Source organism: Burkholderia sp. MR1-5-21, assembly GCF_053427715.1.
Map to the genome: position 1 here is coordinate 1 of NZ_JBSAXD010000007.1, position 57233 is coordinate 57233.

Genomic DNA, 57233 nt, shown 5'->3' on the forward strand with positions numbered 1-57233 from the left:
GAACGTCAGACTGCGTCGATACGAACGATCACTCGAATCCCTCCGTCAGCAATCGAGCGGAAACGACGCTCAATCCCTCCCATGTGACCGTTTCGCCGCTCCGTCGAGACGACGCTTCCCGCCGCATCAACCATCAAATCCCGGGCCGCAGCCTTTCCACCTTGCCGGCGAAAGCGCAAAGCGACCTCACGTCACAAAATAGGCACTTCAAATCGCACTGCCACCGTAAAATCCTCAAATCCCCCCAATATCCGCGTATAAAACGATGAATGCCCTCACACAGGTTGCCCGGGCTGTATGCCCTCATGACTGTCCGGATACGTGCGCGATGCGCGTGACTGTCGAGAATGGCAGGGCGGTCAAGGTTTCCGGTGATCCTGACCATCCGCCGACTCAGGGCGTGTTGTGCACGAAAGTCAGCCGCTACGCTGACCGGGTTCATCATCCCGAACGCCTGACCGTCCCGCTCAAGCGCATCGGCCCAAAAGGCGAGGGGCGCTTCGCGCCCATCAGCTGGAGTGAGGCGTTCGACGAAATCGGCCAACGCCTCGGTGAAATCGCCAAGCGCGCACCGGAGGCGATCGTGCCGTACAGCTATGCCGGCACGATGGGACTCGTACAGGGCGAGGGCATCGCCCAACGCTTCTTCCACAAGCTCGGCGCGTCCCGGCTCGAGCGTGCGATTTGCGCCGCGGCGGGGGCAGCGGGGTTGCGCTACACGTATGGGGGAAGCCTCGGGATGCACCTCGAATACTTCGAGGAGAGCGAGCTGATCCTGATCTGGGGCGCGAATCCGATCGCGTCCAGCCTCCATTTCTGGACGCGGGCGCAGGAGGCAAAGCGGCGCGGTGCGCATCTCGTCGCGATCGACCCGTATCGCTCGCTGACCGCGGAGAAGTGCCATCAGCACATCGCGTTGCGTCCCGGTACCGACGGCGCGTTCGCACTCGGCATGATGTATGTGCTGATCACCGAAAACCTGCTCGATCACGACTATATCGACCGCCATACGGTCGGATTCGACGCGTTGAAGACGCGCGCGATGTCCTATCCGCCCGAGCGTGTTGCGCAAATCTGCGGCATCGACGCATCGGTACTCGTCGACCTTGCGCGCCGTTACGGCGCGACTCGCAAGGCGTCGATCCGGCTGAACTACGGGATGCAGCGCGTGCGCGGCGGCGGCAACGCGGTGCGCGCGATCGCCAGCCTGCCCGCTCTGACGGGCGCATGGCGGGATCGGGCAGGCGGATTGCTGCTGTCGTCGTCCGAGTGGGCGCCGGTGAATCAGGCCGCGCTGCTGCGTCCCGACCTGATGCCGGGCTGGCCGCAGCAGCTGCCGCGCGTCATCAACATGAACGCGATCGGCGACGCGCTGCTGCATCCGGGCGACGCGGCGTTCGGGCCGAAAGTCGAGGCGGTGATCGTCTACAACTCGAATCCTGTCGCCGTCGCACCGGATTCGTCGAAGGTGGCTGCCGGGTTCGCACGTGACGACCTGTTCACCGTTGTTCTCGAGCATTTCAAGACAGATACCGTCGATTTCGCCGACATTGTGTTGCCGGCAACCACGCAGCTCGAGCACCTCGATGTCCACAAGTCCTACGGCCACACCTATGTGATGGCCAACCTTCCGTCGATCCCGCCGGTAGGCGACGCGCGGCCGAACACGGAGATTTTCAGGGGAATCGCGCGCAGCATGGGGCTGGAGGAGCCCGCGCTCTATCAGAGCGACGAAGAAGTCGCGCGCGCAGCGCTGCGCTGGGACGATCCGTCACTTGACAGCGACTGGGATACGCTGAAGCAGGCGGGATGGGTGAAGCTCAAGCTGCCCGACGCGCCGTTTGCAAATGGCGGCTTCCGGACGCCGTCCGGCAAATGCGAGTTCTACAGCGCGCGGCTGGCGGAGCTCGGGATGGATCCTGTTCCGGACTACCTGCCGCCGTTCGAGTCGGCCGAGGCTGCGCCGGATCTCGCCGAGCGTTATCCGCTCGCGATGATTTCGCCGCCGGCCCGGAATTTCCTGAACAGCACATTCGTGAACGTCGATAGCCTGCGCAACACGGAAGGCCAGCCCCATCTCGATATCCACCCGACCGATGCCTCGGTGCGAGGCATCTCGGACGGCGATCTCGTCCGCATCTTCAACGATCGCGGTTCGATGCAGGCGCGCGCCCGGATTACCGATCGCGCCCGCGCCGGGCTCGTGGTCGGCTTGTCGATCTGGTGGAAGAAATTGTCGCCGGACGGCCGAAACGCGAACGAAGTGACGAGCCAGGCGCTCACCGATCTGGGGAATTCGGTCACGTTCTACGACTGTTTGGTCGACGTAGCGCGCATTTGATGGAAGATCGGAGCAATGCTCCGATCGGTTCCTCCGGAAGTTCGAAGGGGGTGTCTAACCCTGTTGTCTCAAATCGAGCGAGCCGCTACGATGCGTTTTAGCACGACCATTCGAAAATATGTGAGGAGACGCGCAGTATGGACAAAATTTGGCTGAAATCGTACCCGAACGGCGTTCCAGCCGAAATTGACGCGTCTCCGTATCCTTCCGTCGCCGACCTGCTCGAAGAGAGTTTCAGCAAATACCGTGACCGGACGGCGTTCGTCTGCATGGGCAAGGCGATCACGTATGGCGAGCTGGATGCACTGTCGCGCCAGTTCGGCGCGTGGCTGCAGTCGCGCGGGCTGGCGCGGGGCGCCCGCGTCGCGATCATGATGCCGAACGTGCTGCAGTACCCCGTCGCGATTGCCGCAGTACTGCGCGCGGGCTATACGGTCGTCAACGTGAATCCGCTTTACACGCCGCGCGAGCTCGAGCACCAGCTCAAGGACAGCGGCGCCGAAGCCATCGTCATCCTCGAAAACTTCGCGTCGACGCTGCAGGCCGTCGTCGCCAATACGGCCATCAAGCATGTGGTTGTCGCGTCGATGGGCGACCTGCTGGGCCTCAAGGGCTGGCTCGTCAACTACGTCGTGCGCAACGTCAAGAAGATGGTGCCGGCGTGGCAGCTCCCGTCCTTCACGCGATTCAAGGCCGCGCTCTCGGAAGGCGCACGGCAGGCGTTCAAGCCGCAGAAGCTGGGCCCGAACGACGTCGCATTCCTGCAGTACACGGGCGGCACGACAGGCGTCGCGAAAGGGGCGACGCTGCTGCACCGTAACATCGTGTCGAACGTGCTGCAGGCGGAGGCCTGGCATCACCCCGCGCATGCGAAGTTTCCGGACGTGAAGCAGTTCGTGACCGTGGTCGCGCTGCCGCTTTACCACGTGTTCGCGTTGACCGTCTGCGGTTTCCTGACGATGCGCACCGGCGGCATGGGGATCCTGATTCCGAATCCGCGGGATATCGGCGGAATGATCAAGGAGCTGAAGGGTTACCAGATATCCACCGTTCCGGCCGTCAACACGCTCTACAACGCGCTGCTGAACCACCCGGATTTCGACCAGCTCGATCTCTCGAAGCTCGCGATCGCGAACGGCGGCGGCATGGCGATCCAGGAAAGCGTCGCGAAGCGCTGGTATGAAAAGACGCATACGGCGATCGTCGAAGGCTATGGGCTGTCGGAAACGTCTCCTGTCGCCACCTGCAATCCGGTGACCGCCACCGAATACAGCGGGACGATCGGGCTGCCGCTGCCGTCGACCGAAGTGTCGATTCGCGACGACGCCGGCAACGAAGTTCCGCTCGGCGAGCCGGGCGAGATCTGCATCCGCGGGCCGCAGGTGATGGCCGGTTACTGGAATCGCCCGGACGAAACCGCGAAGGTCATGTGTCCGGACGGCTTCTTCAAGACGGGCGACGTCGGCGTGATGGATACACGTGGCTACGTGAAGATCGTCGACCGGAAGAAGGACATGATCCTCGTGTCCGGCTTCAACGTGTATCCGAACGAGGTCGAGGACGTGGTGGCGTCGCATCCGGGCGTCTTCGAAGTGGCGGCGGTCGGCGTGCCGGACGAGCACTCGGGCGAAGCGGTGAAGCTGTTCATCGTGAAGAAGGATCCGGGGCTCACCGACAAGGACATCCTCGCGTACTGCAAGGAGCGCCTCACGGGGTACAAGCGGCCGAAGTTCGTCGAGTTCCGCACGGAATTGCCGAAGACGAACGTCGGCAAGATCCTGCGGCGGGAGCTGCGAGACGGACGCGCGTGACGACGCGACCGAACGGAAAGGCCCGGCGCTCGCCGGGCTTTTTTCATTTGTAGCCCTGCTTGCCGCATCCGCGGTGCGGCGTGCCGGTCGAGCCCGTCCGCCCCTCATCCCGCCTGGTCCGTCTTTTCGTCGATGCCGATGGGCGCGCCCCGGTCAGCAGGGTCCGCCCCGCCGGGATTCGCCGCGCCGGAAAAGAAAAAGGCGCCCGAAGGCGCCTTCAATGTACTGCGGCTTGTCAGACAAGCTGGTTAGAACTTGTGACGGATGCCGACGCGAGCCGCCACCTGGTTGCTGGTGGTCGACGGGTCGAGGCCGTTGATCGCTGCGGTTGCCTGGACGACGTTGCCCTTCGAGTCGAGCGCATTGCCCGACGCATGCTGGTACACGCCGATCACGTAGACGTCGGTACGCTTCGACAGGAAGTAGTCGACGCCCAGCGAGCCCTGGTGGTACTTGGCCGCCGATGCGTTGTCGATCTTGCTGCCTTGCGTGTAGTCGTATGCCGCGCCCAGGATCAGCGCCGGGGTCAGCTGATACTTGAAGTTGATTTCGCCGTTGTTGAACGTCGCGGTCTGGCCGACGAACGGGCCGACGCTGAAGCTCTTGAACTTCGTGTTCGAGTACGTCGCGCCGATCGTCGCTGCGCCGAACGTGTATGCGCCGCCTGCACCGATGACCTGGTACGTGTTCGCGCTGTTCGCGTACGCGCCGTAGACCGGCGTCGTGACGGCAGTGGCAGCAGCGCTCGAGCCGTTGTTGAACATGCCGCCGAAGTTCGCCGGCGTGCGTGCGTTCAGGTAGCCGACGCCGAGAACCAGCGGGCCGTTGTTGTAGCCTGCGCCGAGCGACCAGACCTGGTTCTTCGCGAACTGGCCGGCTTGCCCGCCGAAGCTGTACAGGCCGCCGAACGAGAAGCCGTTGTAGGTCGGGCTCGTGTACTTGATCGCGTTGTTCACGCGGTACGCGTTGTTGAAGTTGTCGACGTCGCCCGGGTGTGCGGCGATGTAGCCGCCCCACTGGTCGCCCGCCTCGAGCGGACCGACGAAGTCGACGACGGAGTCGTACTGGCGGCCCAGCGTGACCGTACCGAAGTTGCTCGACAGGCCGACGTAGGCCTGACGGCCGAACTCGAGGCCGCCCTGGCCGAGCGCGCCGTTGTTCACGTTGAAGCCGTTCTCGAGCACGAAGACCGCCTTCAGGCCACCGCCGAGATCTTCCGTGCCGCGCATGCCCCAGCGGCTGCCTTGCAACACGCCGCTCGCCAGACCGTACAGGTGGCCGCCCTTCGCGTTGTTGTTGAAGATGAAGCCTTCATCGATGATGCCGTAAAGCGTCACGCTGCTTTGCGCATGGGCTGCGCCAGCGAACGCGCCCAGCGCGACGAGCGCGAGAAGCGACTTTTTCATTAACGGATCTCCAAGAATCACTGAATTTTTTGTGGCGGGGCAAATAGTTATGTTCTGTCGGCAATCCCCGCTTCAACTTCGCATGAAGTCGGACGTAATGTAGCGCAAGGACTTTTTGCAACAAAGCGAAACGCCGCGACCCAAGGCCGGCATGTTTCCTTTATGCAACAATGGTTAAAATCACGGGTTAACCGCAATTTCCGCTGAAGAATCAAGTCGGTTACGCAGCGGACACGTGCTTTCGCCGTGCGCGGATGCACACGCAGCCAGGAGAACAGGATGGTGTTGGATGAACTGATCAGCGAATTCGATCGCGGCCTGCGGTCGCTGTCGGGAGTGAACCGGATGAGCCGCCCCGTGCCTGCGCCGGCCGAGCCGCCGACCGCCGAGCTGACGCCGGCGGAGCGCACGCATGCGGCCGGGCTGATGCGCGTGAACCATGTCGGCGAGATCTGCGCGCAGGCGCTTTACCAGGCGCAGAAGCTGACGGCGCGCTCGCCGGCCGCGAAGGTGATGTTCGAGGAGGCGGCACGCGAAGAGGAGGACCACCTCGCGTGGACCGCCCACCGGCTCAAGGAGCTCGATTCGCGTCCGAGCCTGCTGAACCCGCTGTGGTACGCGGGGGCGCTCGCGATCGGCGTCGCGGCCGGCACGCTGGGCGACAAGGTCAGCCTCGGCTTCATGGCCGAGACGGAACGCCAGGTCGAAAGCCATCTGGACGGACACATGTCGGACCTGCCGGCCGCGGACACGGCGTCACGCGCGATCGTCGAGCAGATGCGTGCCGACGAGGTGAAGCACGGCAAGGCCGCGACCGACGCGGGCGGCATCGAACTGCCGCTGCCCGCGCGGATGCTGATGCGCGCCGCGTCGAAAGTCATGACGAGCACTGCGTACTATCTGTGACGAAATCCGTGGGGCGGCGACGTGTGCCGCCCCACGATCGAGCCTGCCGATACAGCCCGCTTTTTCCGCGTTTTCCCGCCCCCGAAAGCCCCGTCCGCACGCCCATCTGGCCCGTCTTGCTCACGTATCACCTTCACAAGTTGCACTAGCTCATTCATTTATAACGGTTTTTAGAATAAGGGGGCGCATGAGCATGTGCGCGTAAGTCCTTGTTCTAACTAACAAAATTCGTCAAAAAACCGGGCCGCTCCCTTGACCATGCCAAACCCTTCCTCTAAAGTGGGAGACAGTGTGAGAAAGTGTATTTTTGTGTGATTTGGCAGGCTATTCCGGCTAAATTCTCAGCATTGGGCGGGTGCTTCGGTGCCCTGAACGGGGAGAGCGGAAAGTGTTCCAAGGGGCGTCAGCGCTGACGCTCGATGCGAAAGGGCGGATGTCGGTGCCGGCTCGCTATCGCGAAGCGCTGCAAGGACAGGCAGAAGGACGGGTGACTGTGACCAAGCACCCGGACGGCTGCCTGTTGCTGTTTCCGCGCCCCGAATGGGAGGTGTTCCGCGCCAAGATCGCCGCGCTTCCGATGGATGCGCACTGGTGGCGGCGGATTTTTCTCGGCAATGCGATGGATGTCGATCTCGACAGCGCGGGCCGGATTCTCGTATCGCCCGAGCTGCGCATGGCAGCCGGGCTTGAAAAGGAAGTCATGTTGTTGGGAATGGGTAGTCACTTCGAGCTGTGGGATTCGCAGACCTACATCGCGAAGGAGCAGGCAGCGATGGCGCAGGGCATGCCCGATGCGCTGAAGAACTTCACGTTCTGATTGCGGTGACGGAGACGCCCGCGATGGGAAACGAATTGCAGCATCAGACGGTGCTGTTGGACGAAGCGGTCGAAGCGCTCGTGACGCGGCCGGACGGTATCTATGTCGACGGCACGTTCGGGCGCGGCGGTCACAGCCGCGCGGTGCTCGCGCGGCTCGGGGCGGCCGGGCGGCTGATCGCGTTCGACAAGGATCCGCGTGCGATCGAGACCGCGCAGCGCATCGAGGATGCGCGCTTCTCGATCGTGCATGACAGCTTTGCGTCGATGCGGGGTGCGCTGACGGCGCGCGGCATCGACAAGGTGTCGGGTGTGTTGCTGGACCTGGGCGTGTCCTCGCCGCAGGTGGACGATCCGGAGCGAGGCTTCAGCTTCCGCGCGGACGGCCCGCTGGACATGAGGATGGACCCGACGCGCGGCGAGTCGGCGGCCGAATGGCTGGCGCGGGCGTCGCTGCAGGAACTGACGGAGGTGATACGGGATTATGGGGAAGAACGGTTTGCTTTTCAGATTGCAAAGGCGCTTGTTGCTCGCCGGGCAGAGTCCGACCGTCTTGGGCCTCTCGACACCACGGGCGAGCTTGCCCAAATCGTGGGTCACGTCGTCAAAACCCGTGAGAAGGGCAAGGATCCGGCAACCCGCACCTTTCAGGCTATACGGATTCACGTCAATCAAGAGCTTGCGGACCTGCAAGTCGTACTAGACGCGGCTTTGTCGTTGTTGGAGCAAGGGGGGCGGCTGGTGGTCATCAGCTTTCATTCACTCGAGGACCGGATCGTCAAGCGATTCATGCAGGCGCACGCCAGTGCGCCTGCGGTCGATCGTCGCCTGCCGATCCGCGCCGTCGATCTCCCGAGCCCCCCGCTCAAGATAATCGGCCGTAAATTCCCGAGCGATGCGGAAGTGGCAGCGAATCCGCGTGCCCGGTCGGCGGTGATGCGCATCGCGGAGCGCGTCGCGCCATGAGCCGCTTCAATATCTTTCTGCTGATCATCGTGATGGGCTGCGCGCTGTCGGTCGTCAATTCGACGAACCAGCAGCGCCAGATCTTCATCCAGCTGCAGCGCGCGCAGTCGCAGGAGCATCAGCTCCAGCAGGACTACGCGCAGCTCCAGTATCAGCAGAGCGCGCTGTCGAAGACGTCACGCATCGAGCAGCTCGCGAACGATTCGCTGAAGATGCAGCCGATCGCGACCGGCCGCACGCAATATCTGACGCTGCCGCCGGGCGCCGCAAAGGCGATCGACGCGCCGATCCCCGCATCGGCCGACGTCGCGCCGGGCAAGGGCAAGGGAGGCGCGCGATGAAACCGTCGCAGAAGCAGCAGAACGTCAAGTTCTCGTCGAGCCCCGTGCTGGGCGTGCATCTGCCGATGTGGCGCTCGAAGCTCGTCGTGTTCATGCTGTTCATGGCGTTCGTCGCGCTGGCCGCGCGGGCGTTCTGGATCCAGGGGCCCGGCAACGCGTTCTATCAGAAGCAGGGCGAAAGCCGCTACCAGCGCACGATCGAGCTGCCGGCGACGCGCGGCAAGATTCTCGACCGTAACGGGCTTGTGCTCGCGACGAGCCTGCCCGTGCGCGCGATCTGGGCGATTCCCGACGCGGTGCCCGACGACCTCGGCGCCGACAAGATCGACCAGCTCGGCAAGCTGCTCGGCATGACGCAGAAAGAGCTGCGCGCGAAGCTGTCGGAGGACAAGGGTTTCGTCTACGTGAAGCGCCAGGTGCCGATCGACGTCGCCGACAAGGTCGCGGCGCTCGACATCCCGGGCATTTACCAGCGCAACGAGTACAAGCGCTTTTATCCGGAAGGCGAGATCACCGCGCACCTGATCGGTTTCACGAACGTCGAGGACGAGGGCCAGGAAGGCGTCGAGCTGGGCGACCAGAAGATGCTGTCCGGCACGCCCGGCGTGCGTCGCGTGATCAAGGACCGGATGGGCCACATCGTCGAGGACGTCGCCGAGCAACTGCCGCCGCACAACGGCACGGATGTCGGCCTGTCGATCGACAGCAAGATCCAGTACATCGCGTACGCGAACCTGAAAGCCGCCGTCGAGAAGTTCAAGGCGAAGGCCGGCGCGGCGATGGTCGTCGACGTGCGCACCGGCGAGGTGCTCGCGCTCGTCAACTATCCGACGTACAACCCGAACGACCGTTCGCACCTGACGGGCGAGCAGCTGCGCAACCGGATCCTGACGGACGTGTTCGAGCCGGGCTCGATCATGAAGCCGTTTACGGTTTCGCTCGCGCTCGACCTGCATCGCGTGACGCCGAACACGCTCGTCGAGACCGGCAACGGCCATTTCGTGCTGGACGGCGCGCCGATCACCGACGACTCGGGCTTCGGCACGCTGACGGTCGGCGGCGTGATCCAGAAATCGAGCAACATCGGCGCGACGAAGATCGCGATGACGATGAAGCCCGAGGAAATGTGGAATATGTATACGAGCATCGGTCTCGGCCAGCCGCCGAAGGTCGGCTTCCCGGGCGCGGCGGCGGGCCGTCTGCGGCCGTGGAAGAGCTGGCGCCGGATCGAGCAGGCGACGATGTCGTACGGCTACGGGCTGTCCGTGTCGCTGTTCCAGCTGGCGCGCGCGTACACCGCGATCGCGCATGACGGCGAGATGATGCCCGTGTCGATCTTCAAGACCGATCCGACGCAGCCGATCGTCGGCCAGCAGATCTTCTCGCCGACCACCGCGCGCGAAGTGCGCGCGATGCTCGAAACGGTGGTGGCGCCGGGCGGCACGTCGCCTGACGCCGCGGTGCCCGGCTATCGCGTCGGCGGCAAGAGCGGTACCGCCTACAAGCACGAAGGCCACGGCTATACGCGCAAGTACCGTGCGTCGTTCGTCGGGATGGCGCCGATGCCGAATCCGCGCATCGTGGTCGCGGTGTCGGTCGACGAGCCGACGGCGGGCAGCCACTTCGGCGGGCAGGTGTCGGGGCCGGTATTCTCGGCGATCGCGGGCGACGCGATGCGCGCGCTGAACGTGCCGCCGAACATGCCGGTCAAGCAGCTCGTCGTGTCCGACGACGCCGCTTCCGCGCCTGTCGCGGCCGGACCGCAAAAGCTGGCCGCAGGGGCCGGCGCGAAGCATATGATCGTGTCCAGCACGACACGCAATTCTCCTGGAGTCATTCGATGAGCGCCGCTCGCAGTTCTCATCCGGCGCACCAGCAGATCGCAGCCGCGCTTGCGTGGCTGCGTCAGCATGTGGCCCCCACGGCGCAACTGCATGCGGATACGCGCAGCCTCAACGCAGGCGACGTGTTTCTCGCATACGCGGTCGACGGGGCCGACAACCGCGCGTTCATTTCCGATGCCGTCGCACGCGGCGCCGCCGCCGTGCTGTATCAGCCGGACGGCCTTGCCGCCGCGCCCGCCGCACCGCTCGCACTGGCCGTGCCGGCGCTCAACGAGCTGGCCGGCGACATTGCCAGCGGCTGGTACGGCGATCCGAGCGACAGCCTGCTCGCCATCGGCGTGACCGGCACGAACGGCAAGACGTCCTGCACGCAGTGGATCGCTGCTGCGCTGACGGCGCTGCATCAGCCATGCGCGGTGATCGGCACGCTCGGCAGCGGGATGCCGGGCCAGCTCGTGCCGACCGGTTTCACGACACCCGACGCGCCGCAGCTGCAGCGCAGCCTCGCGCAGCTGCGCGACGCGGGCGCGAAGGCAGTCGCCATGGAAGTGTCGTCGCACGCGCTGCACCAGGGGCGCGCGAATGGCACCGCGTTCGACATCGCCGTTTTCACGAATCTCACGCAGGACCATCTCGACTATCACGGCACGTTCGACGCGTACGAAGCCGCGAAGGCAAAACTGTTCGCGTGGCGCGGGCTGCGTGCGGCGGTCGTAAATCGTGACGACGCGGCCGGTCGGCGGCTGCTCGAGAAGCTGTCCGGCGGCGTGCGCACGATCGCGTACGGAATCGGCGACGCGCCGGCGACGGGCGCGGATCAAGCGCTGACGGCGCTCGACGTGCGCGCAACCGCGACGGGTACCGCGTTCCGCCTGCATTCGTCGTGGGGCGACGCGGACGTCGAGGTCGGCACGCTCGGCACGTTCAACGTGAGCAACCTGCTCGCGGTGCTCGGCACGCTGCTCGCGGCCGACGTGCCGTTCGACGCGGCGCTTGCCGAGATTGCGCGGCTCGAATCGGTCAACGGCCGGATGCAGCGCCTCGGCGGCCGCATGCAGAACGACGAGCCGCTCGTCGTGATCGACTACGCGCACACGCCCGACGCGCTCGAAAAGACGCTCGACGCGCTGCGCCCGATCGCCACCGCGCGCGGCGGCGCGCTCGTCTGCATGTTCGGCTGCGGCGGCGATCGCGACGCGACGAAGCGCCCGCTGATGGGCGCGATCGCCGAGCGGCTTGGCGATGAGGTCGTCGTCACGAGCGACAATCCGCGCAGCGAGGATCCGCAGCGCATCATCGACCAGATCGTCGCCGGCATGACCACGCCCGCGAAGGCCCGCCGCGTCGAGGATCGCGCGAGCGCGATCCTGCAGGCGGTGCGCGGCGCGGCGCGCGAGGACGTCGTCGTGCTGGCCGGCAAGGGGCACGAGGCAACGCAGGAAATCATGGGCAAGAAGCGCGCGTTCTCCGACCAGGATCACGCGCGCCTCGCGCTCGCGGCGCGCGCGACGCACGGCAAGGGAGGCGGCGAATGACGATGCTGACCCTCGGCGAAGCCGCCCGCCTGATTCCCGGCGCGACCGTCCACGGCGACGCCGGCGCGACGTTCGAGCGCGTGTCGACCGACAGCCGCACGGCCGGTCCGGGCGACCTGTTCATTGCGCTGAAAGGGGAGCGCTTCGACGCACACGATTTTGTCGGCGACGTGGCGGCGCGCGGCGCGGCCGCGGCACTCGTGTCGCGCAGCGTGGCCGGCGTCGCGATGCCGACGATCGAGGCCGCCGACACGCGCACGGCGCTCGGCGCGCTCGCACACGGCTGGCGCAAGCGATTCGCGTTGCCGGTCGTCGCGGTGACGGGCAGCAACGGCAAGACGACGGTCAAGGAAATGATCGCGTCGATTTTCGCCGCCGCGGTTGGCGCCGATGCGCGTCTCGCGACGGCCGGCAATCTCAACAACGACATCGGCCTGCCGTTGACGCTGCTACGCCTGAACGCCGCGCACCGGCTCGCCGTGATCGAGCTCGGGATGAACCATCCGGGCGAGACGGATATCCTCGCGCGCCTGACGGCGCCGACGGTCGCGCTCGTCAACAACGCGCAGCGCGAGCACCAGGAATTCATGGCGACGGTCGAAGCCGTCGCGCTCGAGCATGCGGCCGTGATCCACGCGCTGGCGCCGGACGGCGTTGCGGTGTTCCCGGCCGACGACGCGTATGCGGGCATCTGGCGCGTCGCGGCAACCGGGAACCGGATCATGGACTTCGCGCTCCATGACACCGGGCGGCAGATTGACGCGCAGGTGACGGGCCGTCTGCACGGCGGCGAGCTCGCGATCGACACGCCCGCCGGGCGCATCGACGTGCGGCTGCGCGCGCTCGGCGAGCACAACGCGCGCAACGCGCTGGCGGCCACGGCCGCGGCGCTGGCCGCCGGCGTGCCGCTGCCGGCGATCAAGCAGGGGCTGGAAGCGTTCGAGCCGGTCAAGGGCCGTCTGCAGGTCCGGCAGGCGAGCGTCGGCAGTCTTGCGGGCGCGACGCTCGTCGACGACACCTACAACGCGAACCCCGACTCGATGCGCGCGGCGATCGACGTGCTCGCGGCGCAACCGGCGCCGCGCGTGCTGGTGATCGGCGACATGGGCGAGGTCGGCGACGAAGGTCCGGCGTTCCATCGCGAGGTGGGCGCGTACGCGCGCGAGCGCGGCATCGATGCGCTGTTCGCGCTCGGCGACGCGTCGCGCGATGCGTGCGCCGCGTACGGCGAAGCGGCCCGCCATTTCGGCGACGTCGCGGCGCTTGCCGCCGCGCTGCTCGCGGCGGGCTACGGCGCACAGGCGACGGTGCTCGTGAAGGGCTCGCGGTACATGAATATGGAGCGCGTGGTCGACGCGCTGACGAATCAACCCGCGGCGGGCACGGCGCCCGCCGCACACTGAGTAGAAGGAAGGAAGCATGCTGCTGGCGCTGGCGCAATGGCTGCAGGGCGACGCAAGCTTTTTGCGCTTGTTCACGTACCTGACGTTCCGTGCGGTGATGGCCACCATCACCGCGCTCGGGATCGGGCTCGTGTGCGGACCGTGGGTGATCCGCAAGCTGACTCAAATGAAGGTCGGGCAGGCCGTGCGCAAGGACGGCCCGCAGACGCACCTCGTCAAATCCGGCACGCCGACGATGGGTGGCGTGCTGATCCTGATCGGCATCGCGGTCGCGACGCTGCTGTGGGGCGACCTGACGAACCGCTTCATCTGGATCGTGATGCTCGTCACGTTCGGCTTCGGCGTGATCGGCTGGGTCGATGATTACCGGAAGGTCGTCTACAAGGATCCGCGCGGGATGTCCTCGCGCGAGAAGTATTTCTGGCAGTCGGTGATCGGCCTGTTCGCGGCCGTCTATCTCGCGTTCAGCGTGTCCGAGGCGAGCAACGTGCGCGTGTTCGACCTGTTCATGGCGTGGGTGCGCAGCGGCCTGTCGATGGGGCTGCCGGCGCGTGCCGACCTGATGCTGCCGTTCCTGAAGTCGATCAGCTACCCGCTCGGCGTCTGGGGCTTCATCGTGCTGACCTACTTCGTGATCGTCGGGGCGAGCAACGCGGTGAACCTGACCGACGGCCTCGACGGCCTCGTGATCATGCCGGTCGTGCTGGTCGGCGCGTCGCTGGGTGTGTTCGCGTACGTGATGGGCAGCGCAGTCTATTCAAAATACCTGCTGTTCCCGCACATCCCGGGTGCGGGCGAACTGCTGATCTTCTGTTCCGCGATGGGCGGGGCAGGGCTCGCGTTCCTCTGGTACAACACGCACCCCGCGCAGGTGTTCATGGGCGACGTCGGCGCGCTGGCCCTCGGCGGCGCGCTCGGCACGGTCGCGGTGATCGTGCGCCAGGAAATCGTGCTGTTCATCATGGGCGGCATCTTCGTCGCGGAAACGCTGTCGGTGATGCTGCAGGTCTCGTGGTTCAAGTACACGAAGAAGCGCTACGGCGAAGGACGGCGCCTCCTGAAGATGGCGCCGCTGCACCACCATTTCGAATTGTCCGGCTGGAAGGAAACGCAGGTCGTGGTGCGTTTCTGGATCATCACGCTGATGCTGTGCCTGTTCGGTCTGACCACCCTCAAGTTGCGGTAAAGGAAAGGTAACAAGGATGTCTGGCGAGATGTTTGGAGATCGGCAGCGGCCGATGGTGCTGGTGCTGGGGCTCGGCGAATCGGGCCTCGCGATCGCGCGTTGGTGCGCGAGGCACGGGTGCCGGCTGCGCATTGCCGATACCCGCGAGGCGCCGCCGAACCTTGCCGCGCTGCAGGCTGAAGGCATCGATGCGGAATTCGTCGGCGGGCCGTTTTCGCCCGCGCTGCTCGACGGCGGCGTCGAGATCGTCGGGCTGAGCCCCGGCCTGTCGCCGCTCGAGCCGGAACTCGCTGCGCTGATCGCGGCGGCGCACGAGCGCGGCATCGCGGTGTGGGGCGAGCTCGAATTCTTCGCGCAGGCGCTACGCGCGCTCGGCGCGAGCGGCTACCAGCCGAAGGTGCTCGCGATCACGGGCACGAACGGCAAGACCACGACCACGAGCCTCACGGGCCTGTTGTGCGAACGCGCGGGCAAGAAGGTCGGCGTCGCGGGCAACATCAGCCCGGCGATGCTCGACCGCCTTGCCGCCGCAATCGACGCGACCGCGCTGCCGGACGTCTGGGTGCTCGAACTGTCGAGCTTCCAGCTCGAAACCGCGCGCACGTTCGCGCCGGATGCGGCCGCGATCCTCAACATCACGCAGGATCACCTCGACTGGCACGGCAGCTTCGACGCCTATGCGACGGCAAAGGGCCGGATCTTCGGTGCGACGACGACGCGCGTGCTGAACCGCGACGACGCGGCGGTGATGAAGTTCGCACCGGCCGCGGGCGCGGCCGATGCGCCGCGCACGGTCACGTTCGGCCTGAACGAGCCCGTGCATGACGGCGATTACGGGCTGTCGCGCGACAACGGGATCGCATGGCTCGTCGAGGCGGTCGATCGCGACGCCGCCGACCAGCCGGCGACGGGCCGGCGTCGCAAGCGCGATGCCGCGCATACGCCGGACATCGCGCCGAAGCGCCTGATGCCCGCCGACGCGCTGCGCATTCGCGGCCTGCACAACGCGGCGAACGCGCTGGCCGCGTTCGCGCTCGCCCGCGCGATCGACCTGCCGGCCGCGCCGCTGCTGCACGGGCTGCGCGAGTATCGCGGCGAAGCGCATCGCGTCGAAGTGATCGCGACGATCGACGACGTCGACTACGTTGACGACAGCAAGGGAACCAACGTCGGCGCGACGGTTGCCGCGCTCGACGGCCTCGCGCAGAAGATCGTGCTGATCGCGGGCGGCGACGGCAAGGGCCAGGACTTCGCGCCGCTCGTCGCGCCGGTCGCGCGCTGGTGCCGCGCGGTGATGCTGATCGGCCGCGACGCGCCGGCGATCCGCGACACGCTCGCGGAAACGGGCGTGCTGCTTGCCGATCACACGACGCTCGAGGATGCGGTGCGCGCGGCGGCCGACCTCGCGGAGCCGGGCGACGCGGTACTGTTGTCGCCCGCGTGCGCGAGCCTCGACATGTTCAGGAACTACGCCCACCGCGCCGACGTGTTCCGCGCGGCCGTGGACGAAATCGCCATCGGCAAAGGAGCGACGCCATGAGCTGGTCGGATCGCCTCGTCTCCCGCTTCAACGACCGGCGCGACGCCGGCGGCAATGCTGCCGGCGGCCGTGTCGCATCGGCCACGCGCGCCGCGACGGGCGGCCTCGCGAGCGTCGTCAACGGCGTGCGGCCGAGCCGGTCGCGGATGCTCGACTTCGACTATTCGCTGCTGTGGGTCGCGATCGCGCTGCTCGGGCTCGGCGTCGTGATGGTGTATTCGGCGTCGATCGCGATGCCCGATTCGCCGAAATACGCGTCGTATCACGATTACGCGTTCCTGATGCGCCACTGCGTGTCGCTCGTCGTCGCGTTCATCGCGGCGGTGATCGCGTTCCGCGTGCCGGTGTCGACGTGGGACAAGTACGCGCCGCACCTCTTCCTGATCGCGCTCGTCGGCCTCGTGATCGTGCTGATTCCGCATGTCGGCAAGGGCGTGAACGGTGCGCGCCGCTGGATTCCGCTCGGCATCACGAACATGCAGCCGTCGGAAATCATGAAGCTCGCGGTGACGATCTACGCGGCGAACTACACGGTGCGCAAGCAGGAGTACATGCAGAGCTTCGCGAAGGGCTTCCTGCCGATGGCGTTCGCGGTCGGCCTCGTCGGCGCGCTGCTGCTGCTCGAGCCTGACATGGGCGCGTTCATGGTGGTCGCGGCGATCGCGATGGGCGTGCTGTTCCTCGGCGGCGTGAACGGCAAGCTGTTCGGCGGCCTCGTCGCGACGGCGGTCGGCACGTTCACGATGCTCGTCTGGCTGTCGCCGTGGCGTCGCGAGCGGATCTTCGCGTACCTCGATCCGTGGGACGAGCGCTATGCACAGGGCAAGGCCTACCAGCTCACGCACTCGCTGATCGCGTTCGGCCGCGGCGAATGGTTCGGCGTCGGCCTCGGCGGCAGCGTCGAGAAGCTGAACTACCTGCCCGAAGCGCATACCGACTTCATCCTCGCGGTGATCGGCGAGGAACTCGGCTTCGTCGGCGTGATGGTCGTGATCCTGCTGTTCTACTGGATCGTGCGCCGCGCATTCGAGATCGGCCGTCAGGCGCTTGCGCTCGACCGTACGTTCGCCGGGCTGATGGCGAAGGGCATCGGCATCTGGTTCGGCGCGCAGACGTTCATCAACATGGGCGTGAACCTCGGCCTGCTGCCGACCAAGGGTCTGACGCTGCCGCTCGTGAGCTACGGCGGCTCGGGCATCCTGCTGAACTGCGTCGCACTCGCGGTGCTGCTGCGGGTCGATTACGAGAACCGGGTGCTGATGCGCGGAGGGAAGGTATGACCGCGGCACGACGCACGCTGATGGTGATGGCAGGCGGCACCGGGGGCCACGTGTTCCCGGGGCTCGCGGTCGCGCACCGGATGGAAGCGGCGGGCTGGCGCGTCGTATGGCTCGGCAATCCGGCCGGGATGGAAGCGACGCTCGTGCCGAAGCACGGGATTCCGATGGAATACGTGCGGTTCGGCGGCGTGCGCGGCAAGGGTCTGAAGACCAAGCTGTCGCTGCCGTTCAACCTGCTGCGCGCATGCTGGCAGAGCCTCGGTGCGCTGCGCCGCGTGCGGCCGGACGTCGTGCTCGGGATGGGCGGCTACATCACGTTCCCGGCGGGCGTGATGACGGCGCTGTCGGGCCGTCCGCTCGTGCTGCACGAACAGAATTCGATTGCGGGCCTCGCGAACAAGATCCTCGCGAAGCTCGCGAAACGCGTGCTCGTCGCGTTCCCGGACGCGCTTCCGCACGCCGAATGGACGGGCAATCCGATCCGCGCGGAACTTGCGCGCACGGAACCGCCCAAAGCACGCTATGCGGCGCGCAGCGGCCCGCTGAACGTGCTGGTCGTCGGCGGCAGCCTCGGCGCCACCGCGCTGAACGAAGTCGTGCCGCGCGCGCTCGCGATGCTGGCGCCGGGCGAGCGTCCGCGCATCGTGCATCAGGCGGGCGCGAAGCACATCGACGCACTGAAGGCGAACTACGAGGCCGCCGGTCTCGCGTACGGGAGCGACGTGCAGCTCATGCCGTTCATCGACGACATGGCGGCGGCGTATGCTGCGGCGGATCTCGTGATCTGCCGGTCGGGCGCGATGACGGTATCGGAGATCGCGGCGGTGGGCGTGGCGGCGCTGTTCGTGCCGTTCCCGTATGCCGTCGACGATCACCAGACGACCAACGCCGAATTTCTCGCCGAGGCGGGCGCTGCGGTGCTGGTGCAACAACGCGACCTGTCGGCCGAGCTGCTCGCCGACTGGTTGCGCGGCCAGTCGCGGGCGTCGCTCGCGGACATGGCAGAGCGTTCGCGCTCGCTGGCGAAGCCGGATGCCACCGATGAAGTCGCGCGCGTTTGCGCGAAGGTGGCCGGCGCGAACCTGGAAAAACTTAAATGAAACAACCCCCACGCTCACTTCGTTCGCTGCCCCCCGAGGGGGCGGTCAGCCTCCTTGGGGCGGCCCGGCGGAGGCTGACATGAAACACATCGTCAAACACATTCATTTCGTCGGGATCGGCGGCGCCGGCATGAGCGGCATCGCAGAAGTGCTCGTCAATCTCGGCTACCAGGTCAGCGGCTCGGACCTGTCGCGCAATGCGGTGACCGAGCGCCTCGAGGTGCTCGGCGCGCGGATCTCGATCGGCCATGACGCGGCAAACATCGAGGGCGCGAACGCGGTCGTCGTGTCGACGGCCGTGCGTTCGGACAACCCGGAAGTGCTGGCCGCGCGCGCGAAGCGCGTGCCGATCGTGCAGCGCGCGGTGATGCTCGCCGAGCTGATGCGCCTGAAGCAGGGGATCGCGATCGCCGGCACGCACGGCAAGACCACGACGACGAGCCTCGTCGCGAGCGTGCTCGCCGCGGGCGGCCTCGATCCGACCTTCGTGATCGGCGGGCGCCTGATCAGCGCCGGCGCGAACGCGCGGCTCGGCACGGGCGACTTCATCGTCGCCGAGGCCGACGAGTCGGATGCGTCGTTCCTGAATCTCTTTCCGGTGATCGAAGTCATCACGAACATCGATGCCGACCACATGGACACCTACGGCCACGACTTCGCGCGGCTCAAGCAGGCGTTCATCGAATTCACGCAGCGCCTGCCTTTCTACGGCAGCGCGGTCGTGTGCGTCGACGATCCGAACGTGCGGCAGATCATCCCGTTCATCTCGAAGCCGGTGGTGCGCTACGGGCTGTCGCCGGACGCGCAGGTGCGAGCGGAGAACATCGACGCGCGCGACGGCAGGATGCACTTCACGGTGATCCGCGACGGGCGCGAGCCGTTGCCGGTCGTGCTGAACCTGCCGGGCCTGCACAACGTGCAGAACGCGCTCGCGGCGATTGCGATCGCGACGGATCTCGGCGTGTCGGACGACGCGATCCAGCAGGCGCTCGCGGAGTTCAATGGCGTCGGCCGGCGCTTCCAGCGCTACGGCGAGGTGCCGGCGGCGGACGGCGGCAGCTATACGCTGATCGACGACTACGGCCATCACCCGGTCGAGATGGCGGCGACGGTCGCGGCTGCGCGCGGCGCGTTCCCGGGCCGCCGCCTCGTGCTGGCGTTCCAGCCGCACCGCTATACGCGCACGCGCGACTGCTTCGACGATTTCGTCAACGTGCTGTCGACGGTCGATGCGCTGGTGCTGACGGAGGTTTATGCGGCGGGCGAGGCGGTGATCGCGACCGCCAACGGCGACGCGCTGTCGCGTGCGCTGCGCGCGGCGGGCAAGGTGGACCCGGTGTTCGTCGCGACGGTCGACGACGTGCCGGATGCATTGGCGAAGGTCGCCCGCGACGGCGACGTGGTGATCACGATGGGCGCGGGTTCGATCGGCGGCGTGCCGGCGAAGGTCGTGCAAAACACGCAACAGAAGGGATGACATGAGCGGGATCGATCCGAAACGTTTCGGCAAGGTGGCGGTATTGCTCGGCGGTGTGTCCGCGGAGCGCGAGGTGTCGCTCAATTCGGGCCGGCTCGTGCTGCAGGGCCTGCGCGACGCGGGCGTCGACGCGCATCCGTTCGACCCGGCCGAGCGGCCGCTGGCGGCGCTGAAGGATGAAGGGTTCGTGCGCGCGTTCAACGCGCTGCACGGCGGTTATGGCGAGAACGGCCAGATCCAGGGCGCGCTCGATTTCTACGGGATCCGCTACACGGGCAGCGGCGTGCTCGGGTCGGCGCTCGGCCTCGACAAGTTCCGCACGAAGCTCGTGTGGCAGCAGACGGGCGTGCCGACGCCGCCGTTCGAGACGGTGCTGCGCGGCGACGATCTCGCCGCGCGCGCGGCCGAGATCGTCGCGAAGCTCGGCCTGCCGCTGTTCGTGAAGCCGGCGAGCGAGGGCTCGAGCGTTGCGGTGCTGAAGGTGAAGACGGCCGACGCGCTGCCGGCCGCGCTCGCGGAAGCCGCGACGCACGACAAGATCGTGATCGTCGAGAAGAGCATCGAGGGCGGCGGCGAATACACCGCATGCATCGCCGGCGACCTCGACCTGCCGCTGATCAAGATCGTCCCGGCAGGCGAGTTCTACGACTATCACGCGAAGTACATCGCGAACGACACGCAGTACCTGATTCCGTGCGGCCTGTCCACCGACAGGGAAGCAGAGCTGAAGCGCGTCGCGCGCCGCGCGTTCGACGTGCTCGGCTGCACCGACTGGGGCCGTGCGGATTTCATGCTCGATGCCGCAGGCAACGCGTATTTCCTCGAAGTGAACACGGCGCCCGGGATGACCGATCACTCGCTGCCGCCGAAGGCCGCGCGCGCGGTCGGCATCAGCTACACGGAGCTGGTGGTGAAGGTGCTGTCGCTCACGCTCAACGACTGAAGCAGGAACGGAAAGACGTCATGTGGAACAACGTTCGCCAACTCAACCTTGCCGCCAGCGCGCTGTACGCGCTGCTGCTGCTCGTGTTGGCGGCGGCCGGCTGCTACTGGCTGATCCAGCGTCCGGCGTTCGCGCTGCGCGAGATCCGGATCGACGGCGATACCGACCACATCAACGCGCCGACCGTGCGCGCGGGCGTGGTCGGACGGCTGAAGGGCAATTTCTTCACGGTCGACCTCGATACGGCGCGCGCGTCGTTCGAGCAGATGCCGTGGGTGCGCCACGCGAGTGTGCGCCGGGTGTGGCCGAATGCGCTGGCTGTCACGCTCGAGGAGTACAAACCGCTCGGGACGTGGGGCAGCAACCAGCTCGTGAGCGTCGACGGCGAGCTGTTCACCGCGAACCAGGGCGAACTCGACGAGGCGCTGCCCGCGTTCGACGGGCCGGAAGGCAGCGCGAAGGAAGTCGTCGCGCGGTATCGCGACTTCGCGAACTGGTTCGCGCCGCTGAAGGCGGCGCCGGAGGAAGTGACGCTGTCGGCGCGCTATGCGTGGACGGTGAAGCTGTCGAACGGGATGCAGGTCGAGCTGGGCAAGGAGCGCAACAGCGAATCGCTGCATGACCGGAGCCAGCGTCTCGTCGCCGCATGGCCGGCCGTCACGGAACGCTGGGGCAACGACATCGAGTACGCGGACCTGCGCTATCCGAACGGATTCGCGATTCGCGCGGCGGGCATGCGGTTCCTGACCGATACCGACAAGCGCAAGAAGTAACGAGAGATCACACGCAAGAGCACTTTATGAGCAAAGACTACAAAGATCTGCTGGTTTCCCTCGACATCGGCACGTCGAAGGTGGTGGCCGTCGTCGCGGAGCTGAAGGGCGAAGGCCACTACGAGGTGATCGGTCTCGGCCAGAGCGAATCGAAAGGTCTGAAGAAGGGGGTGGTGGTCAACATCGAGGCCACCGTGCAGTCGATCCAGCGCGCGCTCGAGGAAGCCGAGCTGATGGCCGACTGCAAGATCACCAACGTGTTCACGGGGATCGCCGGCAGCCACATCCGCAGCTTCAACTCGAGCGGGATGGTCGCGATCAAGGACAAGGAGGTCACGCAGACCGACGTCGCGCGCGTGATCGAGACCGCGAAGGCGATCAACATCCCGACCGACCAGCAGGTGCTGCACATCCTCACGCAGGAATTCATCATCGACGGCCAGGAAGACGTGCGCGAGCCGATCGGCATGAGCGGCATCCGCCTCGAGGTGAAGGTGCACATCGTGACGGGCGCGGTGAGCGCCGCGCAGAACATCGTCAAGTGCGTGCGCCGCTGCGGGCTGGAAGTGAACGACCTGATCCTGCAGCCGCTTGCGTCGTCGCTCGCGGTGCTGACCGAGGACGAGAAGGATCTCGGCGTGGTGCTCGTCGACGTCGGCGGCGGCACGACCGACATCGCGATCTTCGCCGAAGGCGCGATCCGCCACACCGCGGTGATCCCGATCGCCGGCGACCAGATCACGAGCGACATCGCGATGGCGCTGCGCACGCCGACGCCGGATGCGGAAGACATCAAGGTCGGCTACGGCATCGCGAAGCAGGCGCTCGCCGATCCGGACGAGATGGTCGAAGTGCCGGGCCTCGGCGAACGCGGCCCGCGCACGCTGTCGCGCCAGGCGCTCGCGGCGGTGATCGAGCCGCGCGTCGAGGAGCTGTTCTCGCTCGTGCAGCAGGTCGTGCGCGAGTCGGGCTACGAAGAACTGCTGAGCTCCGGCGTGGTCATTACCGGCGGCGCGGCGATGATGCCGGGCATGGTCGAGCTCGGCGAAGACATTTTCCTGAAACCGGTGCGCATCGGCGCGCCGGAGTATGCGGGCGGCCTCGCCGACGTCGTGCGCAATCCGCGCTATTCGACGGCGATGGGCCTGCTGGTGGAAGGCAGCGCTCAGCGCATGCGCGGCCGCAAGGTCGCCGTGCAGTCCGGCAACGCGGGGCAGATCTTCTCGCGGATGAAGGAATGGTTCCTGAGCAACTTCTGACGAACCGAATCGGAATTCGCGCCGGTGCCGGCGGCTGGCGCGCGACAGGGGGTTGCCCGATCTCCTGCCGAATAACGGCCGAGTAGCAGTAATTTTCTTGACGGAGGCAACAATGGAATTCCAAATGCTGGAAACCGAAACCAACGGCACCATCATCAAGGTGGTGGGCGTTGGCGGCGCTGGCGGCAATGCCGTGCAGCACATGATCAACCGCGGCGTGCAGGGCGTCGACTTCATCGTGATGAACACGGACGCGCAGGCGCTGTCGCGTTCGCGCGCAACGTCGGTGATCCAGCTCGGCAACACGGGCCTCGGCGCCGGCGCGAAGCCGGAAATGGGCCGTGCGGCCGCCGAAGAGGCGCGTGAGCGCATCGCCGACGCGCTGCGCGGCGCGCACATGGTGTTCATCACGGCCGGCATGGGCGGTGGCACCGGCACGGGCGCGGCACCGGTCGTCGCGCAGATCGCGAAGGAGATGGGCATTCTGACGGTCGGTGTCGTCAGCAAGCCGTTCGAGTTCGAAGGCGGCAAGCGGATGCGTGTCGCGGAAGCCGGTTCGCAGCAGCTGGAGGATCACGTCGACTCGCTGATCGTCGTGCTGAACGACAAGCTGTTCGACGTGATGGGCGATGACGCCGAGATGGACAAGTGCTTCCAGTGCGCGGACGACGTCCTGAACAACGCCGTGGCCGGCATCGCGGAAATCATCAACGTCGATGGCCTCGTGAACGTCGACTTCGAAGACGTGAAGACGGTGATGGGCGAGCAGGGCAAGGCGATGATGGGCACGGCGACGGTCGCCGGCGTCGATCGCGCGCGCCTCGCGGCGGAACAGGCCGTGGCGAGCCCGCTGCTCGAAGGCGTCGACCTGTCGGGCGCGCGCGGCGTGCTGGTCAACATCACGTCGAGCCGCTCGCTGCGCCTGTCGGAAACGCGCGAAGTGATGAACACGATCAAGAGCTACGCGGCGGAAGACGCAACGGTGATCTTCGGCGCGGTGTACGACGATGCGATGGGCGACGCGCTGCGCGTGACGGTCGTCGCGACGGGCCTCGGCCGTGCGGCGAAGAAGCAGCAGTCGGCACCGATGACGCTGCTGCGTACCGGCACGGACAACCAGCCGATCAACGCGGTCTCGCACAACAGCTACGCACCGGCGCATCACGTGAGCACGGCCGACTACGGCGCGCTCGACACGCCGGCCGTGTGGCGCAACTCGCGCGAAACCGCGGCATCGCACGTGCAGGCGCTGCAGGAGAAGGGTGTCGACACGTACGACATCCCGGCTTTCCTGCGCAAGCAGGCTGACTGACGCACACCGGCGCTGCCGCGGCGGGGTCGCCGCGGTGAAGCCGTGTGAGACGGATGCTACGGACCATGACAGGCCGCGTCGGCTGCGACGCCGGGCCGGGAAATGTGCCCTCTTCGCTTCGGCGAGGCGGGATGGGCCGTGCTGTCCGTGTGACACGCGAAACCGTATCGCTATGAGGGACCAGGCATGATTCAAGTGGGCGACGCGCTGCCCGACGCGCAACTGTTCGAGTTCATCGACGACGCGCGAGACGGCTGTACGCTGGGGCCGAACGCCCGCAGCGTGCGCGAGCAGACGGCGGGCAAGCGGGTGGTGGTCTTCGGATTGCCCGGCGCTTTCACGCCGACCTGTTCGGCGCAACATGTGCCGGGCTATGTCGAGCACGCCGACGCATTGCGCGCGGCCGGCATCGACGAGATCTGGTGCGTGTCCGTCAACGACGCATTCGTGATGGGCGCTTGGGGACGTGATCTGCACACCGCGGGCAAGGTGCGCATGATGGCGGACGGCAGCGCGGCTTTCACTCATGCGCTGGGGCTGACGCAGGATTTGTCCGCGCGTGGCATGGGGATTCGCTCCCTGCGCTACGCGATGGTGGTCGACGACGGTGTGGTCAAGACGCTGGCCGTCGAAGCGCCGGGCAAGTTCGAAGTGAGCGATGCGGCGAGTGTGCTGGCAATGTTGAAGTCCTGATTGCGCGGTGCGCCGTTGCCCGAGGGCAACGTTGCGCCGCGGCCGCAGGGCAGTTGTAACACGGGCTGATGACCGGAAACGCCTCCGTTCCGGGCATCGGCCCGTCCCGTATCGGCGCGGGTAAACGGCCGAAACAGTTTGATACGCAGTTTCAAACAGCGTTGAATAGGGAATTACGCTATAATCTCACCTATCGAATATAACTCCTGATTGAAATCTTCAATCAAGACGAAGAACACCATGCTGAAGCAGCGCACCATCAAATCGATCGTGAAGACCGTGGGTATCGGTCTCCACTCCGGCCGCAAGATCGAACTGACGCTCCGTCCCGCCGCGCCGGGCACGGGCATCGTCTTCTCGCGCGTCGACCTGCCCACCCCCGTCGACATTCCCGCCTCGGCCATGTCGATCGGCGACACGCGGCTCGCGTCGGTGCTGCAGAAGGATGGCGTCCGCGTGTCGACCGTCGAGCACCTGATGTCGGCGTGTGCCGGCCTCGGCATCGACAATCTCTATGTCGACGTGACGGCCGAGGAAATCCCGATCATGGACGGCAGCGCGGCGACCTTCGTGTTCCTGATCCAGTCCGCCGGCATCGAGGAGCAGAACGCGCCGAAGCGCTTCATCAAGGTGAAGAAGCCGGTCGAAATCCGCGACGGCGACAAGTTCGCGCGCCTCGATCCGTACTTCGGCTTCAAGCTGAAGTTCTCGATCGACTTCCGCCACCCGGCCGTCGACAAGACGGGCCAGGAACTCGAGGTCGATTTCGCGAACACGTCGTACGTGCGCGAGATCGCGCGCGCGCGCACGTTCGGCTTCGCGCACGAAGCCGAGATGCTGCGCGAGATGGGCCTCGCGCGCGGCGGCAGCATGGACAACGCGATCGTGCTCGACGAGTACCGCATCCTGAACAACGACGGGCTGCGCTTCGACGACGAGTTCGTGAAGCACAAGATGCTCGACGCGATCGGCGACCTGTACGTGATTGGCCATCCGCTGCTGGCGTCGTACACCGCGTACAAGTCGGGGCACGGGCTGAACAACGCGCTGCTGCGTGAACTGCTCGCGCACGAGGACGCCTACGAGATCGTCACGTTCGACGATCCGCAGACCGCGCCGAGCGGTTTCGCGTTCGATACGCAGACGGCATTCGCGTGAGCGACGCGCGTTCGACGCGCTGATGGTTCATGAAAAAAGCGGCCTTCGGGCCGCTTTTTTCGTTGATGCCGGGTGGCGCGCGCGGGGTCAGCGTGGCGTCTTGCCGCCATGCCGGGCCGCCATCCGTGCAAGCGCCGCCTGCAGCGGTGACGGCGCGAGATGGTCGGCCAGGTCGCGCAGCGCGGCCGCGCCCGCAGGCGTCATCCGCGCCTGCTTCACGGGCGGCGGCTCCGGCGCGTCCTTCGGGCGCACGCGCACGCGCAGCGTCGCAACCGGCCAGCCGCGCCGCTGGAGATCCGCGAGCAGCCGCGGTTCGACCTGCCGCAGCCGCGCGGCCAGCGCGTTGTGCGCAGCAAAGAGGGTCAGGGTGCCGTCCTTGATGAAGCCCGGTTCGATGTGACTCGCGAGATAGTCGGGCAACAGTGCGGCGAGGTCGCGCTGCAGCGCGGCGACCTGCTCCACGCCTGCACGCAGTGCCGTAAACGCGTCGGTGTGCTTGAGCAGTTCCGACACGGGTTGCGGGCGATGCGCGGCGAGCGGGCCGAAACGCTTGGAAAATCGGTTCATCGAGGCATTCTTCAGGCGCGCGGGCACGCGGACGTTGACGCCGATTGTACCCGCGGCGGCGCGCGTGCGCCGTGCTTTCGCGCCGCTGGCCCGGTGGCCGGGGCGCGTCGGCCGTCAAGCCATGACACGGGCGCATGCTCCCCCGCGTGCTAAAATTCGATGTTTGAATTCACTCATACGCTAAGCCGCCGAGGCTCGGGTGTCGGGGCGCGCAACTCGCGCCGGGCGCCGGTGCTGCGACGCAGGATCCGATCCGATGACAAACGGTTTTCTCCAGAAAATTTTTGGCAGCCGCAACCAGCGGCTCGTCAAGCAATATCAAAAGACCGTCGCGGCGATCAATGCGCTCGAAACGCAGATCGAGCAGCTGACGGACGACCAGTTGCGCGGCAAGACGGACGAGTTCCGCCAGCGAATTGCAGCCGGCGAGTCGCTCGACAAACTGCTGCCCGAGGCGTTTGCGGTCTGCCGCGAGGCGAGCCGCCGGGTGCTGAAGATGCGCCACTTCGACGTGCAGCTGATCGGCGGCATGGTGCTCCATTACGGCAAGATCGCCGAAATGCGCACCGGCGAAGGCAAGACGCTCGTCGCGACGCTGCCCGTGTACCTGAATGCGCTGTCGGGCCGCGGCGTGCACGTCGTGACGGTCAACGACTACCTCGCGCAGCGCGACGCCGAGTGGATGGCGCGCCTCTACAACTTCCTCGGGCTGTCGGTCGGCATCAACCTGTCCGGCATGGAGCACGAGCAGAAGCAGCAGGCGTACGCGTCGGACATCACGTATGGCACGAACAACGAGTTCGGCTTCGACTACCTGCGCGACAACATGGTCTACGAGACCGGCGCGCGCGTGCAGCGTTCGCTCAATTTCTCGGTGGTCGACGAGGTCGACTCGATCCTGATCGACGAAGCGCGTACGCCGCTGATCATCTCGGGCCAGGCCGAGGACCACACCGAGCTGTACGTGCGGATGAACGCGCTGCCGCCGCTGCTCGAGCGCCAGATCGGCGAAGAGAAGGCCGACGGCACGGGCGTCGAGAAGCCGGGCGACTATACGCTCGACGAGAAGGGGCGCCAGGTGTTCCTGACGGAATCGGGCCACGAGAAGGCCGAGCGCCTGCTCTCCGAGTGGGGCCTGATCGGCGACGGCGAGAGCCTGTACGCACCGCAGAACATCACGCTGATGCACCACGTGTACGCGGCGCTGCGCGCGCACACGCTGTTCCATCTCGACCAGCACTACGTCGTGCAGAACGGCGAAGTGGTCATCGTCGACGAATTCACGGGCCGCCTGATGGCGGGCCGCCGCTGGTCCGACGGCCTGCACCAGGCGGTCGAGGCGAAGGAGCACGTGAAGATCCAGAGCGAGAACCAGACGCTCGCGTCGATCACGTTTCAGAACTACTTCCGGATGTACGCGAAGCTGTCGGGCATGACCGGCACCGCGGACACCGAAGCGTACGAATTCAACGAGATCTACGGTCTCGAGACGGTCGTGATCCCGACCAACCGTCCGCCGAAGCGGATCGACAAGCAGGATCAGATCTACAAGACCGCGAAGGAACGCTACGACGCGGTGATCCGCGACATTCGCGACTGCTACGAGCGCGGCCAGCCGGTGCTCGTCGGCACGACGTCGATCGAGAACTCCGAGCTGCTGTCTCACCTGCTGAAGCAGGCGGGGCTGCCGCACGAGGTGCTGAACGCGAAGCAGCACGCGCGTGAAGCGGCGATCGTCGCCGAAGCAGGCCGTCCGAAGCGCATCACGATCGCGACCAACATGGCGGGCCGCGGTACCGACATCGTGCTCGGCGGCAACGCCGAGAAGCAGGCTGCATTCCTCGAGGCCGACGAGTCGGTCCCGGCGGACGAAAAAGCGCGCCGCATCCAGCAGCTCCACGACGAATGGGAGCCGCTGCACGAGCAGGTGAAGGCCGCGGGCGGCCTGCACATCATCGGCACCGAGCGCCACGAGTCGCGCCGGATCGACAACCAGCTCCGCGGCCGTGCGGGCCGCCAGGGCGACCCGGGTTCGTCGCGCTTCTACCTGTCGCTCGACGATCCGCTGCTGCGCATCTTCGCCGGCGACCGCGTGCGCTCGATCATGGATCGCCTGAAGATGCCGGAAGGCGAGGCGATCGAGGCCGGCATCGTCACGCGCTCGATCGAATCCGCGCAGCGCAAGGTCGAGGCCCGCAACTTCGACATCCGCAAGCAGCTGCTCGAGTACGACGACGTCGCGAACGACCAGCGCAAGGTCATCTACCAGCAGCGCAACGAGCTGCTCGAAGCGCACGACATCACCGAGACCATCACCGCGATGCGTCACGGCGTGATCAGCGACGTCGTTCGCCAGTTCGTGCCGGCGGCCAGCATCGAAGAGCAGTGGGACGTCCCCGAGCTCGAGGAAGCGCTGCGCAATGACTGGCAGCTCGATCTCGCGATCCAGGAAATGGTGAACGAGTCGACGTCGATCACGGCCGACGAGATTCTCGAAGCGGTGACGACCGCGGCCGACGAGCAATACGAGTCGAAGGTCGCGCTGGTCGGCCGCGAATCGTTCAGCGCGTTCGAGCGCTCGGTGATGCTGCAGGCGGTCGACCGCCTGTGGCGTGAGCACCTCGCGGCGCTCGACCACCTGCGCCAGGGCATCCACCTGCGCGGCTATGCGCAGAAGAACCCGAAGCAGGAGTACAAGCGCGAGGCGTTCGAGCTGTTCGCCGCGATGCTCGAGGCGATCAAGCAGGAAGTCACGCGGATCGTAATGAACGTCCAGATCCAGTCGCCGGAGCAGCTCGAGGAAGCGGCCGAGCAGATCGAGGAGCGCGGCAGCGGCAATCTCGAGAACGTCGCGTACCAGCATGCCGAGTTTGCGGAAGCCGGTGCGCCGGTGGCCGGCGGCGCGGCGGTCGCGGCTGCGACGGCCGAGATGGTCGGCAGCGCGATGACGCATAGCGGCCCCGGCGGCGAGATGCCGAAGGTCGGCCGCAACGATCCGTGCCCGTGCGGCAGCGGCAAGAAGTACAAGCACTGTCACGGCAAGTTGTCGTGATCGAAAGCGGCGCGCGATGAGCGCGCCGCGTCGTTTGCAGCGTTGATTTGTGTGGTGATTAGCGGCGGCCTGCGTGTGCGGCCGCCGGTTCGTTCAATCGATGCCGGCGCGCGCCGGCATTTTCCTTCCGGCAGGTGTTCCACATGGCTGTCAATTTCCCGTCGATCGATCCCGCCCAACTGCATCCCGTCGCCGGCGTCACGCTGGGCTGGGCCGAGGCGAACATTCGCAAGCCGAACCGCAAGGACGTGCTGGTCATTTCCGTCGAGGAAGGCGCGACGGTCGCCGGCGTATTCACCGAGAACCGCTTCTGCGCGGCGCCCGTGACCGTGTGCCGCGAGCATCTGGCGAAGGTGCGCGCGGGCGGCGCGGGCATTCGCGCGCTCGTCGTGAATACCGGCAACGCGAACGCGGGCACCGGCGAGCCGGGCCTCGCGCACGCGCGTGAGACCTGCGCGGCGCTCGCGCGCCTCGCGGGCGTCGAGGCGTCGCAGGTGCTGCCGTTCTCGACCGGCGTGATCCTCGAGCCGCTGCCGATCGACCGCCTGAAGGCCGGCCTGCCGGCGGCGCTCGCGAACCGCCAGGCCGCGCACTGGTACGACGCGGCACAGGCGATCATGACGACCGACACGCTGCCGAAGGCGACGTCGCGGCAGGTGACGATCGACGGCCACACGGTCACGCTGACCGGCATCAGCAAGGGCGCGGGCATGATCAAGCCGAACATGGCGACGATGCTCGGTTTCCTCGCGTTCGACGCGAACGTCGCGCAGCCGGTGCTCGACACGCTCGTGAAGGAAGTCGCGGACCGCTCGTTCAACTGCATCACGATCGACGGCGACACGTCGACGAACGACTCGTTCATGCTGATCGCGTCCGGCAAGAGCACGCTGCCGGCGATCACGTCGACCGATTCGCCCGCGTACGCGGCGCTGCGCGACGCGGTGACCGAAGTCGCGCAGGTGCTGTCGCAGCTGATCGTGCGCGATGGCGAAGGCGCGACGAAATTCATGACGGTGCAGGTCGAGGGCGGCCGCAATGTCGCGGAATGCCGCCAGATCGCGTACGCGATCGGCCACTCGCCGCTCGTGAAGACCGCGTTCTACGCGTCGGACCCGAACCTCGGCCGCATTCTCGCGGCGATCGGCTATGCGGGCGTCGGCGATCTCGACGTCGGCAAGATCGACCTGTATCTCGACGACGTGCTGGTCGCGAAGGCGGGCGGGCGCAACCCGGCCTACCAGGAAGAGGACGGCCAGCGCGTGATGAAGAACAGCGAGATCACGATCCGCGTGCTGCTCGGCCGCGGCGACGCGCAGGCGACGATCTGGACGTGCGACCTGTCGCACGATTATGTGAGCATCAACGCGGACTACCGCTCCTGATCGGGGGCGGTCGACCATCATGGACAAGCTCGAACAGTTTCTGACGCGCGCGGAAGCGCTGCTCGGCCGTCTCGAGGCGACGCTGCCGCCGGCGCCGGCAGCCGTCGACTGGAACGCCGCGCATGCGTTCCGCTGGCGCAAGCGCCAGGGGCGCGGTTATCTGCAGCCGGTGCCGGCCGCATCGACGATCACGCTCGCCGACCTGCACAACATCGATCGCCAGAAGGGCCTGATCGAGCAAAACACGCGGCAGTTCGTGCAGCAGAAGCCGGCCAACAACGTGTTGCTGACGGGCGCGCGCGGCACCGGCAAGTCGTCGCTGATCAAGGCGTGCCTGAACGCGTACGCGAAGGACGGGCTGCGACTGATCGAAGTCGACAAGGACGACCTGCACGATCTCGGCGATATCGTCGATCTGATCGCGCAGCGCCCCGAGCGCTTCATCGTGTTCTGCGACGACCTGTCGTTCGAGGAAGGCGAGTCGGGCTACAAGGCGCTGAAGGTCGCGCTCGACGGCTCGGTCGCTGCGCAATCGGACAACGTGCTGATCTACGCGACGTCGAATCGCCGCCATCTGCTGCCCGAGTACATGAGCGACAACGAGACGTACAAGCACCTGCCGGACGGCGAGATCCATCCCGGCGAAGTGGTCGAGGAGAAGATTTCGCTGTCCGAGCGCTTCGGCCTGTGGGTCAGCTTCTATCCGTTCAAGCAGGACGATTACCTCGGGATCGTCGCGCACTGGCTGCACCACTTCGGCTGCGACGACGCCGAGATCGAAACGGCGCGCGGCGATGCGCTCGTCTGGGCGCTCGAGCGCGGTTCGCGCTCGGGACGCGTCGCGTGGCAGTTCGCGCGCGACTGGTCGGGCCGCAAGGAGCAGGCATGAGCACGGATATCGCGCGGGACGCCGTGCGCGCGCCCGACGGCCGGAAGGTGACCGAAGTCGCGGTCGGCATCATGGTGCAGCCGGACGGCCGGTATCTGCTCGCGCAGCGCCTGCTGGGCAAGCCGTACGAAGGCTACTGGGAGTTTCCGGGCGGCAAGCTGGAGGCCGGGGAAAGCGTGGAGGACGCGCTCGCGCGCGAACTCCACGAGGAACTCGGCATCGTCGTCACGGCCTGCCATCGCTGGCACACGCTCGAGCACGATTATCCGCACGCGTATGTGCGGCTCTACTTCTGCAAGGTGACGGGATGGACGGGCGAGCCGCACAGCAAGGAAGGGCAGGCGTTCGTCTGGCAGCACCTGCCGGTCGACGTTGCGCCGCTGTTGCCTGCGGCGCTGCCGATCCTGGAACTGCTTGCAAAGGACGAAGCGCAACGCTGACGTCCGTGGCTCGCCCGCATCGGCGGGCCCGAATCGCGATCGCGTGATCGCGCGAACGGCCGGGACGGAACCGCTCAGCTGTTGCGTTTTCCGTCCGTGCCGTCTTCTTCGGACAACGGGGCGTCGTCCGAATTGCCGCCGATCCGATACTTTTCAGCAGCCCATGCGCCGAGATCGAGCTGCTTGCAGCGAGCCGAACAGAAGGGACGGAAGCGATTTTCAGGCGTCCAGCGCACTTCGGCGCCGCACGACGGACATTTCACAACGGTAGTCATACGAAAGCGTCGATCCGGCACTTGGCCGTTACAGATTGCACAGGGTCAGGTGGAACGGTACATCGATGTCCACCGCGCGTGGCCGCACGTCGCCGTCCTGCATCGTGAAGCGCACCCACAGCATGTACTTGTTCGCACTGGCTTCCGGAATCACGCGCAGCTCCGGCGCCACGCGCACCTGCATCAGTTGATAGCTCCGGCCGGACAGCATCTGCTGATAGCTGCCCTGCATCGCCATCACCTTCGACGCCTGGCCCGATTCGCGTGCGAGGCGCAGCACGATTGCCGCAGCGTCGCGCAGCGGCAGCAGCGGCATGATCCACTTCGCGATGTCCTGACGCCGCTGTTCGGCGGGCCATTGCTGCCATGCGTAGTACGACGGCAGGTCGAATTTGCACGTGCCGCCGGGAATGACCGCGCGGCTGCGGATGCTGGCAAGCCATTCGTTGTCGACCAGATGCTGGCCGGTCTTGCCTTGCATTTGCGCGAGATTCGCGAGGGTCTGCTCGATTTCGCCGAGCACGGCTTCCAGTGCGTTCTGTTCGATGCCGGGATTGCCGCGAAACGGCGCGAGTGTCTGACGCTGACGTTCGAGCTCCTTCATCAGCTCCGATTTCAGGTCGGCGCGGCCCGTTACTTCGGCGATCTCGAACAGCGTCGTCAGCGCGATGTGATGTTCCCGCGGGTCCTCTTGAGCCAAAAAGAACACAAAGCGCTCGAACAGGTCTTCGAGGCGCAACAGCGTGCGAATTCGCTCATTGAACGGATACTCGTAAAGAATCAAGCGCGCTCGCCTCTCGCGTGGGGATTGAAACAATGCAGGACATTCTAATGCGCACTGTCTACCCTGGCCAAGCGCCAATTTCGTGCGCCCTCACACGGTCGCGCGCGGGCCGCGCGTGCGCGGCGCGGCGATGCGGCGATCATTTTTCCTCTGACGAGTACGCGAGATAGCGCTGGTGCAGCGCATCGACCTGCGCGGCGAGCGTATCGGGCGTCGTCGCATCGTTGACGATCACGTCGTCGGCAGCGGCGAGACGTGCGTCGCGCGTCGCCTGCCGCGCGACGATCGCCTCGACCTGTTCGTGTGTGAAGCCATTGCGGCGCATCACGCGCGCGATCTGGGTCTCGACATCGCAATCGACGACGAGCACGCGATCGACGCGCGCCTTCCAGTTGCCGGACTCGACGAGGAGCGGTACGACATACATCACGTACGCACCTCGTGCGTCGCGGCCTTCGCGGTCGGTCTCCTCACGGATCAGCGGATGCGTAATCGCCTCGAGCCGCCTCCGTGCCGCGTCGTCGCTGAAGATCAGTGTGCGCATCTTCGCGCGGTCGAGCGAGCCGTCCGCTGCGACGAATTCGGCGCCGAATGCCTGCTCGATCGCCGGCATCGCGAGCCCGCCGGGTGCGGTGATGCGATGGGCGATCAGGTCGGTGTCGACGATCGACGCGCCGCGGGCCGCGAACAGATCCGCGACGGTGGTCTTGCCGCTGCCGATCCCGCCGGTGAGTCCTACTGCAAACATGTCAGCCTCCGCCGGGCCGCCCCACGGGGGCAGCGAACATGGTAAGCGTGGGGGTGCCTCATTTCAGCCCCCGAGCGCCGAATAGAAAGGGGTGCCGAAAAACAGCGTCGCGGCGCCGCCTGCGGCGAGAAACGGGCCGAACGGAATCGGCTCCTCGAAACGCATGCGGCCGCGCCACGTCGCGACGAGGCCGACGATCGCGCCCGTCACCGCGGCGAACAGCACCACCTGCGGCAGCGCGGCCCAGCCCATCCATGCACCGAGGGCGCCGAGCAGCTTCAGATCACCGAAGCCGATGCCCTCGATGCCGCGCAACCACCTGAACAGCCAGTAGATCGACCACAGGAACAGGTAGCCGGCCATCGCGCCGATGACGGCGGCGCGCAGCGACGTGAACGTGCCGCCGAGATTCAGCGCGAGCCCGGCCCAGAGCAGCGGCAGCGTCATCGAGTCGGGCAGGTAGCCGGTCCGGATGTCGATTGCACTCATCGCGAGCAGCGCGGCGCACAGGCCGAACGCGGCGAGCGCGGCGACGGTCGGCCCGAATGCGGCGAGCGAGGCGGCGGCAAGCAGCGCGCCAGCCAGTTCGATCAGCGGGTAGCGTATGCCGATCGCGTGGCCGCACCGCCGGCAGCGTCCGCGCTGCAGCAGGTAGCTGACGAGCGGGATGTTTTCCCACGCGCGCAGCACGTGGCCGCAATGCGGGCACGCGCTGCGCGGATGCCACAGATCGTAGCGCGGCGGATAGCCGTCGTCGGGCTCCGCGTGCGTGCCCGTGGCCTCGGCGATTTCCGCGCGCCATGCGCGCTCCATCATCACGGGCAGCCGGTGAACGACGACGTTGATGAAGCTGCCGATGCACAGGCCGAACACGACGGCGAACGCGTACTGCGCGGCAGGCGGCAGCGTCGCCAGCACGGGCAGGGCGGGGGCAGCGAACAGAGGCATGGGCGTCATGGGGCGGGGTGATCGGGCTAAAAGGCGACAGATTCGGTTGCGATGCTACACCACGTTGCCGAGCTGAAGGATGGGCAGGTACATCGCGACGACCAGACTGCCCACCAGCGCGCCCAGCACGATCACGATCAGCGGCTCGCCGAGCGCGGCGATCGTATCGAGATGCGCATCGAGCTGACGTTCGCACAGCGCGGCGATGTCGGCGAGCATCGTGTCGAGCGCGCCGGTTTCTTCCGCGACCGCGATCGGCTGGACGACGTCGTCCGGAAAGCAGGCGGCCGCCTGCATCGCGTCGGCAAGACGCGCGCCGTGCAGCACGCGCGCAGCGATGTGCGCGGTGGCCTGCTCGTACACGGGATGGCCGGCCGTGCGTTCGAGCGTCGCGAACGCATCGGCGAGCGGCACGCCCGCGCCGAGCAGTGTCGCAAGCGACCGGCACCATCGCGCGGCGGCGAACCGGCTCAGCGCGCTGCCGACGAGCGGCATGCGCAACATCGCGCGGGCAAGCGCGAAACGCGCGGCGGGCAGGCGACGGATCGCGTGCCGGGCGGCGATGCCCGCCACGGCGGCGCCGGCCAGCAGCGGGAGGCCCCACGTCGATGTGGCGGACGCGAGCGCGAGCAGCATGCGCGTCGGTGCCGGCAGCGCGGCGCCGAATCCGTCGAAGATCTGCCGGAACGTCGGCACGACCCACAGCATCAGCGCGATCGTGATCGCGAGCGCGAACACGATGACCGCGACCGGATACGCGAGTGCGGCACGCAGCTTGCGACGCTGCGCATCGGCGCGCTCGCGGTGGTCCGCGACGCGCGTCAGCACCGTGCCGAGTGCACCGGACGTCTCGCCGACCTCGATCAGCTGGCAATACAGCGAACCGAACTGCGACGGATAACGGGCGAGCGCCGTGGCGAAGCGCCGACCGTCGACGATCTGGCGCGCAAGGCCGGCCGCGATGCGCGGCATGCCGTCCGGTCCGCCGGTGCGCGCGAGCATCTCCAGCGACGGGGCGAGCGGCAGGCCGGCCTGCAGCAAGCTGGCGAGCTGACGCGTGAAGCGCGTGATATCGCGACCGCGGGCGTTCGGCGGCCGGGCCGTGCCGCGTGCGTCGAGCGACAGCACGGTGATGCCGTTGCGCGCGAGGCGCGCGCGTGCACCGGCTGCGTCGAACGCGATGACGGTTCCGCGACGCGGCGTGCCGTCCCGGCGGCGGCCGCGCCAGGCGAAGCGGGTTTCCCGCGGCGGCGCTGCCGCACTCATGCGTCGGGTGTCATCGCGCACGCTTCCGCGAGACTCGTCGTGCCGTCCTGCACGCGGGCGAGTGCGGCGGCGCGCAGCGTGCGCACGCCTTCGCTTGCGGCGTGCCGGGCGAGCTGGCCGACGCTCGCGCGCGCGACGATCCGTTCCGCCAGCCCGGGCGAAACCGGCATCGTCTGGTGCACGCCGATACGGCCGCGGTAGCCGATGCCGTGACAGGCGGCGCAGCCGCGCGCAACGAACGGCCGCCATCCCGACACCAGCGCCGACGGATCGCAGCCGGCTTCGCGCAACAGGCGCGCCGGCGCGTCCGAAGGCGTGCGGCAGTCTGCACACAGGCGGCGCACGAGGCGCTGCGCGGTGACGAGGCGCAACGCCGCTGCGAGGTTGTACGGCGCGACGCCGATGTCGAGCAGCCGTGCGACGGCGGCGGGTGCGTCATTGGTATGCAGCGTCGACAGGACGAGGTGTCCGGTCTGCGCCGCCTTGATCGCGACGTCGGCCGTTTCCGCGTCGCGGATCTCGCCGACCATGATGACGTCCGGATCCTGCCGCAACAGTGCGCGCAGCGCGGTGGCGAAAGTCAGCCCGGCCTTCTCGGCGACACCGACCTGATTGATGCCGTCGAGCTGGATCTCGGCCGGATCCTCGACCGTGCAGACGTTGTCCGCGTCGCGGTCGAGCATCTGCAGCGCGCAATACAGCGACAGCGTCTTGCCGCTGCCGGTCGGCCCGGTAACGAGCACGAGGCCGTGCGGCGCGCGGATCGCCGCCTCCATCGCAGCGGCCTGTTGCGCGTCGAAGCCGAGGCTGGCGAGCGTGAGATCCGGCGGCAGCGTTTCGAGACGGCGCAGCACGAGCTTTTCGCCGAACAGCGTGGGAAGCGTGCTGACCCGGTAGTCGCCGCGTTCGCCGTCGGTCAGCGCGATGCGCAGCCGGCCGTCCTGCGGGAGACGGCGCTCGGCGATGTCCATGCGCGCGAGCACCTTGATGCGGGTAACGAACGCGTCGCGCAGGTGCGCGGGCGGCCGCGCCCGTTCATGCAGCACGCCGTCGACGCGCAGGCGGATCCGCCAGCCGGTTTCGAATGGTTCGATGTGGATGTCGGACGCCACGCGCGTGCTCGCGGCGCGTAGCGTATCCGTCAGGAGCCGCGCGGCGGGGGCGTCGTCGAGCTGGGCCGCATCGAGCGGGCGAGGGCCGGTGGACGGCGCAGGGTCGGGGATGGCGGGCATCCCGCCGGAAGGGGTGAAGAGCATGATTGCCGGCGCGTCGGCCGCCTGGTTACCGTGACCACAGCATGGTCGCGCGGCAACGGCGGCGCCGATAGTCGGCCGTTCGGCCAGCGCACGCTCGTCGTGAGCGTGAACCGGCCTTGATGCCCTTCAATGCACGAGGCTGCGCGTGCCGCGCGTCGCGCGCGGCTTGAAGAGCTTGACGGTGCGCACCGCCTGGTCGTCGCTGCGCATCACCTCGAGCATCACGTCGCCGATCTTCAGGCACACGTCGTCTTCCGGAATCTCCTCGAGGACTTCGAGGATCAGGCCGTTGAGCGTCTTCGGCCCGTCCGTCGGCAGTTTCAGGTGCAGCCAGCGGTTCAGCTCGCGCAGCGGCATGCTGGCTGCGACGATGCATTCGCCGTTCTCGTCCCAGCCGCCCTTGCGCTCGCTGCGCGGCATCGACGTCGTGAACTCGCCGATCAGCTCCTCGATGATGTCCTCGGGCGTGACGAGGCCTTCGAGCTCGCCGTATTCGTTGACGATCAGCGCCGTGCGATGGCGGCTTTCCTGGAAGAACTGGAGCTGCTGGAATACCGGCGTGCCCGACGGCACGTAGTACGGCTCGGCGAGCAGCGTGCGCAGCGTCTCGCGGTCGAAATCCTGGTTGTGCAGCGCGGTCAGCGTCTTGCGTACGTGCAGGACGCCGAGCACCTTGTCGATGTCGCCTTCGTAGACGACGAGCCGGTTGTGATAGCAGGTCTCGAGCTGATGCAGGACGTCGTCGAGCGGCGCGTAGAAGTTGAGCGATTCGATCTGGCGGCGCGGCACCATCACGTCATCGACGGTGATGTTCTCGAGGTCGAACAGGTTGAGCAGGATGCTGCGGTGCTTGGTCGGCATGAAGCTGCTCGACTCGAGCACGATGGTGCGCAGTTCGTCGGGCGACATCCGCTGGTCGCGGCCCTTGGCCGTATTGATGCGCAGCACCCACAGTATCCCGTGCGCCAGCGCGTTGACGAACCAGACGATCGGCTTGAGCACGCGCATCAGCGGCGCGATGAGCAGGCTCGCGGGCAGCGCGATGCGCTCGGGGAACGTCGCGCCGACGATCTTCGGCGCGATCTCCGCAAACACGATGATCAGGAACGCGACGATGCCGGTCGCGATCGACAGCGCGAGGTTGTTACGGCCGAACGTATGCAGCGCGATCGACGTCGTGAGGACCGGGATGATCGTGTTGAACAGGTTGTTGCCGATCAGGATCACGCTGAGCAGCTGGTCGGTGCGCGTGAGCAGGCCCTGGGTCGTTTTGGCGCCCAGCGCGCCCTTGCCCGCGAGGTGCTTCAGCCGATGGCGGTTGAGCGCCATCATCGCGGTTTCTGAAATGGAAAAGAAGCTGGAGCAGAGGAGAAGCAGGAAGACGGCGCCGATTTGCGCCCATAAGGGAATTTGGTCCACGCGTCGAAAGGGCAGTGAAGGACAGGGATGGAGGGACTATAGCAGAGGCCGGTGACCGGGACGTGCCGCGAAGCGGATCGGCCTTCGCGGGCTGCAGGTAAAAAAAAACCGTGCACTTGCGTGCACGGTTTTTCACAAATCTGGTCGGGGTGAGAGGATTCGAACCTCCGGCCTCTACGTCCCGAACGTAGCGCTCTACCAGGCTAAGCTACACCCCGATTTGGACTCTTCCGATCAGGCAGTCTTCTTTAAGACCGCTGCGTCGTCGAGCAAGAACATAACTATACCAGCGCTTTTTCGAAAATGGAACACTTTTGTGAAGAAATTTTTGAGATGCTGGTCCGGCGGTCCATTTCGACCGGCCTCATCGTCAAGGACGGAGGCCGGAAGCACTAAAGCGGTCGGGCGGCTTCAGCCCGACCGTGTGCGTCACGATTGTCGCGACGTCGAATACGAGCACAGCTCGAGCAGGCTCTCCTTGTAGACGGAGTCCGGGAACGCGGCGATCGCGGCGGCCGCGGCCTGCGCTTCCTGTCGCGCGCATTCGAGCGTATGGTCGAGCGCGCCGGAGCGCGTGATCGCGTCGAAAATCGTGTCGAAGCGGTCGGTGCCGCCTTGCTCGATCGCTTCGCGCGCGAGCTTGGCCTGTTCGGGCGTGCCGCGCTCGATCAGGTAGATGAGCGGCAACGTCGGCTTGCCTTCGCGCAGGTCGTCGCCGGCGTTCTTGCCCATCGCTTCGGCCGTGCCCGCGTAGTCGAGCCAGTCGTCCATGATCTGGAACGCGGTGCCGATGCGGCGCCCGTATTCGGCGGCGGCGGCTTCGGTCGTTGCGTCGACACCCGCGAGCACCGCGCCGAGACGGGCCGATGCCTCGAACAGCTTGGCCGTCTTGTAGCGGATCACCTGCATGTAGCGGGCCTCGTCGACGTCCGCGTCGTGCATGTTGAGGAGCTGCAGCACCTCGCCTTCGGAAATGATGGTCGTCGCTTCGGAGAGGATCTCCATCACGCGCATCTTGCCGACGCCGACCATCATCTCGAACGAGCGGGAATAGAGGTAGTCGCCTACCAGCACGCTCGCCGCGTTGCCGAACAGCGCATTGGCCGTCTGGCGGCCGCGCCGCAGCTCGGATTCATCGACGACGTCGTCGTGCAGCAGCGTGGCCGTATGGATGAACTCGACGACGGCGGCCAGCACATGCCGCTGGTGCGACGTTTCGCCGAGCGCGCCCGCGACGAGCAGCAGCAACGCCGGACGCAGCCGCTTGCCGCCCGCGCCGATGATGTATTCGGCGATCTGGTTGATCAGCAGCACGTCGGACGCGAGGCTTTGCCGGATGACGCGATTTACCTGCTCCATATCGCTGGTGATCGGGGCGAGCAGGTGGGCGGCGCTGAGGGTGGGGGAGGCGGTGGGCGACGACATGATCATGGAATTGGGTGATGCCGCGGATTATAAGTCGAATCCGCCACATGCCGGGTTGTCGCCCGCGCCGCGGGCGCGATTTTGGCCGTCCGGCCGAGGCCCGCGCGCGGCAATCGCTGATCGGCTTTGACAGCGCTGCTAACTCTCTGTATAATCACGCCTTTTCCGCGCGTGGTGTGCGGAAAAATTGGATCCAGAGTGAGGTTCTCAATGTACGCGGTCATAAAAACCGGCGGCAAGCAGTACAAGGTTGCCGTTGGCGAAAAACTCAAAGTAGAACAGATACCGGCTGACATTGACGCTGAAATCACGCTCGACCAGGTTCTCGCAGTGGGCGAAGGCGAATCGATTAAGTTCGGTACGCCGCTGGTCAGTGGGGCTTCCGTCAAGGCCACCGTTGTGTCGCACGGTCGTCATGCCAAGGTCACCATCTTCAAGATGCGTCGCCGGAAGCACTACCAAAAGCACGGCGGCCACCGCCAGAACTACACTGAGCTGCGCATCGACGCGATCAACGCGTAAGCGCCTCGGTAAAGGAGCAATCAGATGGCACACAAAAAGGCAGGCGGCTCTTCCCGGAACGGCCGCGACTCCGAGTCGAAACGTCTCGGCGTGAAGGTGTACGGCGGCCAGGCGATCAACGCCGGCGGCATCATCGTGCGTCAGCGCGGCACCCGCATGCACGCTGGCGAGAACGTCGGCATGGGCAAGGATCACACCCTGTTCGCGCTGGTCGACGGCCACGTGAAGTTCGCGACGAAGGGCGCGGACAAGAAGCATACGGTCATCGTCGTCCCGGCGGCTGCCTAAGTCAGGCATCCACGGGCTTCGTAGCCGAAAGGCCCCGCAGTTGTCGCGGGGCCTTTTTTATTTTGTCGCTGCGCAGGCGCAATTGGCCGGATGGCCGATTGTTCAAGCGCGGCGGCGCGCGGCACAATAGCGAAAATACTGGGCGGAGTAACGAATGAAGTTCATTGACGAAGCACGAATCGAAGTCATCGCCGGAGACGGAGGCGATGGCAGCGCGTCGATGCGCCGCGAGAAATTCGTTCCGTTCGGCGGGCCGGACGGCGGCGACGGCGGCCGGGGCGGCAGTGTCTATGCGATCGCCGATCGCAACATCAACACGCTGATCGACTACCGTTACGCGAAGAAGCACCTGGCGCGCAACGGCGAGAACGGCCGCGGCTCGGACTGCTACGGCAAGGGCGGCGACGATATCACGCTGCGCATGCCGGTCGGTACGATCATCAACGACATGGACACCGGCGAGCTGATCGCCGACCTGACCGAGCACGACCAGAAAGTGATGCTCGCGAAGGGCGGGGCAGGCGGTCTCGGCAACCTGCACTTCAAGTCGAGCACGAACCGCGCGCCGCGCCAGAAGACCGACGGCAAGCCCGGCGAGCGCCGGATGCTGCGCCTCGAGCTGAAGGTCCTCGCCGACGTCGGCCTGCTCGGCATGCCGAACGCGGGCAAGTCGACGTTCATTTCGTCGGTGTCGAACGCGAAGCCGAAGATTGCCGATTACCCGTTCACGACGCTCGCGCCGAATCTCGGCGTCGTGCGCGTCGGGCCGAGCAAGAGCTTCGTGATCGCCGACATTCCGGGGCTGATCGAAGGTGCAGCCGAAGGCGCAGGCCTCGGTCATCAGTTCCTGCGACACCTGCAGCGTACGGGCGTGCTGCTGCATCTCGTGGATCTCGCGCCGTTCGATGAAAACGTCGATCCGGTTGCGGAGGCGACGGCGATCGTCGGCGAGCTGCGCAAGTACGACGAGTCGCTGTACGAGAAGCCGCGCTGGCTCGTGCTGAACAAGCTCGATATGGTGTCGGAAGACGAGCGCGAGTCGCGCGTCGCGGATTTCCTCGAGCGCTTCGGCTGGGACGGCCCCGTGTTCGAGATCTCGGCGCTGACAGGCCAAGGCTGCGAGGCGCTGTGCTATGCGATCTACGACTACCTCGCGGAGCATTCGGATGCGCATCGCGCCGAGGAGGCGGAAGATCTGGCGGCAGACGTGCGCTTCCGCGACGCGCCGTCGCCCGACGCTGAGAGCAGCGACGCCTGAGCGGTCCGCATGCGCCGGGCGTGAGCCGCCCGGCGGTGGAATTTAATCGCGCCCGGCCGGGCCAGGCATCACATACAGGAGACAGCGCACGATGCGTTCGATCATCGCGGATTCGAAGCGATTGGTGGTGAAGGTGGGATCCAGCCTCGTGACCAACGACGGCAAGGGGCTCGATCATGCCGCAATTGGCCTCTGGGCCGCCCAGATCGCCGCGCTGCGCGACGAGGGCAAGGAAGTCGTGCTCGTCAGCTCGGGCGCCATCGCGGAAGGCATGCAGCGGCTCGGCTGGAGCAAGCGTCCGCGCGAGATCGACGAGTTGCAGGCCGCGGCCGCGGTCGGACAGATGGGTCTCGCGCAGGTCTATGAGAGCCGCTTCTCCGAACACGGCATCCGCACCGCGCAGATCCTGCTCACCCATGCCGACCTCGCGGACCGCGAACGCTACCTGAATGCACGCTCGACGCTGCTCACGCTGCTGCGGCTTGGCGTCGTGCCGATCATCAACGAGAACGACACGGTCGTCACCGACGAAATCAAGTTCGGCGACAACGATACGCTCGGCGCGCTCGTCGCGAACCTGATCGAAGGCGATGCGCTGATCATCCTCACCGACCAGTCGGGCCTCTTCACCGCCGATCCGCGCAAGGATCCGTCGGCAACGCTGGTCGCGGAAGCGAATGCGGGTGCGCCGGAGCTCGAGGCGATGGCGGGCGGCGCGGGGTCGAGCCTCGGCCGCGGCGGCATGCTGACGAAGATTCTCGCGGCCAAGCGTGCGGCCCACAGCGGCGCGAACACCGTGATCGCAAGCGGGCGCGAACCCGATGTGCTCGCACGTCTCGCCGCGGGCGAGTCGATCGGCACGCAGCTGATCGCGCGTACGGCGCGGATGGCGGCGCGCAAGCAGTGGATGGCGGATCACCTGCAGGTGCGCGGGCACGTCGTGATCGACGCCGGCGCAGTCGAAAAGCTGACGTCGGGCGGCAAGAGCCTGCTGCCGATCGGTATCGTCAGCGTGCAGGGCGTGTTCGCGCGCGGCGAGGTGATCGCATGCGTCGGCCCCGACGGACGTGAAGTCGCGCGCGGTCTCACCAATTACAGCAGCGCTGAGACGAAGCTGATCCAGCGCAAGCCGAGTGGCGAGATCGAAGCGGTGCTCGGCTACATGCTGGAGCCGGAACTGATCCACCGCGACAACCTCGTGCTCGTGTGAGTCGCGCGCGCCGGTGACGGCGGTGTCGGCACGAAAAAAAGCCCGCGGCGACGCGGGCTTTTTACATGGCGGCGGCTGTGGGCCGCGCGCGGTCAGCGCAGCTGGTTCAGCGCGGTGCGGTGATACTTGATGTTCTCGAGAATCGACTTCGTCGTGCCCATCGGCATCTTGTTCGCGCAGAAGTAGTCCTGGTAGAGCGCGGCGTGGTACGCGTTCAGGTCGCCGTTCTCGATGCGGCGCCAGTCGTTCTCGACCGTGCGGTCCCAGCCGTCGTGCTCCGCGTTGAGGCCCGCGTACTGGCGCCACTCGTACGTGTCGCAGCGGATCCCTTCGTAGATGACGTTGCGTGCGCCGGCCGGGCTCGTGACGACGACCGTGTACCGGACGATGCCATCGGTGCCGACCGCGAGCGATTTCGCATCGACGAAGAACTTGAGCGGCGTGTTTTGCGACACGTTGAACGGCAGCAGGTCGCCGGCCTGCGGCAGCGGCGGCAACGTGTCGACGGTGTTTTCCTTCCAGGTCGGCTGACGGTCCAGCAGATACACGAACGCGCTGTCATCCTTGTTGGACGGCGTGTTCGAATGCGCGCAGCCAGCCAGGGCGGCCGCAGCCGCGATCGACGTGAGCGCGAGAGCAATCGCTTTCAATATGCATTCCTCGTAAAAAAAGGGCGCGACATCATGGTCGCGCCCGGTCATGCAGTCCGACTTGTCATTCGCCGAGGATCAGGCGAGGCGGCGCCTCGTCCAGCGTGCTCGCTTCCACTTCGACCTCGGAACACACCACCGATGCGTCGACAACCGTTACCGTCTGATGGAGCTGCGAATCCACGACGCGCGGATAGCGCGGACGCGGACCTCGCGGCCTGTCGGCCCGCTGCGCCGGGCGGCGCAGGAAGCGCGACAGTTCCGTCAGCGCCAACTGATAGACATCCCGCTTGAACTCGATCACCGCATCGAGCGGTACCCAGTACTCGTTCCAGCGCCACGCATCGAACTCCGGGTGATCGGTCGCGCGCAAGCAAATGTCGCAATCGCGTCCGACCATCCGCAGCAGGAACCAGATCTGTTTCTGGCCGCGGTAATGACCGCGTACTTCGCGTTTGATGAACTTGTCAGGCACCTCGTAACGCAACCAGTCGCGAGTGCGGCCGATTATCTTGACGTGTTCCGGATGCAGGCCCGTCTCCTCGTGCAGTTCCCGGTACATTGCCTGCATGGGGGTCTCGCCGTACTTGATCCCACCTTGAGGAAACTGCCAGGAATGCTCGCGGAGCCGCTTGCCCCAAAACACCTCGTTGCGCGCGTTCAAGAGGATGATGCCGACGTTCGGGCGAAAGCCTTCACGATCCAGCATACAACCACCTTCGAATCCTTTAAAATTGCTTTGATTATAAACAGATACCGGGCGCTGCGCACCGTAACGGAGCGAATCCGCGCGGGGCGCACCGGCTGAATTGTCCCTGATTTGTCTGCTAAGTCATCTGCGCCATCGCCGTTCGCCGCGCGCAGCTTTTTCTCCTTGAATCTTTTTCGGGCGCCCCGCATGGGGGCGCCGTTTTTGGAACCGTCCGCATGAAAGCTTCCCGTTTCTTTATCGGCACCCTGAAAGAAGCACCCGCCGACGCAGAGATCGTCAGCCACAAGCTGATGGTGCGCGCCGGCATGATCCGTCGCGTCGCCGGCGGCATCTACAACTACCTGCCGGTCGGCCTGCGTTCGATTCGCAAGGTCGAGGCGATCGTGCGCGAGGAAATGAACCGGGCTGGCGCCATCGAGCTGCTGATGCCGGCCGTGCAGCCGGCCGAGCTGTGGGAGGAGTCGGGCCGCTGGGAGCAGTACGGCCCCGAGCTGCTGCGCTTCAAGGACCGCAAGGACAACGACTTCGTGATCGGGCCGACGCATGAGGAAGTGATCACCGACATCGCGCGCAACCAGATCAAGAGCTACCGGCAGATGCCGGTGAACTTCTACCAGATCCAGACGAAGTTCCGCGACGAGATCCGTCCGCGCTTCGGCGTGATGCGCGGCCGCGAATTCATCATGAAGGACGCGTACTCGTTCGACAAGGACGCCGACGGCCTCGCCGAGTCGTATCGCAAGATGTACGACGCGTACGTGCGCATCTTCACGCGCCTCGGCCTCGAGTTCCGTCCGGTCGCGGCCGATAGCGGCTCGATCGGCGGCAACTTCTCGCACGAGTTCCACGTGATCGCCGACACCGGCGAAGACGCGATCGCATACTGCCCGACCTCCGATTTCGCGGCGAACATCGAGGCGGCCGAAGCGCTGCCGCTGACGCCCGAGCGCGCCGCGCCCGCCGAGCCGATGGCGAAGGTCGCGACGCCGGGCAAGGCGAAGTGCGAGGCCGTCGCCGAACTGATGGGCATTCCGCTCGCGCGCACGATCAAGTCGATCGTGCTTGCGACCGACAACGAAGGTGCGGAACCGACGATCTGGCTGCTGATGCTGCGCGGCGATCACGACCTGAACGAGATCAAGGCGTCGAAGCTGCCGGGCCTGGCAAACCACCGCTTCGCGACCGAGCAGGAAATCGTCGAGTGGTTCGGCACGCCGCCGGGCTACCTCGGCCCGATCGGCACGAAGAAGCCGGTGAAGGTGATCGCCGACCGCACGGTCGCGAACATGAGCGATTTTGTCGTCGGCGCGAACGAGGTCGACTATCACATCGCTGGCGTGAACTGGGGCCGCGACCTGCCGGAACCGGAAGTCGCCGACATCCGCAACGTGCAGAAGGGCGACCCGTCGCCGGACGGCAAGGGCGTGATCGACATCTGCCGCGGCATCGAGGTCGGCCACGTGTTCCAGCTCGGCACCAAGTACTCGGAAGCAATGGGCGCGACGTTCATCGACGAGGCCGGCAAGCCGCAGCCGATGCTGATGGGCTGCTACGGGGTCGGCGTCACGCGCATTCTCGGCGCGGCGATCGAACAGAACTTCGACGACCGCGGCATCATCTGGCCGGAATCGATCGCGCCGTTCGAGGTCGTGCTGTGCCCGATGGGTTATGACCGCAGCGAAGCAGTGCGCGAAGCGGCCGACAAGCTGTACGCGGAGCTGGCCGCGGCCGGCGTCGACGTGATCCTCGACGATCGCGGCGAGCGCCCGGGCGTGATGTTCGCCGACTGGGAGCTGATCGGCGTGCCGCACCGTCTCGTGATCGGCGAGCGCGGCCTGAAGGAAGGCAAGATCGAGTACCAGGGCCGCCGCGACACCGAGGCGACGCTGCTGCCGGCCGATACGGCCGCGGCGACGGTCGCCGACAAGGTTCGCGCGGCGCTCGCGCACTAAGCCGGCCGACCGGAGGACACGGTGGAATACACCTTCCTGTCGGCCACCGTGCTCCTTGTGCTGATCACCGATCCGCTCGGCAACATCCCGCTCTTCATCTCGGCGATGCGGGACGTGCCGCGCGAGCGGCGCGTGAAGCTGATCCTGCGCGAGGTGGGGATCGCGTTCGTGATCCTGCTGTTCTTCATGATCGTCGGCGACCGCTTCCTGCGGATGATGAACCTCACCGACCTGTCGCTGCGCATCGGCGGCGGCATCGTGCTGTTCCTGATCGCGCTGCGGATGATCTTTCCGCATCCGGACGGCGCGCTCGGCAACGATCCGCGCGCGGGCGGCGAGCCGTTCATCGTGCCGCTCGCGATTCCGGCGCTCGCGGGGCCGTCGGCGCTCGCGACGGTGATGCTGCTGACGTCGCAGGCGCCCGGCAAGATGCTCGAATGGGCGGGTGCGCTGACGGTCACGATGATCGTCTGCGCGGTGGCGCTCGTGCTGGCCGAGCGGATCCAGCAATGGCTCGGCGAGCGGACGGTCGCGGCGTTCGAGCGGCTGATGGGGCTCGTGCTCGTCGCGATCTCGGTCGAGATGATGCTGGGCGGAATCCGCGTGTTCGTGCACCAGCTGTAGCGCGGCGCCGTTCGACGGCGCTTCAACGAAAAAGCGGCGCTCCGGGAAAACCGGAGCGCCGCTTTTCTTTTGCGGGCCGCGCGGGCGTCAGACGTTCGCAGTCAGCGCGCGGATCGTCGGCAGGTTGCGCCAGTAGCCTTTCGCGTCCATCCCGCAGCCGAACACGTAGCGGTCCGGCACCTTGAAGCCGCAGAAGTCCGGATGCAGCGGCTTCGCCTTCGCGAGCGTCTTTTCGCACAGCACGGCGGACATGAAGCGCTTCGCGCCCATGTCGAGGATGCGGTCGCGGATCGCGGCCATCGTTTCGCCTTCGTCGAGGATGTCGTCGAGCACGAGCACGATGCGGTCCTTCACCGATTCGCGCGGCGCGACGCGCCAGTGCATCTCCGGGCCGCCCTGCGTCGTGTTGCGGTAGCGGGTCAGGTGGATGTAGTCGAACTCGAGCGGGAAATCGAGATGCGGCAGCAGCATCCCGGTAAACACCGCGGCGCCGCCCATCACCGACAGGACGAGCGGGAACGCGTCGCCGATCTCGGCGCGGATCGCGTCGGCCATCCGGGCGATCGACGCGTTGACGGCGTCCGCCGAGACGATCTCTTCGGAGTGTTCGAAAATGTGGAGGGCTTCTTCGCGGTTCATGTGTTCTGGCGGGCAGTCGGTATACAAATAAGGATGAGGCAGAACGGCCGGCGCGCGCTACAGCAAAAACCCGCGCGCCGTCCGCCCGGGCGAAATCAGCGCAGGCCGGGCATCATGCCCTTCAGGCCGCGCATCATCTTCTGCATGTTGCCGCCCTTCAGCTTCTTCATCATCGTACGCATCTGGTCGTACTGGTTCAGCATCCGGTTGACTTCCTGCACCGGCACGCCTGCGCCGGCTGCGATGCGGCGCTTGCGCGTCGCCTTGATGATCTCGGGTTTCGCGCGCTCGGCGGGCGTCATCGAGCTGATGATCCCTTCCATTCGGCGGATCTGCTTTTCGGCCTGGCCCATGTCCGCGCCGGCGGCCGCCTGCTGGAACTGGGCGGGCAGCTTGTCCATCAGCGACGACAGGCCGCCCATGTTCTTCATCTGCGAGATCTGCGCGCGGAAATCGTTCAGGTCGAAATCGCCGCCTTTCTTGACCTTGTCGGCGAGCTTCTGCGCGGCCTGCACGTCGACGCCGCGCTGCGCTTCCTCGACGAGCGCGAGGATGTCGCCCATGCCGAGGATCCGGTTCGCCATCCGGTCCGGATGGAAGATCTCGAGGCCGTCGAGCTTCTCGGCGACGCCGACGAACTTGATCGGCTTGCCGGTGATGTGGCGCACCGACAGCGCGGCGCCGCCGCGCGAGTCGCCGTCGAGCTTCGTCAGCACGACGCCGGTGAGCGGCAGCGCGTCGTTGAACGCCTTGGCGGTGTTGACGGCGTCCTGGCCGAGCATCGCGTCGACGACGAACAGCGTTTCGGCCGGCTTCAGCGTGCCGTGCAGCGCGGCGATCTCCTGCATCATCACTTCGTCGATGCCGAGACGGCCGGCCGTGTCGACGATCAGCACGTCATGGTAGTGGCGCTTCGCCCAGTCGACCGCCGCGAGCGCGATGTCGACCGGCTTCTGGTCCGGCGTCGACGGGAAGAAATCGGCGCCGACCTGTTCGCTCACCGTTTTGAGCTGCATGATCGCGGCGGGGCGGTACACGTCGCACGACACCGTCAGCACTTTCTTCTTGTACTTCTCGCGAAGGAGCTTCGCGAGCTTGCCGGCGGTGGTCGTCTTGCCGGCGCCCTGCAGGCCGGCCATCAGGATGACGGCGGGCGGCGTGACGGCGAGGTTCAGCTCGGCGGCCTTGCCTTCGTAGTCGCCGCCGATCACGGCGGTCAGCTCCTTCTGGACCACGCCGACGAGCGCCTGGCCGGGCGACAGGCTGCTGATCACCTCCTCGCCGAGCGCCTTTTCCTTGACCTTCGCGATGAATTCGCGAACGACGGGCAGGGCGACGTCGGCCTCGAGGAGCGCGAGGCGCACCTCGCGGAGCATCTCCTGGGTGTTCGCCTCGGTGAGCCGGGCCTCGCCGCGCAGCGTCTTGACGACACGCGCCATCCGTTGAGTGAGATTGTCGAGCATGGGGAGCGATGGACAGTGGGGCCCGAAGGCGCGGCGGGACTGAATCGGGAGCCGTCGCGGGAAGGGGGCCTAGTGTAAACTTCGAACATGGATATTGTACTGTATGCCCTCACTGCGATCCTGTACGGCGGTCTCGCCGTCGCCGGCTGGCGCGCGCACCGCCAGGGCGCGGCTTCGCCGCTCGTCGCGAGCGTACCGGCCGTGCCGGTCCCGGCGTCCGCCGCCTCCGGCATGAGCGGCGCGGGCCGCGCGCTGCTGTTTGCTGCGCTTGTCGCGCACGGCGTGCTGCTGCACATGACGATCTTTCCGCACGACGCGATGGTGTTCGGCTTCGCGTTCGCGCTGTCCGCGATGTTCTGGCTCGGCGCCGGCATCTACTGGATCGAGAGCTTTTTCTTCCCGCTCGACAGCCTGCGCCTGCTCGTGCTGCCGCTCGCGTGCGGCGCGTCGCTGCTGCCGCTCGTGTTCGGCGGGGTGCGGGTGCTGCCTTATGCCGCAGCGCCGCTGTTCAAGCTGCACTTCCTGATCGCGAACATCGCGTACGGCCTGTTCGCGATCGCGGCGCTGCATGCGGTGCTGATGCTGATGGTCGAGCGGCGCCTGCAGTCGCTGAGGAACGGCGGACGCACGGGTTCGACGGGCTGGATCGCGAGCTGGCTCGAGACGCTGCCGCCGCTCCTCACGCTCGAGAAGCTGCTGTTCCGCCTGATCGGCGCGGGTTTCGTACTGCTGACGCTGACGCTTGCGTCGGGGATGTTGTTCAGCGAGCAGGTCGACGCGCGCGTGCTGCGGCTCGACCACAAGACCGTGTTCGCGATCCTGTCGTGGCTGATGTTCGGCGGGCTGCTGATTGCGCGCAGGACGTCGGGCTGGCGCGGTCGCGCCGCCGCGCGCTGGGTGCTCGTGTCGTTCGCCGCGCTGCTGCTCGCGTATGTCGGCAGCCGGTTCGTGTTCGAGGTGCTGCTGCACCGCTCCGTGGTTTGACCGTCCGTTTTTCCGATGCGACAGATACTCCTCCTCATCCTCCTGTTCTTCGCGGGCTCGTGGATCCAGCGCAAGCTGCGCCAGGCGCAGACGCGCACCGGGCGTGATACCGGGCCCGGCAGCGGCGCGCCGGGTTACGGCGGCGGCGCAGGCGCCACGCGCGCCGGTGACGCGCAGTCGCTCCCCGAGCCGATGGTGCGCTGCGCCGAATGCGGCGTGCATGCGCCGAAGGGCGACGCGGTCGCCGCAGGCGGCGAATACTTCTGCAGCACCGAGCATGCGCAGCGCCACGCGGCGCGCGCGAGCGAGCGCAACGCGCGATGAGCGGTACGCCGTCTTTCTCGATCGACGCGAGCGGCTGGGTGCGCGAAGCGCGCCACGCGCCGTCGCCGAACTTCGAGGCGCGTCCCGCCGGCGCCGTGCCGACGCTCGTCGTCGTTCACAACATCAGCCTGCCGCCCGGCGAATTCGGCGGTGACGCGATCGAGGCGCTGTTCCAGAACCGTCTCGACTGCGACACGCACCCTTATTACCAGGCTCACCTGCGCGACGTGCGCGTGTCCGCGCATTTCCTCGTCCGTCGCGACGGCGAACTCGTGCAGTTCGTGTCGTGCTACGAGCGGGCATGGCACGCGGGCGCGTCCGCGTTCTTCGGCCGCGAGCGCTGCAACGACTTCTCGATCGGCATCGAGCTCGAAGGCGCGGACGACGTGCCGTTCGAGGCTGCGCAATACGCGACGCTCGCCACGCTTGCGCGTGCGCTTGCCGCTCGCTATCCGGTCGACGCATTCGCCGGTCATTCCGACGTCGCGCCGGGCCGCAAGACCGACCCCGGTCCGCACTTCGATTGGCAACGCTTCGCGAGCGATGCAGGCTTTCCCGCCGAATACTTTCCTTTCCGGCAGCACTGAGCGCGCGGTTTTTCGGCGCACAATTTTTTTTTCTCCGACCAATGCCTTGCCGTGTCTGCGCGCGAGCGATGTCAAGGGCTCTCGCGCAAATTATCCAGTTGGACGTCGTCCGAATGTCCACTATACTTGGTGCCAGTTGAGCGGTTCTGCACTAGATATAGTGTGTGTTGCAGGGGAAACCCGAGCGGCACCGTCCGGCGGCCCCAGGCCACGCCGGTGTACGAAGTACGCAAGGCGGCGCATCGGGCCACGCAGTCCGGGCGCCGCGATCAGCGCAGCGAACGTCAACGGGGCGCGGTACACATGACGAAGCACACAACCGTTTCCGGTGTATCGCAACGGCGCGGCCAGTCCCCCCGGCGCATCGCTCGCGTCTTACCGCTCGCGCATCACATTGCGCAGCGTTCGTTTTAATCCGCGGTTCTCTCCGCACCATCCAACACCAGGAGCTTTGCACATGCAAACCACCGACAACGCGACGTCCCAGTACGAGAGCGCCTCGAGCCGTCCTCTCGGCGGGACCGAACAAGGCGCGCAGGCGCTCGCGCCGCAGGCAACGTTCGCCGACTACAAGGTGATCCGCCGTAACGGCAGCGTGGTGTCGTTCGAGCCTTCGAAGATCGCGATCGCGGTGACCAAGGCTTTCCTGGCCGTCAATGGCGGGCAGGGCGCGGCATCGGCGCGCGTGCGCGAACTCGTCGAGCAGCTGACGCACAACGTGGTGCGCGCGCTCGTGCGCAGCCGCCCGAACGGCGGCACGTTCCATATCGAGGACATCCAGGACCAGGTCGAACTCGCGCTGATGCGCGGCGGCGAGCACAACGTCGCGCGTGCGTACGTGCTGTATCGCGAGAAGCGCCACCTCGAGCGGCAGAATACGGGCGAGGAAGCGGCCGTGGTCGAAACGAGCGGCGGCATCAACGTCGTCGACAAGGGCGTCACGCGTCCGCTCGACCTGAACGCGCTGCGCGCGCTGATCGTGTCGGCCTGCGACGGCCTCGGCACTGCGGTTAACCCCGACCCGATCGTCGCGGAGACGGTGAAGAACCTGTACGACGGCGTGCCGATGAGCCAGGTGTACGACTCGGCGATCCTGGCGGCCCGCACGATGATCGAGAAGGACCCGGCATACAGCCAGGTCACGGCCCGCATCCTGCTGCACACGATCCGCCGCGAGATCCTCGGCGAGGAAGTGATCCAGGCCGAGATGGCGAACCGCTACACGGAATACTTCCCGCAGTTCCTGAAACGCGGCGTCGACGCCGGGCTGCTCGACGACAAGCTGCTGCAGTTCGACCTGGAGCGCCTCGGCGAAGCGCTCGACGCGAACCGCGACCTGCAGTTCGGCTACCTCGGCCTGCAGACGCTGTACGACCGCTACTTCCTGCACGTCGACGGCACCCGCATCGAAATGCCGCAGGCGTTCTTCATGCGCGTCGCGATGGGCCTGTCGCTGAACGAGATCGACCGCGAAGCGCGCGCGATCGAGTTCTACAACGTGCTGTCGAGCTTCGACTTCATGAGCTCGACGCCGACGCTGTTCAACTCGGGTACCCACCGCTCGCAGCTGTCGTCGTGCTACCTGACGACGGTCGCGGACGACCTCGACGGCATCTATGAGGCGCTGAAGGAAAACGCGCTGCTGTCGAAGTTCGCCGGCGGCCTCGGCAACGACTGGACCCGCGTGCGCGCGCTCGGCTCGCATATCAAGGGTACGAACGGCAAGTCGCAAGGCGTCGTGCCGTTCCTGAAGGTCGTCAACGACACCGCGGTCGCGGTCAACCAGGGCGGCAAGCGCAAGGGCGCGGTCTGCGCGTACCTCGAATCCTGGCACCTCGACATCGAGGAATTCCTCGAGCTGCGCAAGAACACCGGCGACGACCGCCGCCGCACGCACGACATGAACACGGCGAACTGGATTCCCGACCTGTTCATGAAGCGCGTGATGGAAGGTGCCGACTGGACGCTGTTCTCGCCGTCGACCTGCCCGGACCTGCACGACAAGTTCGGCGCCGAGTTCGAGGCGGCCTACACGGCTTATGAAGACAAGGTCGCCCGCGGCGAGATCAAGCTGTTCAAGAAGATCCCGGCGCAGCAGCTCTGGCGCAAGATGCTCGGCATGCTGTTCGAGACCGGCCACCCGTGGATCACGTTCAAGGATCCGTGCAACGTGCGCTCGCCGCAGCAGCACGTCGGCGTCGTCCACTCGTCGAACCTGTGCACGGAAATCACGCTGAACACGAGCGACACCGAGATCGCGGTCTGCAACCTGGGCTCCGTGAACCTGGTCGCGCACCTCGTGAAGCAGGCGGACGGCAGCTACGCGCTCGACCACGACAAGCTGAAGCGCACGATCAGCGTCGCGATGCGCATGCTCGACAACGTGATCGACATCAACTACTACGCGGTGCCGAAGGCGCGTAACTCGAACCTGAAGCACCGTCCGGTCGGCATGGGCATCATGGGCTTCCAGGACTGCCTGCACCTGCTGCGCACGCCGTACGCGTCGGAAGCGGCGGTCGAGTTCGCCGACCGTTCGATGGAAGCGGTCTGCTACTACGCGTACTACGCGTCGACCGAGCTGGCCGAGGAACGCGGCCGCTACTCGAGCTACCGCGGCTCGCTGTGGGATCGCGGCATCCTCCCGCAGGACACGCTGAAGCTGCTGACGGAAGCCCGCGGCGGTTACGTCGAGGTCGACACGTCGGCGTCGCTCGACTGGTCGGAACTGCGTTCGCGGATCGCGACGCACGGGATGCGCAACTCGAACTGCGTCGCGATCGCGCCGACGGCGACGATCTCGAACATCATCGGCGTGTCGGCGTGCATCGAGCCGACCTTCCAGAACCTGTACGTGAAGTCGAACCTGTCGGGCGAATTCACGGTGGTCAACGAGTTCCTGGTGCGCGACCTGAAGGAGCGCGGCCTGTGGGACGAGGTGATGGTCGCCGACCTGAAGTACTTCGACGGCATGCTGTCGCGCATCGACCGCATCCCGGCCGACCTGCGCGCGATCTACGCGACCGCGTTCGAAGTCGATCCGACGTGGCTGGTCGAGGCGGCGTCGCGCCGTCAGAAGTGGATCGACCAGGCGCAGTCGCTGAACATCTACATGGGCGGCGCGTCGGGCAAGAAGCTCGACGAGGTCTACAAGCTCGCATGGCTGCGTGGCCTGAAGACGACGTACTACCTGCGCACGATGGCAGCGACGCACGTCGAGAAGTCGACGGTCGCGCACGGCGCGCTGAACGCGGTACCGACGAGCGGTGGTGCGAGCGGCGGCGCGTCGGGCGCAGCGGGCGGCTTCGGTGCGGCGGGCGGCGAAGCGTCGTCGGCAGGCGCGATGAGCGCCGCGCCGGTCGAGGCGGATGGCCCGGTGTGCACGCTGCGTCCGGGCGATGCGGGCTTCGACGAGTGCGAAGCGTGCCAGTAACGCGGCGCGTCTGACTCGGCAAGGCTCCACGCGGCGCGCACGGCAACCGATAAAGGTTGAAGTGCGCGCCGCTCTCAACTAAAAAAATGATAAGGAATCTGTAACGCGGCACAGGCGTTGCAGGCAGTGACAAGCGATCGAAGCAGCCCCGACGGCATCACGTTTCGATCGGCGTTCGACGCGTCGAGCGCACCTCGCGATACACGCGCGGCACACGTCGCGCGCTGCATGAACGACGATGCGTTGCTCAAAGTGTTGTATCGAGGTCGCAACGCGAATCGAAAAAAGGATTTTTCGTGAGCGAACCCTTTTATCGCTCAGGAAAAGATGGTACAAACCGTTCTAAATTGATGGTGAGAATTTATGCTCAACTGGGATGACGAGATGACCGCCGTAACGCCCGCGAGCGGAGCGCAGCAAAACGCGATGCGCACCCCCGCAGGCACGGCTGTCGGAATGCAGGCCGCAGTGCCTGCCGCCCAACAGGCTCGTGACATTTTCGCAGGCGATCTTGCGGTCGCACCCCTCGCATCGGCTGCTCCCGCTGCCGGTTCGGAAGCGCGCGTGAATGTCGCCGACAAGCGCATCATCAACGGCCAGACTGACGTCAATCAGCTGGTGCCGTTCAAGTACAAGTGGGCGTGGGAAAAGTATCTGGCCGGTTGCGCGAACCACTGGATGCCGCAGGAAATCAACATGTCCCGCGACATCGCACTGTGGAAGGATCCGAACGGCCTGACTGAAGACGAGCGCCGCATCGTCAAGCGCAACCTCGGCTTCTTTGTGACGGCCGACTCGCTCGCCGCGAACAACATCGTGCTCGGTACGTACCGCCACATCACGGCGCCGGAGTGCCGGCAGTTCCTGCTGCGTCAGGCGTTCGAAGAGGCGATCCACACGCACGCGTACCAATATATTGTCGAATCGCTCGGTCTCGACGAAGGCGAGATCTTCAACGCGTACCACGAGGTCGCGTCGATCCGTGCGAAAGACGAATTCCTGATCCCGTTCATCCATACGCTGACGGACCCGGCCTTCAAGACCGGCACGCTCGAGGCGGATCAGAAGCTGCTGAAGTCGCTGATCGTGTTCGCCTGCATCATGGAAGGCCTGTTCTTCTATGTCGGGTTCACGCAGATCCTCGCGCTCGGCCGCCAGAACAAGATGACGGGTGCTGCAGAGCAATATCAGTACATCCTGCGCGACGAGTCGATGCACTGCAACTTCGGCATCGACCTGATCAACCAGATCAAGCTCGAAAATCCGCATCTGTGGACCGCAGAGTTCCGTGCGGAGATCCGCGAGCTGTTCAAGCAGGCTGTCGATCTCGAATACCGCTACGCCGAGGACACGATGCCGCGCGGCGTGCTGGGTCTGAACGCATCGATGTTCAAGAGCTATCTGCGCTTCATCTGCAACCGCCGTTGCCAGCAGATCGGCCTCGATCCGCTGTACCCGAACGAGGAAAACCCGTTCCCGTGGATGAGCGAGATGATCGACCTGAAGAAGGAACGCAACTTCTTCGAGACGCGAGTGATCGAGTATCAGACGGGCGGCGCGCTGTCCTGGGAATAACCGGCAGCAGCGACACACGTCACGACGATGGTGAAGCCGGCGGCCTCTCGGCCCCGGCACAAGGTTTAGGAGCAAGAACGCCTGATGCAAAGCATGCCCGGTGCCTTAACGGCCCAACGACACGACAGGCACTTTGCGAACCCTTCAGTGGGATGGGCAAACTTCCCTCCGGAAAAAGCGGATGGCCGTGTGGTCGTCCGCTTGATCAAGCGATCTGGGGTGGCGGCGCGTGGCGCGCCGGCCACCGACTTGATTTGGCGCGCGAGGCCCGACGGTCACGTGCGCCATACCGTATTCATTAGCGTAAGCGCGTGGTATCCGCGTACGCCGATGAATAGCCCGCTTCGCAGCGCACGTCCTGAACAGCGTCCGCGGGAAGCGGGTTTTGACGAAGGGTGTAGTTTGAACTGACTCTCATCTGAACCTGAAGGAGAACAAAATGGCTACTGCCAAGAAGAAACCGGCTGC

The 57233-nt window shown here is 66.2% G+C and carries 52 protein-coding genes and 1 tRNA gene (1 of these 53 running past the window's edge); 38 read left to right on the forward strand and 15 right to left on the reverse strand.

The genetic code is table 11. From position 1 onward, the window contains the following. The 3 genes from ACV229_RS11630 to ACV229_RS11640 all read left to right on the forward strand — a co-directional run. On the forward strand, window positions 1–269 hold a 269-nt coding region (locus ACV229_RS11630), incomplete at its 5' end, for a hypothetical protein (protein ID WP_448083282.1). Further along, the gene (locus ACV229_RS11635) at window positions 266–2341 is read left to right on the forward strand and encodes a molybdopterin-containing oxidoreductase family protein (protein ID WP_448083283.1); all 2076 of its coding nucleotides are present in this window, start codon (window positions 266–268) and stop codon (window positions 2339–2341) included. The genes ACV229_RS11630 and ACV229_RS11635, both read left to right, overlap by 4 nt. A 137-nt stretch (window positions 2342–2478) precedes the next feature. Then, the gene (locus ACV229_RS11640) at window positions 2479–4152 is read left to right on the forward strand and encodes a long-chain-fatty-acid--CoA ligase (protein ID WP_448083284.1); all 1674 of its coding nucleotides are present in this window, start codon (window positions 2479–2481) and stop codon (window positions 4150–4152) included. Window positions 4153–4400: 248 nt separating this feature from the next. On the opposite strand, the gene ACV229_RS11645 is transcribed toward ACV229_RS11640, so the two are convergent. Then, window positions 4401–5558: a porin gene (locus ACV229_RS11645; protein ID WP_448083285.1), complete on the reverse strand. Its 1158-nt coding sequence runs from the start codon at window positions 5556–5558 to the stop codon at window positions 4401–4403. 279 nt (window positions 5559–5837) lie between these two features. Between ACV229_RS11645 and coq7 the strand changes: the two genes are divergently transcribed. The 18 genes from coq7 (at window position 5838) to lpxC (ending at window position 26090) form a co-directional block, all read left to right on the forward strand. Then, a complete protein-coding gene (gene coq7, locus ACV229_RS11650; RefSeq protein ID WP_448083286.1) occupies window positions 5838–6464 on the forward strand; it encodes a 2-polyprenyl-3-methyl-6-methoxy-1,4-benzoquinone monooxygenase in 627 nt (208 codons plus the stop codon). A gap of 388 nt (window positions 6465–6852) precedes the next feature. Next, on the forward strand, window positions 6853–7281 hold the full coding sequence (gene mraZ, locus ACV229_RS11655) for a division/cell wall cluster transcriptional repressor MraZ (RefSeq protein ID WP_006400450.1): 429 nt from the start codon (window positions 6853–6855) through the stop codon (window positions 7279–7281). A 23-nt stretch (window positions 7282–7304) separates the two neighbouring features. Further along, window positions 7305–8246 (forward strand): 16S rRNA (cytosine(1402)-N(4))-methyltransferase RsmH, encoded by a 942-nt coding sequence (gene rsmH / locus ACV229_RS11660; protein WP_448083287.1) that lies wholly within the window; start codon window positions 7305–7307, stop codon window positions 8244–8246. Continuing rightward, window positions 8243–8587, forward strand: coding sequence for a cell division protein FtsL (gene ftsL, locus ACV229_RS11665; RefSeq protein WP_448083288.1), 345 nt, complete (start codon window positions 8243–8245; stop codon window positions 8585–8587). Before rsmH ends, ftsL begins: the two co-directional genes overlap by 4 nt. Next, on the forward strand, window positions 8584–10431 hold the full coding sequence (locus tag ACV229_RS11670; RefSeq protein WP_448083289.1) for a peptidoglycan D,D-transpeptidase FtsI family protein: 1848 nt from the start codon (window positions 8584–8586) through the stop codon (window positions 10429–10431). The genes ftsL and ACV229_RS11670 overlap by 4 nt, the downstream gene beginning before the upstream one ends. Beyond that, the gene (locus ACV229_RS11675) at window positions 10428–11966 is read left to right on the forward strand and encodes a UDP-N-acetylmuramoyl-L-alanyl-D-glutamate--2,6-diaminopimelate ligase (RefSeq protein WP_448083290.1); all 1539 of its coding nucleotides are present in this window, start codon (window positions 10428–10430) and stop codon (window positions 11964–11966) included. The genes ACV229_RS11670 and ACV229_RS11675 overlap by 4 nt, the downstream gene beginning before the upstream one ends. Further along, window positions 11963–13369 carry a UDP-N-acetylmuramoyl-tripeptide--D-alanyl-D-alanine ligase gene (locus ACV229_RS11680; protein ID WP_448083291.1) on the forward strand — a complete coding sequence of 469 codons (1407 nt, stop codon included), beginning with the start codon at window positions 11963–11965 and terminating at the stop codon, window positions 13367–13369. The genes ACV229_RS11675 and ACV229_RS11680 overlap by 4 nt, the downstream gene beginning before the upstream one ends. Window positions 13370–13385: 16 nt before the next feature. Beyond that, a complete protein-coding gene (gene mraY, locus ACV229_RS11685) occupies window positions 13386–14555 on the forward strand; it encodes a phospho-N-acetylmuramoyl-pentapeptide-transferase (RefSeq protein ID WP_448083292.1) in 1170 nt (389 codons plus the stop codon). Between the two features lie 28 nt (window positions 14556–14583). Continuing rightward, window positions 14584–16095 (forward strand): UDP-N-acetylmuramoyl-L-alanine--D-glutamate ligase, encoded by a 1512-nt coding sequence (gene murD, locus ACV229_RS11690; RefSeq protein ID WP_448083293.1) that lies wholly within the window; start codon window positions 14584–14586, stop codon window positions 16093–16095. Next, window positions 16092–17375 (forward strand): putative lipid II flippase FtsW, encoded by a 1284-nt coding sequence (gene ftsW / locus ACV229_RS11695; protein WP_448083294.1) that lies wholly within the window; start codon window positions 16092–16094, stop codon window positions 17373–17375. The genes murD and ftsW overlap by 4 nt, the downstream gene beginning before the upstream one ends. Continuing rightward, complete coding sequence (gene murG / locus ACV229_RS11700) at window positions 17372–18475, forward strand: undecaprenyldiphospho-muramoylpentapeptide beta-N-acetylglucosaminyltransferase (RefSeq protein ID WP_448083295.1); 1104 nt, start codon at window positions 17372–17374, stop codon at window positions 18473–18475. The genes ftsW and murG overlap by 4 nt, the downstream gene beginning before the upstream one ends. A gap of 79 nt (window positions 18476–18554) precedes the next feature. Next, entirely contained in the window at window positions 18555–19952 is a 1398-nt protein-coding gene (gene murC / locus ACV229_RS11705; protein WP_448083296.1) for a UDP-N-acetylmuramate--L-alanine ligase, read from the forward strand. Between the two features lies 1 nt (window position 19953). Beyond that, window positions 19954–20895: a D-alanine--D-alanine ligase gene (locus ACV229_RS11710; RefSeq protein ID WP_448083297.1), complete on the forward strand. Its 942-nt coding sequence runs from the start codon at window positions 19954–19956 to the stop codon at window positions 20893–20895. A 20-nt stretch (window positions 20896–20915) separates the two neighbouring features. After that, window positions 20916–21668, forward strand: coding sequence for a cell division protein FtsQ/DivIB (locus tag ACV229_RS11715; RefSeq protein ID WP_448083298.1), 753 nt, complete (start codon window positions 20916–20918; stop codon window positions 21666–21668). Window positions 21669–21694: 26 nt separating this feature from the next. After that, window positions 21695–22927: a cell division protein FtsA gene (gene ftsA / locus ACV229_RS11720; RefSeq protein WP_124509643.1), complete on the forward strand. Its 1233-nt coding sequence runs from the start codon at window positions 21695–21697 to the stop codon at window positions 22925–22927. 112 nt (window positions 22928–23039) lie between these two features. Further along, window positions 23040–24239: a cell division protein FtsZ gene (ftsZ, locus tag ACV229_RS11725; protein WP_448083299.1), complete on the forward strand. Its 1200-nt coding sequence runs from the start codon at window positions 23040–23042 to the stop codon at window positions 24237–24239. A 186-nt stretch (window positions 24240–24425) separates the two neighbouring features. Then, window positions 24426–24932: a redoxin family protein gene (locus tag ACV229_RS11730; RefSeq protein WP_448083300.1), complete on the forward strand. Its 507-nt coding sequence runs from the start codon at window positions 24426–24428 to the stop codon at window positions 24930–24932. A gap of 240 nt (window positions 24933–25172) precedes the next feature. Continuing rightward, window positions 25173–26090: a UDP-3-O-acyl-N-acetylglucosamine deacetylase gene (gene lpxC, locus ACV229_RS11735; protein ID WP_448083301.1), complete on the forward strand. Its 918-nt coding sequence runs from the start codon at window positions 25173–25175 to the stop codon at window positions 26088–26090. Between the two features lie 87 nt (window positions 26091–26177). On the opposite strand, the gene ACV229_RS11740 is transcribed toward lpxC, so the two are convergent. Next, window positions 26178–26657: a DciA family protein gene (locus ACV229_RS11740; protein WP_448083302.1), complete on the reverse strand. Its 480-nt coding sequence runs from the start codon at window positions 26655–26657 to the stop codon at window positions 26178–26180. Between the two features lie 256 nt (window positions 26658–26913). Between ACV229_RS11740 and secA the strand changes: the two genes are divergently transcribed. The 4 genes from secA to ACV229_RS11760 all read left to right on the forward strand — a co-directional run bounded on the left by secA (window position 26914) and on the right by ACV229_RS11760 (window position 32423). Beyond that, window positions 26914–29709 carry a preprotein translocase subunit SecA gene (secA, locus tag ACV229_RS11745; protein ID WP_448083303.1) on the forward strand — a complete coding sequence of 932 codons (2796 nt, stop codon included), beginning with the start codon at window positions 26914–26916 and terminating at the stop codon, window positions 29707–29709. Between the two features lie 143 nt (window positions 29710–29852). Continuing rightward, window positions 29853–31094 (forward strand): bifunctional glutamate N-acetyltransferase/amino-acid acetyltransferase ArgJ, encoded by a 1242-nt coding sequence (gene argJ / locus ACV229_RS11750; RefSeq protein ID WP_448083304.1) that lies wholly within the window; start codon window positions 29853–29855, stop codon window positions 31092–31094. Between the two features lie 19 nt (window positions 31095–31113). After that, window positions 31114–31983, forward strand: a complete 870-nt coding sequence (locus ACV229_RS11755) for an ATP-binding protein (protein ID WP_448083305.1) — start codon at window positions 31114–31116, stop codon at window positions 31981–31983. Then, window positions 31980–32423, forward strand: a complete 444-nt coding sequence (locus tag ACV229_RS11760) for an NUDIX domain-containing protein (protein WP_448083306.1) — start codon at window positions 31980–31982, stop codon at window positions 32421–32423. The genes ACV229_RS11755 and ACV229_RS11760 overlap by 4 nt, the downstream gene beginning before the upstream one ends. A gap of 74 nt (window positions 32424–32497) precedes the next feature. Here the strand turns inward: ACV229_RS11760 and ACV229_RS11765 are convergent, their stop codons facing one another. The 9 genes from ACV229_RS11765 to ACV229_RS11805 all read right to left on the reverse strand — a co-directional run bounded on the left by ACV229_RS11765 (window position 32498) and on the right by ACV229_RS11805 (window position 40544). Further along, a complete protein-coding gene (locus ACV229_RS11765) occupies window positions 32498–32698 on the reverse strand; it encodes a DNA gyrase inhibitor YacG (RefSeq protein WP_448083307.1) in 201 nt (66 codons plus the stop codon). Window positions 32699–32726: 28 nt separating this feature from the next. After that, entirely contained in the window at window positions 32727–33482 is a 756-nt protein-coding gene (gene zapD, locus ACV229_RS11770) for a cell division protein ZapD (RefSeq protein ID WP_448083308.1), read from the reverse strand. Window positions 33483–33621: 139 nt separating this feature from the next. Continuing rightward, complete coding sequence (coaE, locus tag ACV229_RS11775) at window positions 33622–34230, reverse strand: dephospho-CoA kinase (RefSeq protein WP_448083309.1); 609 nt, start codon at window positions 34228–34230, stop codon at window positions 33622–33624. A 63-nt stretch (window positions 34231–34293) separates the two neighbouring features. After that, the gene (locus ACV229_RS11780; protein WP_448083310.1) at window positions 34294–35187 is read right to left on the reverse strand and encodes a prepilin peptidase; all 894 of its coding nucleotides are present in this window, start codon (window positions 35185–35187) and stop codon (window positions 34294–34296) included. Window positions 35188–35232: 45 nt separating this feature from the next. Further along, window positions 35233–36444, reverse strand: a complete 1212-nt coding sequence (locus ACV229_RS11785; protein ID WP_448083311.1) for a type II secretion system F family protein — start codon at window positions 36442–36444, stop codon at window positions 35233–35235. Then, the gene (locus tag ACV229_RS11790) at window positions 36441–37700 is read right to left on the reverse strand and encodes a GspE/PulE family protein (RefSeq protein ID WP_448083312.1); all 1260 of its coding nucleotides are present in this window, start codon (window positions 37698–37700) and stop codon (window positions 36441–36443) included. Before ACV229_RS11790 ends, ACV229_RS11785 begins: the two co-directional genes overlap by 4 nt. Before the next feature lie 126 nt (window positions 37701–37826). Continuing rightward, complete coding sequence (locus tag ACV229_RS11795) at window positions 37827–39119, reverse strand: HlyC/CorC family transporter (RefSeq protein WP_448083313.1); 1293 nt, start codon at window positions 39117–39119, stop codon at window positions 37827–37829. 141 nt (window positions 39120–39260) lie between these two features. Beyond that, window positions 39261–39337: transfer RNA gene (locus ACV229_RS11800), tRNA-Pro, on the reverse strand. Window positions 39338–39548: 211 nt separating this feature from the next. After that, complete coding sequence (locus ACV229_RS11805; RefSeq protein ID WP_448083314.1) at window positions 39549–40544, reverse strand: polyprenyl synthetase family protein; 996 nt, start codon at window positions 40542–40544, stop codon at window positions 39549–39551. 210 nt (window positions 40545–40754) lie between these two features. On the opposite strand from ACV229_RS11805, the gene rplU reads away from it, so the two are divergent. The 4 genes from rplU (at window position 40755) to proB (ending at window position 43822) form a co-directional block, all read left to right on the forward strand. Next, complete coding sequence (gene rplU / locus ACV229_RS11810) at window positions 40755–41066, forward strand: 50S ribosomal protein L21 (RefSeq protein WP_006025184.1); 312 nt, start codon at window positions 40755–40757, stop codon at window positions 41064–41066. 24 nt (window positions 41067–41090) lie between these two features. Then, window positions 41091–41354 carry a 50S ribosomal protein L27 gene (gene rpmA, locus ACV229_RS11815; protein ID WP_006400419.1) on the forward strand — a complete coding sequence of 88 codons (264 nt, stop codon included), beginning with the start codon at window positions 41091–41093 and terminating at the stop codon, window positions 41352–41354. Window positions 41355–41508: 154 nt separating this feature from the next. After that, the gene (gene cgtA, locus ACV229_RS11820; protein ID WP_448083315.1) at window positions 41509–42612 is read left to right on the forward strand and encodes an Obg family GTPase CgtA; all 1104 of its coding nucleotides are present in this window, start codon (window positions 41509–41511) and stop codon (window positions 42610–42612) included. A gap of 91 nt (window positions 42613–42703) precedes the next feature. After that, complete coding sequence (proB, locus tag ACV229_RS11825; protein ID WP_448083316.1) at window positions 42704–43822, forward strand: glutamate 5-kinase; 1119 nt, start codon at window positions 42704–42706, stop codon at window positions 43820–43822. 92 nt (window positions 43823–43914) lie between these two features. Here the strand turns inward: proB and ACV229_RS11830 are convergent, their stop codons facing one another. Beyond that, on the reverse strand, window positions 43915–44472 hold the full coding sequence (locus ACV229_RS11830) for a CNP1-like family protein (RefSeq protein ID WP_448083317.1): 558 nt from the start codon (window positions 44470–44472) through the stop codon (window positions 43915–43917). Between the two features lie 64 nt (window positions 44473–44536). Beyond that, entirely contained in the window at window positions 44537–45181 is a 645-nt protein-coding gene (locus tag ACV229_RS11835) for an RNA pyrophosphohydrolase (protein WP_448083318.1), read from the reverse strand. Between the two features lie 218 nt (window positions 45182–45399). On the opposite strand from ACV229_RS11835, the gene ACV229_RS11840 reads away from it, so the two are divergent. Together ACV229_RS11840 and ACV229_RS11845 are read left to right on the forward strand one after the other, a co-directional pair. Then, window positions 45400–47136 carry a proline--tRNA ligase gene (locus ACV229_RS11840; RefSeq protein WP_448083319.1) on the forward strand — a complete coding sequence of 579 codons (1737 nt, stop codon included), beginning with the start codon at window positions 45400–45402 and terminating at the stop codon, window positions 47134–47136. 21 nt (window positions 47137–47157) lie between these two features. Next, on the forward strand, window positions 47158–47760 hold the full coding sequence (locus ACV229_RS11845; protein ID WP_448083320.1) for a MarC family protein: 603 nt from the start codon (window positions 47158–47160) through the stop codon (window positions 47758–47760). Between the two features lie 87 nt (window positions 47761–47847). On the opposite strand, the gene ACV229_RS11850 is transcribed toward ACV229_RS11845, so the two are convergent. Continuing rightward, complete coding sequence (locus ACV229_RS11850) at window positions 47848–48399, reverse strand: hypoxanthine-guanine phosphoribosyltransferase (protein WP_448083321.1); 552 nt, start codon at window positions 48397–48399, stop codon at window positions 47848–47850. Window positions 48400–48494: 95 nt separating this feature from the next. After that, window positions 48495–49862, reverse strand: coding sequence for a signal recognition particle protein (gene ffh / locus ACV229_RS11855; protein WP_448083322.1), 1368 nt, complete (start codon window positions 49860–49862; stop codon window positions 48495–48497). An 87-nt stretch (window positions 49863–49949) separates the two neighbouring features. On the opposite strand from ffh, the gene ACV229_RS11860 reads away from it, so the two are divergent. The 7 genes from ACV229_RS11860 to ACV229_RS11890 all read left to right on the forward strand — a co-directional run. Continuing rightward, window positions 49950–50846, forward strand: coding sequence for a cytochrome C assembly family protein (locus ACV229_RS11860; protein WP_448083323.1), 897 nt, complete (start codon window positions 49950–49952; stop codon window positions 50844–50846). A 15-nt stretch (window positions 50847–50861) separates the two neighbouring features. Continuing rightward, complete coding sequence (locus ACV229_RS11865) at window positions 50862–51170, forward strand: PP0621 family protein (RefSeq protein ID WP_448083324.1); 309 nt, start codon at window positions 50862–50864, stop codon at window positions 51168–51170. Then, a complete protein-coding gene (gene ampD / locus ACV229_RS11870; RefSeq protein ID WP_448083325.1) occupies window positions 51167–51757 on the forward strand; it encodes a 1,6-anhydro-N-acetylmuramyl-L-alanine amidase AmpD in 591 nt (196 codons plus the stop codon). The genes ACV229_RS11865 and ampD overlap by 4 nt, the downstream gene beginning before the upstream one ends. Before the next feature lie 457 nt (window positions 51758–52214). After that, window positions 52215–55190, forward strand: a complete 2976-nt coding sequence (locus ACV229_RS11875) for a ribonucleoside-diphosphate reductase subunit alpha (RefSeq protein ID WP_448083326.1) — start codon at window positions 52215–52217, stop codon at window positions 55188–55190. 363 nt (window positions 55191–55553) lie between these two features. After that, window positions 55554–56765 (forward strand): ribonucleotide-diphosphate reductase subunit beta, encoded by a 1212-nt coding sequence (locus ACV229_RS11880; RefSeq protein WP_448083327.1) that lies wholly within the window; start codon window positions 55554–55556, stop codon window positions 56763–56765. Between the two features lie 84 nt (window positions 56766–56849). After that, window positions 56850–57176 carry a hypothetical protein gene (locus tag ACV229_RS11885; RefSeq protein ID WP_448083328.1) on the forward strand — a complete coding sequence of 109 codons (327 nt, stop codon included), beginning with the start codon at window positions 56850–56852 and terminating at the stop codon, window positions 57174–57176. A 28-nt stretch (window positions 57177–57204) separates the two neighbouring features. Then, on the forward strand, window positions 57205–57233 hold the 5' end (the start) of the coding sequence (locus tag ACV229_RS11890) for a histone H1-like repetitive region-containing protein (protein WP_448083329.1). The gene runs 634 nt beyond the window's last position; the window shows 29 of its 663 coding nt (coding positions 1–29); it begins with the start codon at window positions 57205–57207; its stop codon lies off the right edge, out of view.

What these genes read in the sequence shown, in the direction of transcription:
- ACV229_RS11635 (WP_448083283.1), top strand. Translation starts at nt 266, where the DNA reads ATGAATGCCCTCACACAGGTTGCCCGGGCTGTATGCCCTCATGACTGT.
- ACV229_RS11640 (WP_448083284.1), top strand. Translation starts at nt 2,479, where the DNA reads ATGGACAAAATTTGGCTGAAATCGTACCCGAACGGCGTTCCAGCCGAA.
- ACV229_RS11645 (WP_448083285.1), bottom strand. Translation starts at nt 5,558, where the DNA reads ATGAAAAAGTCGCTTCTCGCGCTCGTCGCGCTGGGCGCGTTCGCTGGC.
- coq7 (WP_448083286.1), top strand. Translation starts at nt 5,838, where the DNA reads ATGGTGTTGGATGAACTGATCAGCGAATTCGATCGCGGCCTGCGGTCG.
- rsmH (WP_448083287.1), top strand. Translation starts at nt 7,305, where the DNA reads ATGGGAAACGAATTGCAGCATCAGACGGTGCTGTTGGACGAAGCGGTC.
- ftsL (WP_448083288.1), top strand. Translation starts at nt 8,243, where the DNA reads ATGAGCCGCTTCAATATCTTTCTGCTGATCATCGTGATGGGCTGCGCG.
- ACV229_RS11670 (WP_448083289.1), top strand. Translation starts at nt 8,584, where the DNA reads ATGAAACCGTCGCAGAAGCAGCAGAACGTCAAGTTCTCGTCGAGCCCC.
- ACV229_RS11675 (WP_448083290.1), top strand. Translation starts at nt 10,428, where the DNA reads ATGAGCGCCGCTCGCAGTTCTCATCCGGCGCACCAGCAGATCGCAGCC.
- ACV229_RS11680 (WP_448083291.1), top strand. Translation starts at nt 11,963, where the DNA reads ATGACGATGCTGACCCTCGGCGAAGCCGCCCGCCTGATTCCCGGCGCG.
- mraY (WP_448083292.1), top strand. Translation starts at nt 13,386, where the DNA reads ATGCTGCTGGCGCTGGCGCAATGGCTGCAGGGCGACGCAAGCTTTTTG.
- murD (WP_448083293.1), top strand. Translation starts at nt 14,584, where the DNA reads ATGTTTGGAGATCGGCAGCGGCCGATGGTGCTGGTGCTGGGGCTCGGC.
- ftsW (WP_448083294.1), top strand. Translation starts at nt 16,092, where the DNA reads ATGAGCTGGTCGGATCGCCTCGTCTCCCGCTTCAACGACCGGCGCGAC.
- murG (WP_448083295.1), top strand. Translation starts at nt 17,372, where the DNA reads ATGACCGCGGCACGACGCACGCTGATGGTGATGGCAGGCGGCACCGGG.
- murC (WP_448083296.1), top strand. Translation starts at nt 18,555, where the DNA reads ATGAAACACATCGTCAAACACATTCATTTCGTCGGGATCGGCGGCGCC.
- ACV229_RS11710 (WP_448083297.1), top strand. Translation starts at nt 19,954, where the DNA reads ATGAGCGGGATCGATCCGAAACGTTTCGGCAAGGTGGCGGTATTGCTC.
- ACV229_RS11715 (WP_448083298.1), top strand. Translation starts at nt 20,916, where the DNA reads ATGTGGAACAACGTTCGCCAACTCAACCTTGCCGCCAGCGCGCTGTAC.
- ftsA (WP_124509643.1), top strand. Translation starts at nt 21,695, where the DNA reads ATGAGCAAAGACTACAAAGATCTGCTGGTTTCCCTCGACATCGGCACG.
- ftsZ (WP_448083299.1), top strand. Translation starts at nt 23,040, where the DNA reads ATGGAATTCCAAATGCTGGAAACCGAAACCAACGGCACCATCATCAAG.
- ACV229_RS11730 (WP_448083300.1), top strand. Translation starts at nt 24,426, where the DNA reads ATGATTCAAGTGGGCGACGCGCTGCCCGACGCGCAACTGTTCGAGTTC.
- lpxC (WP_448083301.1), top strand. Translation starts at nt 25,173, where the DNA reads ATGCTGAAGCAGCGCACCATCAAATCGATCGTGAAGACCGTGGGTATC.
- ACV229_RS11740 (WP_448083302.1), bottom strand. Translation starts at nt 26,657, where the DNA reads ATGAACCGATTTTCCAAGCGTTTCGGCCCGCTCGCCGCGCATCGCCCG.
- secA (WP_448083303.1), top strand. Translation starts at nt 26,914, where the DNA reads ATGACAAACGGTTTTCTCCAGAAAATTTTTGGCAGCCGCAACCAGCGG.
- argJ (WP_448083304.1), top strand. Translation starts at nt 29,853, where the DNA reads ATGGCTGTCAATTTCCCGTCGATCGATCCCGCCCAACTGCATCCCGTC.
- ACV229_RS11755 (WP_448083305.1), top strand. Translation starts at nt 31,114, where the DNA reads ATGGACAAGCTCGAACAGTTTCTGACGCGCGCGGAAGCGCTGCTCGGC.
- ACV229_RS11760 (WP_448083306.1), top strand. Translation starts at nt 31,980, where the DNA reads ATGAGCACGGATATCGCGCGGGACGCCGTGCGCGCGCCCGACGGCCGG.
- ACV229_RS11765 (WP_448083307.1), bottom strand. Translation starts at nt 32,698, where the DNA reads ATGACTACCGTTGTGAAATGTCCGTCGTGCGGCGCCGAAGTGCGCTGG.
- coaE (WP_448083309.1), bottom strand. Translation starts at nt 34,230, where the DNA reads ATGTTTGCAGTAGGACTCACCGGCGGGATCGGCAGCGGCAAGACCACC.
- ACV229_RS11780 (WP_448083310.1), bottom strand. Translation starts at nt 35,187, where the DNA reads ATGACGCCCATGCCTCTGTTCGCTGCCCCCGCCCTGCCCGTGCTGGCG.
- ACV229_RS11785 (WP_448083311.1), bottom strand. Translation starts at nt 36,444, where the DNA reads ATGAGTGCGGCAGCGCCGCCGCGGGAAACCCGCTTCGCCTGGCGCGGC.
- ACV229_RS11790 (WP_448083312.1), bottom strand. Translation starts at nt 37,700, where the DNA reads ATGCTCTTCACCCCTTCCGGCGGGATGCCCGCCATCCCCGACCCTGCG.
- ACV229_RS11805 (WP_448083314.1), bottom strand. Translation starts at nt 40,544, where the DNA reads ATGTCGTCGCCCACCGCCTCCCCCACCCTCAGCGCCGCCCACCTGCTC.
- rplU (WP_006025184.1), top strand. Translation starts at nt 40,755, where the DNA reads ATGTACGCGGTCATAAAAACCGGCGGCAAGCAGTACAAGGTTGCCGTT.
- rpmA (WP_006400419.1), top strand. Translation starts at nt 41,091, where the DNA reads ATGGCACACAAAAAGGCAGGCGGCTCTTCCCGGAACGGCCGCGACTCC.
- cgtA (WP_448083315.1), top strand. Translation starts at nt 41,509, where the DNA reads ATGAAGTTCATTGACGAAGCACGAATCGAAGTCATCGCCGGAGACGGA.
- proB (WP_448083316.1), top strand. Translation starts at nt 42,704, where the DNA reads ATGCGTTCGATCATCGCGGATTCGAAGCGATTGGTGGTGAAGGTGGGA.
- ACV229_RS11835 (WP_448083318.1), bottom strand. Translation starts at nt 45,181, where the DNA reads ATGCTGGATCGTGAAGGCTTTCGCCCGAACGTCGGCATCATCCTCTTG.
- ACV229_RS11840 (WP_448083319.1), top strand. Translation starts at nt 45,400, where the DNA reads ATGAAAGCTTCCCGTTTCTTTATCGGCACCCTGAAAGAAGCACCCGCC.
- ACV229_RS11850 (WP_448083321.1), bottom strand. Translation starts at nt 48,399, where the DNA reads ATGAACCGCGAAGAAGCCCTCCACATTTTCGAACACTCCGAAGAGATC.
- ffh (WP_448083322.1), bottom strand. Translation starts at nt 49,862, where the DNA reads ATGCTCGACAATCTCACTCAACGGATGGCGCGTGTCGTCAAGACGCTG.
- ACV229_RS11860 (WP_448083323.1), top strand. Translation starts at nt 49,950, where the DNA reads ATGGATATTGTACTGTATGCCCTCACTGCGATCCTGTACGGCGGTCTC.
- ACV229_RS11865 (WP_448083324.1), top strand. Translation starts at nt 50,862, where the DNA reads ATGCGACAGATACTCCTCCTCATCCTCCTGTTCTTCGCGGGCTCGTGG.
- ampD (WP_448083325.1), top strand. Translation starts at nt 51,167, where the DNA reads ATGAGCGGTACGCCGTCTTTCTCGATCGACGCGAGCGGCTGGGTGCGC.
- ACV229_RS11875 (WP_448083326.1), top strand. Translation starts at nt 52,215, where the DNA reads ATGCAAACCACCGACAACGCGACGTCCCAGTACGAGAGCGCCTCGAGC.
- ACV229_RS11880 (WP_448083327.1), top strand. Translation starts at nt 55,554, where the DNA reads ATGCTCAACTGGGATGACGAGATGACCGCCGTAACGCCCGCGAGCGGA.
- ACV229_RS11885 (WP_448083328.1), top strand. Translation starts at nt 56,850, where the DNA reads ATGCAAAGCATGCCCGGTGCCTTAACGGCCCAACGACACGACAGGCAC.